Genomic DNA, 57,671 nt, shown 5'->3' on the forward strand with positions numbered 1-57,671 from the left:
TCTGATATTAACCCGAATGACATCGAATCCATTGAAATATTGAAAGACGGTGCGGCTACAGCTATCTATGGCTCCCGTGCGGCAAATGGAGTTGTATTGATCACAACTAAAAAAGGCTCCAAGGGACGTACTCAAGTAACTTACGATGGCTATGTAAGCGCAGCCAGCGCAGCTAAATTGCATGATCTTCTGGGAGCGAAAGATTTCGTGACTATCGCTAACGAGAAATACGAGAACTGGGGAATGAAAGGACAGGCTGTTTACGATCCGAACGGACCGGACACAAACTGGAATGATTATATTTTCCGTACAGGTTTCCAGCACAATCATAGCTTATCCGCCAGTGGTGGTACGGATAAAAGCCAATATTATGTATCATTAGGTTTCACGGAACAAGAAGGTATCATTCGCGCCAATGACTTAAACCGTTTGAGCTTAAAGGCAGATTTGACACAACAAGCGACAAAATGGTTACGCATCGGATTAAATGGCCAGATGACCCGTACCCGGGTTAATGGTGTCATGAATGACGAGAATTCATTGGGTGGCGTAGGTTTCGCCGGCACTCGTATGCTTCCAAACGTATCTGTATTCAATCCGGATGATCCTACTGGTTACAATATCGACGCTGAAAACCGTAAGACATTAGGTCGCGGAAGCAACCTTTCCTATATTGATAATGGTATCCAGAATATCGTCTGGGCATTAGACAATAACGTAAACCGTACGACCAATACCCGTGTATTAGGTGGTGGATGGGCTGAAATCACATTCATGGACGGATTGACTTTAAAGACACAAGCAGGCTTAGACATCTCGAATGTTAAAGATTTCATGGTATGGAACCCGGAATCAGGAGACGGATACGGCTATGGCGGCTTATTGGAAGAAATCAATACCACATACACGAACTGGAACTGGCAAAACGTAATCAACTTTAACCGTACATTCAATGATGTACATAATTTGACGGCGACAGCGGTACAAGAGTACACCCATCAAGAATATGAATATACGGACGCAACCGTGCAACAAATATCCGATGCTTTCTTCACCGACCATATCATTTCCAACACATTTGGTGAGAGATTCGTATCTGGAGGTAAAACGTTTATGGGATTAGCCTCCTATATGTTCCGTGCGAATTACAACTATGATAGTAAATATTATATCGGAGCCTCTGTCCGCACGGACGGCTTATCCAGCCTTCCGACAGACACTCGCTGGGGTACATTCTGGGGAGGATCAGCCGCTTGGCGTATCTCTCGCGAAAAATTCTGGAGCGAATCAACTATTAATGATTGGTTTAACGACTTACGTGTCCGTGCCAGCTACGCTACAATCGGAAACTCTGACCTAGGGAATTATTTCCCTTATCTGGGAACTTACGGGGCGAAGAAAGCAGGATCGAATACAGCTATCGCTTGGAACCGTATGGGTAACAGCCAGCTCAAATGGGAAACAACCGAGACTTTCGATATCGGATTGGATGGCTCTTTCTTTAATAACCGCCTGACATTCGAGCTAGCTTATTGGCAAAAGAACTCCAAAGACTTGGTGTTGGAAGTTCCTACAGCACCTACCGCCGGTATTCCTTACAACTCATATTTTGATAATATCGGTAAGATCAAGAACTCCGGTATGGAGTTGACGGTTAACGCTACAATCATCGCTACCAAAGATTGGAACTGGCAAACTAATTTCAACTTCTCCACGGCTAAGAACACGGTGAAGAGCTTATATGGCGGAACAGACATCGTAGACAATTACACAATTATTCGTGAAGGAGAATCATATAGATCTTTATATGGATATGATTATTACGGCGTAAACGCCGCAAACGGTAATCCGATCTGGAGTAAGGCGGACGGTTCATTAGTGCAATTCGACACATTCGGCTCTTACGACTATGCGGAATATGATCCTTCCAATCCTTCGGATGTCTCCAAGGCTTCTTCCTTGGACGCTAGCGACCGTAAGGTATTAGGTTCATCTATGCCTACTTGGTACGGAGGTTGGAATAACACCGTTTCTTACAAGAATTTCGATTTAAATGTATTCTTCCGCTTCTCCGGAGGTAATAAGATCATGAACGCTTCTCGTCAAAGCGCATTGTTCAATATGGATTTCTCCAACAACGGAACAGAAATCTTAGGCCGCTGGGTTTCTCCAGAGCAACCGGGTGACGGCATGACTCCAAAAATCGGTTATGGAGACGCCTCTTCCTTATTCAATGATGGATATACGGATTCACACTTCGTTGAGAGCGGCAATTACCTAAAACTATCTACGTTAGCTTTAGGCTATACACTACCGAAGGCGGTCGTATCCAAACTGAACATGACAAAGATTCGTTTCTATGTTCAAGGACAGAACTTACTCACTATCACAGGTTATTCCGGATTGGATCCTGAGACAAACTCTCGTTTAGGTGTAGATTGGAACGGTATGCCACAGCAACGTTCATTCACTTTTGGAGCGAACATTACATTCTAATTTCACAAACTAAGAAAAGTTACAATTATGTTATACAAGAAATTATATAAAAACATTTCAGTAGTAGCGCTAGGGACAGCCCTATTCTCGCTGCCCGTGTTCACCGCCTGCGAAAGCGACGTCGTAGACCTTGAACCTGTTGACAAATTCTCCGAGCTTACGGCATACGGGACAGAAGAACGTTGCGAGTTAGCCGTAGTCGGAGCTTACGATGCCGCACAATGTGGTATGTACGTAGATCCGAATGACTTTGGGTGGGCACGCGGTTATCCTTTTGGAGCGGCCAGTATATTGCAAGGCGAAATGCGCGGTGAAGATATGAACCTAACCGCCCAATTCTATGATTATACCTATTCCGCAACCTATAACTTGACTACCGCTAATAACGTGGCGATGTGGGAAACCTCTTTCGAGGCTATTAACCGCTATAATACGGTATACGCAGGTATAGAAGGCGCGGTAGCGGCGGGTGTCATAACCGAAGAGAAAGGGAATCAGTACAAAGGAGAATGCCTGTTCTTACGTGCGTTAACCTATCACAACTTGATGATCCATTATGCCCTGCCCTATAACGTAGAAGGTAACAATAACTACGGTATGCCTATTTATACGAAAGCCGTAAATGATCCCAGCCAACTCGCTGAGCAACAAAGCATAGGCCGTTCTACCGTTAAGGATACTTACGATCAGATATTAAGCGACTTGAATAATGCGGAAAGCATGCTTCCAGACATTATCGATGCCGATAAGATCGGACGTGCAAGCAAAGGTGCCGCCATAGCATTGAAAACGCGCGTATATTTGCATATGCGTGATTGGAACAATGTAGTTACTGAAGCTAAGAAACTGGAAGGCGGACGTTTCATTCTGGAAACCAATCCTGCCACTCCTTTCGTTTCTTACAAAGACAATCAGGAATCTATATTCTCCATTCCGAATGACTCTCAAGATAACGCATCTGTAAATGGAGCTATGTCCGCTATGATGTCTGCCCGTGAAGGTGGCCGTGCGATGTGCCCGACATCCCCTACCCTTTACAACTCCAAATTCTGGAAAGGGGATGACAAGCGTCGTAACCTCGTCCTTTATCGTGCGTCTGACGATTATTACTTCTGTGATAAATACCAGAATCCCCAAACACGTGAAGAGTATGCCCCGATCCTGCGCTATGCCGAGGTATTGCTAAACGAGGCCGAGGCTGCCGCACGTGCGGGAGACAAGACTCTCGCATTGGAGAAATTGAATCAAGTAAGAGACCGTTCTTTGGCCGACCCCGCTACACAAACGTATAAGGCTGGCGATTTCGCCAACACGAAAGCGCTGGTAGAAGCTATCCTTTGGGAACGTCGCATTGAGTTCCAAGGTGAAGGTCGCCGTTGGGAAGACATTCATCGTTTAGCGGCTGACGACTTGCTGCCGTCCGGTGGTATTCCCGCAAAGATCGAATACAACAATGTGAAGAACCAAGGCGCATTCGTTGTTGGTGGAGAAGTGAAAGCAGAATGGTTCGGCAACAGCAAACAGTTCATCCCGTACACAGATAAACGCTTTATTTGGCCGATCCCATTGAATGATATATTAAGAAACCCCACGCTAGCCGCACAACAGAACGCAGGCTGGTAGAATATAGACACACTCTTATTTTTTACTATGCAGGGGACATGAGAGGGCGAGGCCGGGAGGTTCCGCCCTCTTTTCTTTTAAAACGTATTGACATAATAATTCACGGGAAATCATTATCTTTGCACTCTCTAAAAGAGGCTTATTCGTTATTTCGTGATAAATACTAATAAATCAACGATATGATTCTATTCTTTCAATCTTCAACAAAGACGGTGCTGGCTGTAGAGGCCGCGCACGCTTTCTCTCCTGAAGACACTCAAAAACTGGTTTGGTTGTTTAGCGAGGCAACTCCTGTTCAATCAGAAACATTGGAAGGCTGGTACGTAGGGCCACGCCGGGAAATGATTACCCCGTGGAGTACGAACGCCGTTGAAATTACCCAGAACATGGGCCTGACCGGTATTTCCCGTATTGAGGAATATTTTCCTGTTTCTTCTGGCGACGCGGATCACGATCCGATGTTGCAACGTATCTACAATGGCTTGAATCAGGAGATCTTCACGATCAGTAAAAAACCAGATCCTATTGTCTATATTGAGGATTTGGAAGTGTACAACCAACAAGAGGGCTTGGCACTAAGCCAAGAGGAGATCGCTTACTTGAACGAGGTAAGCCAGAAGTTGGGACGTAAGTTGACCGATAGCGAGGTGTTCGGTTTCTCTCAAGTAAACTCGGAACACTGCCGCCATAAAATATTCGGAGGTGTATTCATCATCGACGGCGAGGAAAAAGAAAGTTCCTTGTTCAACTTGATCAAGAAGACTTCCGCCGAGAACCCTAATAAATTGGTTTCCGCTTATAAAGATAACGTAGCGTTCAATGAAGGCCCGACGGTAGAGCAATTCGCTCCCCTATCCGGTGACAAACCTGATTTCTTCGCCGTAAAAGATATCAAGACGGTTATCTCCTTGAAAGCAGAGACGCATAACTTCCCGACAACCGTTGAACCGTTCAACGGTGCCGCTACCGGAACAGGTGGTGAGATCCGTGACCGTCTGGGCGGTGGTAAGGCATCCTTGCCGATAGCGGGAACAGCTGTCTACATGACTTCTTACCCGCGTACAGAAGGCGCTCGCGAATGGGAGAAGATACTAGACCCCCGTCCTTGGTTATACCAGACTCCGGAGCAGATCTTGATCAAGGCTTCCAATGGTGCCTCTACATTCGGTAACCATTTCGGCCAGCCGCTTATCTGTGGTTCTTTATTGACTTTCGAGCACACGGAGAACGATAAGAAATACGCTTACGACAAAGTAATCATGCTTGCCGGCGGTGTAGGTTTCGCGAATATGCGTGATGCCTTGAAGGGCGATCCGGAACCGGGCGAGAAAGTGGTTGTGATCGGTGGCGATAACTACCGTATCGGTATGGGTGGTGGAGCCGTATCTTCCGTAAACACGGGACAATATACAAGCGGTATCGAGTTGAACGCCGTACAGCGTGCCAACCCGGAAATGCAGAAACGTGCGGCTAACGTGATCCGTGCGATCGCCGAGTCTGACGAGAACCCGATCGTCTCTATCCATGACCATGGTGCGGGTGGACACCTCAACTGCTTGTCTGAGTTGGTTGAGGCTACCGGCGGACACATCGATATGAGCAAATTGCCGATTGGCGACCCGACTCTTTCAGCGAAGGAGATCGTAGGAAACGAGAGCCAAGAGCGCATGGGCTTATTGATGAAAGAAGAAGATGTAGCCCGCGTAAAACGTATCGCGGATCGTGAACGTGCCCCGATGTATGTGGTAGGCGAGACTACTAACGACATGAAGTTTGTCTTCGAACAAGCGGACGGCGTAAAACCTATCGATATCAAGCTGGAATATATGTTCGGTAAACCGCCTAGAACGGTTATGACAGACCATACGGTCACTGAATCTTATCAACCGGTTGTTTACAAAGAATCCGAACTTCACCATTATTTGGAGAACGTACTTCAATTAGAGGCCGTAGCCTGCAAGGATTGGTTAACAAACAAAGTAGACCGTTCCGTAACCGGTAAGATCGCCCGCCAGCAATGTCAAGGAGAATTACAATTGCCGTTGAGCGACTTAGGTGCCGTAGCGTTGGATTACCGCGGGAAAGCTGGTATCGCTACTTCTATCGGTCACGCTCCCCAGGTAGCCATGGTTGATCCGGCCGCCGGTTCCGTTATGGCAATCGCCGAGTCATTGACCAATATCGTATTCGCTCCGCTGACAGATAAGTTGGAGAGCGTGTCCTTAAGTGCCAACTGGATGTGGCCGTGCCGCAACGAAGGTGAGGACGCCCGTCTGTACACGGCCGTACAAGCCGCTTCCGACTTCGCTTGCAGCTTAGGTATTAATATCCCGACCGGTAAGGACTCCTTATCCATGACGCAGAAATATGGCGACGATAAGGTGATCGCCCCGGGTACGGTGATTATCTCCGCTGGCGCCGAGGTTAGCGATATCAAGAAAATCGTCTCTCCGGTAGTAGCTCAAGACAAGAATACATACATTTATTATATAGACTTCTCTTTCGATACCTTGAAGTTGGGTGGTTCCGCCTTCGCCCAAGCCTTGAACAAGCTGGGTAACGAGGTTCCTACCGTGAAAGATCCGGAATACTTCCGTGACGCTTTCAACGCCGTACAAGACGCGATCGATAAGAGACTCATCCTTGCCGGACACGATATCTCAGCGGGAGGTATGATCACCGCCCTGTTAGAGATGTGCTTCGCCAACGTAGAGGGTGGTTTGGATGTCAACTTGGATAAGATCTCCGAGAGCGATATCGTGAAGATCCTGTTTGCCGAGAATCCGGGTATCTTGGTTCAGGTAAAGGACAAGAAGGCATTCGAAAAGTTGATGGAAGAAGCTGGCGTAGGTTTCGCCATCATCGCCAAACCGACCGACGAGCGCCATGTATTGGTATCGAAAGACGGCATCCAATATCACTTCGGCATCGACTATATGCGTGACGTATGGTACGAATCTTCTTATAAACTGGATGTAAAGCAGAGCGGAAGCGTTTGTGCCGGAAACCGTTTCGAGAACTATAAGATGCAGCCCGTACAGTACAAGTTCCACAAGGACTTTACCGGAAAGCTTTCTTCTTACGGACTCTCAGCGGAACGCCGCACTCCGAACGGCATCAAGGCCGCAGTAATCCGTGAGAAGGGTACGCAATGCGAGCGTGAGACAGCTTACGCCTTGTATCTGGCTGGTTTCGACGTGAAGGATGTCCATATGACGGACTTGGCTAGCGGACGCGAGACTTTGGAGGATGTAAACTTCATCGTATTCTGCGGTGGTTTCTCCAACTCCGACGTATTAGGTTCCGCCAAGGGCTGGGCCGGCGGTTTCTTGTATAACGAGAAAGCCAAGAAAGCGATCGACAACTATTACGCACGTAAGGATACGTTGAGTATGGGCATCTGTAACGGTTGCCAGTTGATGGCCGAGTTAGGCTTGGTTTATCCGGAGCACGAGAAAAAGCATAAGATGGTTCACAATGATTCCCATAAGTTCGAGTCTAACTTCGTTAGCTTGGAGATCCCGAAAAACAACTCCGTAATGTTCGGCTCCTTGAGCGGCACGAAGTTGGGTGTATGGGTAGCTCATGGTGAAGGTAAGTTCGAGTTCCCCTACGAGGAGAAGGAGTACAACATCATCGCTAAATACAACTACGATGGCTATCCCGCCAACCCGAACGGTTCTCCTTGGTCCGTTGCCGGTGTTTGCTCAAAGGACGGCCGCCATTTAGCTATGATGCCTCACCCCGAACGTGCGATCTTCCCTTGGCAGTGCGGTTATTACCCCGCCGACCGTAAGGAGAACGACGAGGTCACTCCATGGATCGAGGCGTTCGTGAACGCTCGCAAGTGGATCGAGAATAATAAGTAAAAATAACGGGGGTTGTTTTTAGCGTTCTTTGAACCTTAAAAACAACCCCTTTTCCTATACATTATATAATATATATCGACTTATGAAGAAGAACTACATCTGTACGCTCCTATTGGCAATCATCGCCATTTTCTCTACCATGAAAGCCCAAGCGCAGGAATTTCATTTCATGCCTAAGGTAGGTTTCAGTTTAGCCACACTTATGGGGCTAGATGGCAGTGCCCGTTCCGGTGCGAACGTTGGCGTTAGCGGTGAGTATATTTTTCCAGACGATATGTTCGCGGTGGAAGCCGGTGTTTACTACTCCATGCAAGGTGCCACGAAAAAACATAATTATGGAGGGGAATACATCTCCGCTAATCTCAACAACGATTACATTAACATCCCGATCTATGCGAAAGCATACGTCTATAAAGGTTTGAACATATTTGCCGGCCCTCAGTTCGGCTTCAACGTACATAACAAATTCAAGCTAGACGGACACAAGAAAGAGTATGTCGCCGTCAACGTAGATAAGCTATTCTACCCCTTCGACTTCTCTTTATGCGTAGGTGGTGGCTATCAATTCGAGAACGGTCTCTTTTTCACCTTGAATTACAACTTCGGCTTAACCGATGTATTAAAATACAAAGACATCCAAATCGAGGGCGAAACCAACTACTTCCCCCTTATGGCGGACGAGTCTACCGTCCGCAACGGCGTGTTCCAAGCGAATATTGGCTGGAGGTTTTAACAATTCAGATAAATACGATACAAAAAGCCGATATTCATGAAAGTTATCGGCTTTTTTATGATAGAAAACCACGAAATTCGCCTTTTGGCGCAACAATCGAAAATGTGATATCACAAACGTAAGGAAAATAATAGACTTTACAGCGAATCTACGCTTTAAGATAAGGTCGGCCTTTGGATCTAAATACTTCATCGTTAATTTTTTTATATGTTCACTCGCAAACATATGGGATATTTACGGCTATTATCCAAAATATTTCCATAAATTGCCATCATTTATCAACCTACATCTAAAACACCTCTTATGCGAGACTACAAGCCCCACAAAAGGATATCCCGTACGAATAACTTTCCATCCGTACAGAGGACAGCCGGCATAAACTGGATTGATAACAGGCCACAGACCTTGGCGCAAGCCCATCTAAGCGACGTGATACAGAGGCAAATCAAAGTAGAGGGCACGACCTATTCAATCGAGAGGCATTCCGGCCGGGAGTTCAGGAGGAACTTGATGCTCGCCCTTCAAAAATTCAAGTATAAAGACACGGGTACCAAAGCCATGTGGGAATTGGTTGATAAGGATTTGGGTAAGAGTGAAGTAATTGAATATGACGATTGGGAAGCGTTCACAAGTGCGCTATGGGATAAAGGTGTACTGACGCGTACGATCAGAGGTTCAATAATGGGACCTAAGAATATGGGTGCCCGCCCTGCTTTCACTACGTCCGTACAAAGCGATCTACCTGTAGGATTGGGAGAACATAGGCGGCATATCATCTCATCCAGCACTTTAGGGAAAGCGATCGAAGAGGGATACGAGGATCTCAAGGCAGTGGGTGGTGATACATTAGGAGCATTAAACACCTGGATTACTACCCAAGGGCATACGGCACAAACCACCGAGTATGCCGCCCTACGGACAATATGGACAATCACGCATAATAACCTGGGTAATCTTTGGGTAGGAGATGGCGCATGGAATAGTTCAATCGGATTTATCCGGGGATCTTTTCAGCAATTACTATCGGACCCCGCTCTGCAAGGATTCGGAACCGTTCCCGTCAAGGATCTAGTCAATGAGATCTTGAAGATAAAACCACCTATGCCAGCGCTAGCACAATCATGGAATGAGATTATCCAGACTTTGGTAGAGGCTATAAGGATGTCTGATCCGGTATTATCGTTTCTTTCTTTAGCGGGGGCATTTATCAATTGGTCCGAGGAAATTAAGGGTATCGAAGGCGATGGCTATAACGACCAACCTTTTCGAGTATATACGGCTTTGGATAAGTTAATGCCCAGTTCGGGATACATATCAATGAATTCTGTTTTAGCGGAACTAGACAAGCTACCTAGCCGCAGTTTCATGTATGGCAAAGAGTATTTCCCCATATATAGGAAATGGATTATACAATTTGCGATGTCCAGTGAGGATATAGGAAAGTATAAGGCTAAATCCTTAATTCAAGAATGGCTTTTAAATTGTGATCTTGATTATCCGCAAGATCCAAAAACGGATGGGTATTACGATAAATTGACCGCTATTTATTATAAATTGCTCAACGCGGATAAAAGTATATTCGCGTCAGACGGAGCATTAGCCCATTACATGGCACTTGATTGGAAACCCTAGGAAGTTACGGACTATCTTTGCTTTTTATACCTCTATGATTCTAGGCTTACATGTAAGATTATTCATACTAGAAATTGAACAAACGATAGAAATGACTAGCATAAACGTTCGTTTTTTTCATTCGTTTGCAAAGTTAAATATTATAATCCAAAAAGCAACCCTTTTTGCCGAATAATTGTTGATTTTCATCAATTTATCTAAAACCATCCTCTTCCTCTGAACTCCCTATGAAAACGACTAACGTAAACGAAGGTTTTAACTAGTCGTTTTCATAGGGAGTGAATTGCAAATCAATAAACCACGGAGGTATCTAATCTCCAATAAAACAACGTTATATGCTGAATAAACTAAAAGGATGGATCGCCCCGAACACCGTGACGAAAGACCCGAACGACAAGATCCTCATCTTGGATCCCGCCGGAAAGATCGGGCTTAACAAGGTGTACGAGGAGATGAGGGCCGAAGACACCGGCTTGCGCAAAGAGACCTTGGTACATGTAGTTACCCTTTACGAGCGGGTCATCGCCCGCCTATTGATGAACGGATACCACGTGAACACCGGCCTTTTCTACGCCGTACCCCGCTTCACGGGCTTGATCGAGAAAGGGCGCTGGAACCCTGAGAAAAACAACATTTACGTATCCTTTACCCAAGACAAGGTATTGCGGGAGGAAATCCAGAAGACGGAGATCGACATACAGGGCGAGAAAGCGGACCTTATGTACGTGATCGATACCGAGGATCGCAGCAACGGACTTACCGACGGCAGCATGACACCGGGCCGCAACTTCGCCATCCGTGGCGCTTACCTCAAGGTAGAGGGCGATGATCCAGCCGTTGGCATTACTTTCGTGAACACCGCAACCAAGGCGCAGGTGAAACTCACCTCCGACATGTTCGCCGTGAACAATCCTTCCGAGTTGATCTTCCTCGTGCCCACCGGCCTGCCGGACGGCAACTACGATCTGACGATCTGCACGCAATATATGAAAGGCAAATCCTTGCTGAAAACGCCCCGGTCTATCACCATATCCGTACACATAGGCGAGGCAGGCGGCGGAGGCGACAGCGAGAGCCCCGACGAGATCTGATACATTCTCCGGGGTGTCGATAGGCTTATCGACTCCTCGAAGACAACACTGTCTCCACACCGGAGACACCTCCGCACCCGGCACGGAGACACCGTTGCACCCGACGCGGAGAAATTCAATCAATAATGGCAATTTAAAATGGAGATAAGAATATGAGAAAAATTAGACATAGGAATCACTTAAAGCAACTAACGATCTGGTTGCTTTTTTTGTTTCTGGGAGGAGTAATACCCGAAATCAAAGGGCAAGCCAGATCCGGAAACGGCACCTCTAGTAGTCCATTTAGTGGAAGTGTAGGAGTTGTTGATATGCAAATAGGACAAACATCTTATTTCAAAGGCGTAACCACAGGACGAGTCGTAGGAAAAAATGGTTCTATATTGATATTAGAAGGCTCAAATAAATTTGAGACTAGTAGTGGCATTTCTCCTTTATGTTTCAGTGAGACAACGACCCTAAAAGGTAAGCCTGGTAGTTGGGGGGCATTCTCCGGAAGCGCATATCAGAACGGGAATTATAAATATCCAGCCATAACGGCAAACGAGGGTAGTAGTAACTGGTCTGATAAAACAACACTTCGTTTAGAAGGCCCCTTGTTTTTAAATGCCTACTCAGGCCTTGATAAAATACCCGGAATCGGTTCCGGTTGGGATCCAGGTAACAATAGATATGGAATAGTATCGGGCAAAATAGCAATTAAGGATGGAGCTTTTTTGAACATGACACTCAGTTACGATAATGTCAACCAATTGCCAATTATTGAGATCGAGAATTTCGGAATGGTGAACCCGAAAAAAAACTCGACCGGAGGATCAACGTCCTTGAATGATTATCCAAGATTCAAAGCAAGCTATCCAAAATGTTTCATAACCTATAGTACAACTTTCAAAGACAATAATTCCGGTTGGGCAGAAATGACTATACATTACAACGGACAAACCTATACGGGTAATGTATGGGTAAAAGAGGCTAAAGACGCTAGCTTGGGATTGCTACCTATCTATTTTTCGGGAACCAAACCCGATTACTTGACCCTAAGGGGCATCCCAGCCTCATTAAGCGAAGCGGAAAGCAGGCTGGGAGCTGTGACGGTAGGAGGCACCTACTATGAAAACGCAAATGTATTACCTCCTAATCCCGGTAGCGACATGGTTCTTAAGGTTAACAACTACCCATTCAAGGGCACGCTTGCTCCTACCGCCAATATCACGTTCGATGGAAACGGAAAGAACCTGCGTACCGCATCGGCAGGACTTTCCTTGACCGCGAATAACTATACGCTGACTCTCCAGTCAATGACAGTCCCGGCAGGCAGTAAGCTGGTTATCGGAAATAAAGTAATCTTGAAAGAAGGACAACAGAAATGCACGATAGCCGATGGCGTAGCCCAAGATGGTTCCGGTAACGCTTTATATTATTGTACCGCCTCCTTGGCTGGTACTATAAAAACCATAACCTATGGCGGACAATCCATTGCCCGTTATACGAAAAAAGACAACTCGCTTCGGATGTGGTTACCCGGTGGAACTGGGAAAAAATTACGTATCGATATGGAAGATGGCTCCATATACATTGGATTCCCAGCACAAATCAACCAACATTATACAAGCTTGGCTCTTAACAGGGCTTTCGACATAAATGTATCCACGATCGATGTGACCACCGGAGAGATAAGCCACACGGTCGCTTATAATTCCAACAGCATAAGCATACCATCCGGCGAAAGTTTCACGATTCTAGGCAGTACGACCAAAACAAACAAAGTCATTTTCAAGGGTGGTCAAACCGCCAACGTACAAATAGACAACTTATCCATCCAAGCAAATGTTCTACCCTTGGAAGTAACAAGCAATACGACCGTACGAATGACCGTGGCAGGAACAAACACCCTGGTCTCATCCGGCTCGAACCCCGGTATCAAGGTAGACAGTGGTAGCCAGCTATCATTAAGCTCGAACGATACGCAGTCTGGCCTGGCAGTAGCCGCATCTCAATCAGGCCAGCTAGATATTGAAAATAAGGGGACACTAACTTTGGGTGATCGCCTTAAGCTAACCGCCACAAATGGTAAATTTCCCCCTAACGCCAAGGTCTCATATACATCCGTGGCCCCAATTACTAAATTAGGCACGGATATTTATTACCTTACCCATCTACCAAACTCGGCAGGAATAGCGACAAGCATCAAGACCGCCAATGGGGATCAAGACATTCCCACCAACCGTTATCACACGGAAGGGAGCTCCACCACTCATTTTTGGCTTAGAGGCGAGGCCGCGGATAATCCGGAATGGGTTTTCACGGGTAGCAAGCCTAAAGCAGGGAACATGTATTTTCTTCCCTCACAATCAATATCTGCGCATAATACCGAGGTAAGCTTGCAGGCAGTGGCGGCCTATATCGATAAAAATGGAGTAAAGACTTACTTCAAGACAATAAAGGAGAGTTTTGCAGCAGCCACTGACAAACAGGAGATCCACCTTGCGAGCGATCAATCATTAACAGAGTCGGCTTCGCTTTCCTCCCTGGCAGCCGGACAAACCGCCACTCTCAACCTCTCGGAATACACCCTGACAGGAAATAATAGCAAGACGATCAATTCCGGGGTCGGTATTCTCTCCATAAGCTCAGGAACAGCCGGTACTCTCTCCGGATCATTTACGATTGAAGGCTGCGTTTATTCGGAACTCAGCGGCTCAAAGCTTGAGCAATTGCTCCGTCCTGATGGCAAGACAGTTTACAGGACTTGGGCAACAGCCTTACCTTCTAAAATCAGCTCGCCATTAAGCTACAAGATTACGGAAGATGACCAGCAGTATAAGGCCGCAACTAATACTCAAAAGACAAAAGCCTGCTTATGGCTCCCGCAACAAACGCAGGAAGTCACGATCTCGAACATATTGTCTACAATAAACGAGCCTATCGCTTCCATGAAGCTAACCGTACAGGGAAATCACGACTCGAACACCCAAGATTGTTCCCCCTTACCGGATATCTACTATGGTGATATAACCGTAAAACCCGGTTCGACCAAAATGACCGTGACCTATGGCTCACTGGGCTACGAATCAGAAACAGCCCTAGGAAGTGAAGCGAGCAAACGCTTGTTTATCACAGGCATGTCCACCCCCGACAGTGATAATGGGGGTGATCATAGACTGACAATCTCAGCAGGTACAGGAACAGGTATAAGCACAAGCACAGGCACTGCTTACCTAGCTCTACGAACCGTAAATATCCAGCCATCTTCTAACCACAGCGCTATTCAAGTAAACGCCAATGCTGATATAGAGCTATGGGGAGATAATTTGCTGAGAGGAGGTTCCGGTATCAATGGAGCGACCCAAGCCATCCGGGTAAGCTCAAACAATCAACTAACCTTGCGTAATGAGCCGAATGAAGGACGGGGACGTCTCTATACTTACGGAGGATCGATCGGAATTGCCAAGACCGCTGCTATATTTACGGATACGAATGCGGGATTGACCATCGCCGGCGGTACAATCATAGCACGCCATGGCGATGGTACCCTAACCGATGCCATTGAAGGTCCCTTAAAGATATACGCCGGAAGCGTGGATGCCTTGAGTAGGGAACGCCCTAAGAATTACAACAAAGCAGGTACGGGCAATGATGTTTATAAAGTGGCTGTAACTACAGGCTTGAATCCGGGAGAGCCTTATGTCTGCACTTATAATGGCTGCGAACCGGCCACATTCACGGTATTGCCCGATGACGCAGGCAAAGTTTACTGCTGGTTACCCGAGCAACCCGTCGAGGCAGATAAGACAAATGTAACCTTGACACATCCCGTAAGCTACGAGAAAACGGTAATAGAAGTAGTGCAAGTAGAAACTAATGATGACAACGTGGCACCAATAGTTGTTACCCTGTACAACAGGAAAACAGGTGAAAGCATGTCGTACGGTAACCTCAGGGACGCTTTCGACGCCATGGAAGCCGGTACAAGCGAGAGCGATCGTAACCAGTATGACTTACGGCTGCTTACACGCATCAACAACCTGCGTACCCGACAAGTGATACCGGCCTATACGGACGTTTACCTCGATTTGGGAAGTTTCGAGATCAACACACAAAATGGCTCCGAGGTGGCATTCGACGCTTCAGCCAACGGTGCGTATCTACAGATAGGAGGTAAAGGGAATATCAAGAATACCTTCAAGATCAAGGGTGATATTTTTATCACTGGTATCGTGCCACTAACCGACGCTGTGGTAGAGTTGAACGGAAAGGCCGTGTTCCGTACTCTAGTCAAAGGACTCGCCATCGCCCCAGAAAACACGTATTCATATAGCTATGGCGAACAGCAAAACATTTCCTTCTATCTGCACGAAGGACAGGCTTGCCTATGGCTACCGGATTATGGCCGGAGCGAAGAACTTCGTTTTACCGTAAACGGAGCAGGGGGATCTTCTATCGAGTATACGGCAGGTAACATCACGACTGTCACACAGCGTACCGAACCAATCCCTGCAAATCCAGTAGGTGTAGTAGCTGAAGTCGTTTATGGAAGCAACCGACAATCTTATAATACATTACAAGAGGCTTTCAACGCCGCAGCAAAGGCTTTTTCCGCAGGGACGATGGATATATCCGTGAGGCTCCTCGCCGGAGTGTCCATATCAGGCAAACTATCCGCGTCCGGATCATTCACGATCGATCTCGACGGAAAAAATCTGACGGCAGCTTCCGGAGGATGGCTGGAAATACAGAATGGAGCTCACATCATAATGAATGATATAACGGCGGGTATGAAGGGCAGCATTCAAGCCGATATTCGTTTGCTGGGGAATGGACGATTGTTTATTCCCAGTTCAATTCCTTTGAGCGGCAATGTGCATAAAGGAGATAATGACGCCATATACTACTGGCGTACATTTCTTAATATGAGCTATATGCCCTCTATCACGGAAGTCGGATACGAATCCATCTCCTATCCGGTAATTAACCGTGAGGTATGCCTGTGGCTTCCAGCAAGCGATGACAAGACAAAAGTATATGCTTTTACGATGAACGGTAAAACTGAAAGCTTATCGGGCTACCTCATCGCATCCGGCAAGCACGATAACGACATGACCGTAGGCGGTAGTAATAATGAAGCCCGAATCGGTACGAACCTAGAATGCGCAACTTTGGCGGAAGCACTTAATAAAGTACAGAATGGACAAACGGTCGAATTGCTGAAAACAGTTTCCCTATCCTCAGAACTACAACTGACAAGTAAAAATATCACGCTTGAGCTAGGTAAATACGAGCTGACCGGAGAAGGCGCTCTCAAGATAGGCAGCGGTGGTTCTCTTGTAATAAAGAGCCGTACGGGGAGCGGTAAAATAGAAGTACCTGTTATACTAGCCGGAGGTAATCTTTATGTCGGCCAAGATGTATCGGGTGATGGCATCGGAGAGATAAAAGACTCGAGCGATAAGAATTACTATCGTCTTTTGGTATCCAACCTACCTTCTAATATTCCAAGCGGTACACATCAATTCAAATATCAAGAAACGGACGAATCTGGCAATCCGATATCTGGAAAAAGCCAAACCGGCTCATTTATGGTGCGTGAAGGTATTGGTTGCCTATGGCTGGAGCAAGGAACCGCTCGCAAGCTAACTTTCAATGTAGCGAGTGCCGATCTTCAACCGCCAACAAATAACGTAACCATCAATCCGGATCACTTCAACTTGGAAACCTACGGCGTGAGCGACGTAGCGCAGATACGAAACGGGAAAAAATATACCGACTTGGCGAATGCCTTAAAAGAGGCTTCCGGACGAACAGTGATGTTACTCAAAAACGCGGCTTTAAAAGAGAATGTGTCTATTTCCGGATCGGTAGCTTTGGAGATGGAAGGCTACACCATCACATCACAGCCAATTGGAAGCGATGGCGGTTCCGCAACGATTACCATACCTCAAGGAGCGAACTTACGAATCATAGGAAAAGGAAGCATCAGTTCTCCGTTCAATATTGCGAAAGTAGCTACAGCCACGACTTATAGCAATTGCAACTTGCAAGTGGATAAAGTCATCAGTATGGACAAAACCGTAACTCTTAACGGACAAGTACGTAGACGTGTGAATATAGATGGATTACCTGTTTCACAAACGGCTACTTACACTTACGGTAATCAGACTGGTAAGGTACGGACTTCTTCCAATAATAGTCTTTGTCTTTGGATGACAGAAAACAATACGCCAATCAACTTTTACGTTGATATGGAAGACGGCAAAAGTTATCTGGCTACCCAAGTGGTAATCACCGCCACCAACTCCAACCCGATCAGCTTGACCAAGGTGGACGCCGTGGCTGAGATGAACGGACAGGCGTTCGACTCGCTGAAGGATGCCTTCGCTGAAGCGACGGACGGTAATACTATCAAGCTCCGCAAGGACGCGGACAACCTAAGCGGTACCCTCGCCCTCAACGGCGATATTACCGCCACGCTGGATATGGAGGGCAATACCATCAACGCCGCCAATCTGACGCTCGACGCGAAGAACGGACAAATGCTGGTACAAGATGGTAAATTAACGGGGACGCTCATCCTTTCGGGTAACGTATTCATCGATGGTGACGTGAGCATGACGAACGCTACCGTGGCGCAGGCCAAGAAGACGGTATGGCGTACGTTCATCACGTTACCGGACGCTACCGCCTCATTCTCCTATAAGCTGGGCAACGAGACCCCGGTAACCTGTACCAATATCCATACCAATGCCGATGGCAAGCCAGTGGCATGCCTGTGGCTGCCTTCCTCAAACGTTGCACGTACGCTGACAGTCAGTACAGCCGGAAACGAATACGCGTTGAGTAACGTCGTGATCGCCTCCACGCACGGCAATGAGCTGGATATCACCAGTGGCAACAATCCGGTGGCGAAGGATGGCAATAACAAGCAATTCGCCTCCTTGGCCTCGGCCTTGGCAGGTGCCACGGGAACGATCACGCTGATGAGGGATCTCACGCTGGGTACCATCCAATCGATCACGACGAGTCGTACGATCGACCTAGCCAACTTCCGGATCACTTCCACCAACGGTGGGTTCGACATCAACGCCGGCACGACACTCACCTTGCTGAGAGGACAGGTATTGGGTACTCTCAGCCTAAATGGTGATGGAGGGGTTTCCGCCTTAGGAGACGTGAAAATAGCCGGGATCGTGCTGGATAAGAACCATGAGGAGATTTATCGTGTATTAGTGAAAGTAAAGGACGCTACCCAATGTCTTTGGGTAACCACCTCCAAGGTGGAGGAAGACCGGACGATACAGACGAATCATGAAGTAACCATCCCCGCCGGATTGTCCAACCATAATACCACGCTGACCGCTTATGAGGTGAAGACGCTAGACGGCGCCGGTAGCTGGCAGGCCACCTACGTCAACACCCGCCTCAAGCTGGGCGCTAACGCCGTATTGACCTTGCCGGAAGGAACCAACGCTACCTTGAATCGCTTGATCTTGCGTGACGGGGCGAAAGTGACCGGAAAGGGGCAGGTGATCACTACGGAAGGCATCCGCTACGTTCGTGCGATAACGGCTGGAAAATGGGAATCTATCGCCTTGCCGTTCACGGCATCACGGATCACGATGGCAACCGACGCGGGAGCGACGACGATCCTTAGCCCCGCCTACGGAAACGGCAACGCCGGAAACTTCTGGCTACGTATGGTAAGCACCAACGGGGCGCTTATCAACGTGAACAGCCCGGAGATGACCGCCAACCAGTTCTACCTGATCGCCGTGCCGAACGATCTGGGAGGCAAGGAGCTTACCTTCGTCTCCGGCGCTAACCAATTGCTCCGCCGGGATAAGGTACTGGCCGTGAAGCCCGCCAGCGGATTCGCCGCCTACGCTAACGGGACGCTGGATGAGATACAGGTAAGCCAACCCTGCTACGTCTTGAAAGCTGACGGGAAATCCTTTACACGGGTCAATACCGCCACTATAAGTCCTTTCCGCGGATACTTGCTGGCGGATGCCGCCACTACCGCCGTGACCCCGGAGTTGCGTATGGCCGGGATACCTACCGCCACCGAGACCATCGTACCGGGCGAGCCACTACGGGTATCCACCCGCCGGGGCGCACTCACGGTATCCACCGGGCGTTCTGTCACGGTACGCATCTATACGATGAACGGATTCCCCGTAGAGAGCTTCAAGCTTGATTACGGCGAACGTACCGTATTCCTACCTACGGGTATCTATATCGTGAACCGGCAGAAGGTATGGGTAGACTAACATTAATATATATACAATCTAAATACGAGTAAAGATGAGAAGAAAACTGATATATCTATTCCTGTTTTGCGTGGCCCTACTGCGGGGTCACGCACAAGGTACCCTGGTACCACCCGATGAGGGGCCTGATTTCAATTGGGAGATCGCTACGATGGGCGGCAAGAGTTATAACTCGCTGGAAGCCGCTTTCGAGGATTTGAATCAAGACGGGCAGATCATCACCTTGGTGAACGGTACTACAGTAAAGAAAGCCGTAACGGTGGATTATACGACCACATTGGCCCTAGGTGGCCTACCACTGGTATTTACCACTGACGCCCAATTCACCATCGGTAAGGGTAAGACTTTCTATATGACCGGGCAACCGGAGATTCGGCACAGCGGCTCGTTCAAACTGGGCGGCGAAGGTAACTTCTTCGCAGGGGCCGACGTGAATCTTACGGGAATCAGCGTGCTGGACGCCGCCCGGCCCGCCGTCAACCTGTACCGGGTATTGGTACAACTGCCCTCCAATGACGGTGAGGTCAGTAACCTTACGTACGGTAAACAGACCGTGACTCGTTTCACGCAGAAAGACGGTGTCCTTTGTTGCTGGCTCACGCAAAGCGTAGCCACGCAAACGATCCAGTTCAGCTATATCCCCAAGGGGGGGACTAACGAGAGCTACGCTACGGCTCCCCTCGCCGTCACGCTCCATGCCAACACAGTCATTACCTGCGCCAAACAAGATAGTGGCAGTGGTACCGTAACTAACGTTGCGGAAGTGAACGGGAACGTATACGAGACACTGGGGAAAGCCATAGATGCCGTAAAGACGGGAGGCACGATCTCGCTTATCAATAACGCCGTGCTGAACGAGGTGGTGAAACCGACCGGGAAGATCGTCCTCCAATTAAACGGGTTCACCCTCTCGTCCTCCGGCGTAGCCGGAATGGAACCGGGCGAGGGAGGCAGCTTCACTATCGAGAAGGGGACAACCGCCGGAGGACGGGTAACGGGTACCTTCTCTATAAACGATCGTTGCCAAGTGGCGGGTTCCGTACCCCTCACGGCTGCGATCCTAAGAAATGGAAAGCAGGTCTATCGTACCCGCCTAATCCTGCCCGCTGATGCTAAAGATAAAACCGTGGCCTATACCTACGCCAACGAGACCGGACAGGCACTCACCCCTTCCATGGAGGAAAGCGAGCTTATCGCTTATCGCTGGATGGTCTCACACAGCCCGGCGACATTCGTCCTCAGCTACGACGGGAAGGCTGTTACGCTTTACGATATAGCCATTCAGACGAACCATGACAACACCATCGACCTCCGTAAAGGAGCGATCGAGGCAAGCCTGTACAATAACGCCGAAGGTACAGGTACGGGAACGGATTACGCCTCCTTCCATGATGCCTTGAGTGACGCTACCCAGCAAAATGGGAGCCATCTCTTCTTGCGCCGTAACGTGAAATTCGGTAGCAATGACACCCACAAGCTCAATCAGAACGTAATAACGACTCTCCATTTGGACGGCCATTCCATAACCGCTTCCAACAGCTTGCTGGACGCTTCCGAGGAAGGAGCCGCCTTCATCATCCACTCCGACCGGGGAACCGGGCGCATCACCGGAAATCTCCGTATCGCCGGAGACGTGTATATCGGCAAGGAAACGATAGCCGGCAATATCGGAGTCGTGCAACAGGGAAATACGCCCACACAACTCTACCGCCTGCTCGCCACGATAGAGAGTGACCAGAAACCCACCGACGGGATCTATCCCTACACATGGGGAGAACAGACAGGTACTTGTTATCTCCGGGATAATATCGCTTGCCTGTGGTTACCTACCGGACAAGGGGACGTTACCTTGCGAATAGGCGATAAGACCTACCGGACAACTAGCGTAACGATCAGCGGTACGCACTCGAACACAGTCATCCTGCGGAAACCGGGTGTGGTAGCGAAGATCGGCAATACCTCGTACAGCTCGTTACAGGAGGCGTTCAACGCCGCCAAGGATAAGGATAAGATTACCTTGATCGCAGGAACTTCCCTAACCCAAGATATCGGTTTCGGTAATGATCTCACGTTATCACTCGACCTAAACGGACAACAGTTGGCCTGCTCCGGCAAGGCCGCGTTCACGGGGGCTGGAAACTTGCACATCTACAACGGAGATATCAATGGAACCTTACAAGTCTCCTCCACCGTAATCATCGATAATACCGTGGCTCTTACCGCCGCTATCCTAGAGAACGGACGCCAGGCATACCGGATGCGCGTGGAGCTACCTACCTCCGGCAGTAACTTCCGCTACAGCTATGACCAGACGAAGGCACGGCCCTTATACGAGCTGAACGAAGGCGGGCAACCGGTAGCTTATCTCTGGCAACCTGCGCATGCGGCCGCTCCTCTCACCCTGCTCCTTACCGGTGGCGATGGAAAGGAACAAAGCAAAACGAAATACGATGTCAGCATATTACCCCATCACGACAACCGGATTTCCTTGAAAGAGGGAGATACGGAAGCGATCCTATTCCCGGATGGCAAGGATATCGACAAGCCTACTGAAGGGATTCCTTACGAAACCTTCCACGAGGCCTTGAACGCAGCTGGCAACATGGATAAAAGCCGGTTGAGGTTGCGCCGTGACGTACAATTCAGCGGACAGACAACGCACACCCATACGATCGGTAAGGATATACATACCGAACTCTTGCTGGACGGGCATACCGTAACCGCCACAAATTGTGTACTGGATGCCTCCGCCCCTAACGCCTACCTCTTTATAGGCGACAAGGAAGGACGAGGACGTATAGAGGGGAATTTCCGCATCCGGGGGAACGTATATATCGGACGGGATATCCCGGCTGGGAATATCGGAAATGTTTCTTCCGCCGATGGTAGCAATCCTTTGCTGTACCGCGTATTGGCGGTCGTGAAAAGCGACGCGCCTATTTCCGACAGACTCTGTTCTTGGCAATGGAACGGGGAAGAAACGCAAACATGTTATTTGTCGGACAACACGGCCTGCCTCTGGTTACCTCTCAGTACCCTACATGGAACCCTGCGCCTTATCATCGATGGCGATTCCTATACGGCTACCGACGTACAAATATCGGCCTCACATGGTAATACGGTAACGGTAAAGAAACCGGATCTCATAGCCCGGGTCGGCAACCAAGCCTATACCTCCCTCGAAGAGGCTTTCGCACATGCCGGTAACGGACAGGCGGTCATTACCTTAGAGCAAAGCACCACTTTCAATTCACCGCTTTCCGCTGCTAGCGGCCAACAAATCACGTTAAACCTGCAAGGGAATACGCTAACCGCACAAGGGGCGGCCACGCTGCGGACAGAAGGAACCGGGAGCCTTACGCTTACCAGTGATACCGGGCAAGGAACCCTCGCCGGGAACCTGAACGTAACAAAGGATGTAAATATATCGTCCAAGATCTCGATCTCCGGCCTCGTACGCATGGATGGCGTAACCGTTTATCGTACCCGCCTTTTCTTGCCGGAAGGTACCGAGGCCGCCCGTTATCAATATGACACGCAAAGCGGAGAACTGCGATTTATCGGAGAGAAGAATTCACTAGGGCAAGCGGTAGGTTACGCTTGGCTGGAGCCCGTGACCGGTACACACGATCTCAAGGCGACCATAACCCGTCCCGAGCCGGAACAGACCAAGACGCTTACCGAGGTGATCGTGCAGGCTACCCATAACAACCAGTTCGATATGGAAGCAGGCAATAACGTGGCCTCCCTCAACGGTGTTTATTATCCCACGCTGGCAAGCGCCATAGAAGCGGCGAACAAGGCAGGAGGCGGAATCATCAACCTGACACATGACATTACCTTGCGGGGAACCCTCATGATATCCCGAGAAATAACGATCGACCTAGGAGAGCACAACCTTGCCGCCACCGCTGACGCGGCCTTTGATATCAACAGCAAAGCCTCTCTCCGGATCACGGACCCGACCGGGAAGGGAATCGTATACGGAACCTTCCTGACTGACGGGGATCTGGTCATAGCCAAAGAGGTTCGTCTGGCCGCTACCGTAATCCATGACGGCGGCAAGGTATACCGGATGATGATAGATGGGCTGTCCGTACGGGATACGGATCATCTGTCCTATCATTTCCTGACCTCCGGGGATAAAGGAAAGTTGTCGTACCTAGACGGAACCGCCTATTTCTGGTTACCCGAGATAATCCAAGAGGAAGATTTACGGATAGTGGCGGATAACGTCCCTTATACGGCTCTCGTACGACCTTTTGGCACAGGGCACGATACGATATTGAAGGCCTATCCTTTCCGTTTGGTAAACGATAACGAGACTTGGAATGATGCCACTTACAAGGATGCGGACATAGAGATCGCCTCCGGCGTAACACTGACAATCGACACCCAAGGAAAATTAGGGACTATACGCCGCCTAACCTTGGGAGACGGTTCACAACTCGTAACCGGAGACCGCATATTGGCAACAGAAGGTATCCGCTATAAAAAAAGCTTCGATAAGCCGAATCGCTGGGAGACCTTCTCGCTCCCCTTTGAACCGAGAGATATCACAGCGGAGATAAACGGACAGTCCGTTTCCCTCTCCCCATACCTAGCTTCCGGTACAGGTGGGCATTTTTGGCTGAAATCATTACAGGACGACCACACGTTTACCTATGTAGACGAGGAGCGCATCTTGGCGAATAAAGGGTATATCATCGCCGTACCGCAAGACCTATCCACCGAGGGAGGAAATACCGGAAGACGGCTTATCTTTATCTCGGCAGGCAACCAGTTCCTCAACCGGGCCTCTCTACCGGCCACGTTACCGGATAATAAGCAGATGGAACTAATGGCTACCGGAACGCTCCGAGATCGAATCATGACCACCTCGTTCTACCTATTGGACAAAGAAGGTCAGGAGTTCATCCGGCAAGATGGAGTATCCACGGAAAAGCCCCGGAGCATACGGCCATTTACCGCTTATCTGCTGGTAGAGTCCGGACTCGCTGCCGCTAATGCCAGTTTCCGTTTAGCCGGTCTACCCACTGGCAATGAGATAGGGGTAGCGGAAGAGGAGAGTCTATCCGATTACAGATTATATGGCGAGAGGGAGACACTCGTAATAGAGAGCCGTAAAGCCTCCGAGATCAGTATATATAGCTTGAACGGGCAATTAATCATTAAACGGCAGGTAGCTATCGGGACGACCCGCATACCATTACCTACCGGCAACTATATTATCAATCAGACTAAAATTCATATCAGATAACATGAGACCAAGAACAATCATACAAGGAATCCTGTGCTTATTCCTGCTTATGCTGAGCTATGCGACAGTGGCACAAGATATCGTAGGACCGGACGGCCCCGATGATCCCTCTACCCTAGAGAAGTATATCACCGTAACCCAACACGAGAATGGCACGATCTTGCCGAAAGGGAAAGATGGGAAGGTCACCCTTTATTCGGGAAATGACCAGAAGTTCACCATTTCCTCCAATCCCGGCTACACGATCGAGCAAGTCCTAGTGGATGGGAAAGCGCTCCTTCTTGAAAAAGGGCTTACCTCTTATACCTATACCTTCAGGAAGGTGAGCGACAACAGCCACAGCATAGAGGCCACCTTCCGTGCCTCCCGCTTTACCTTAACCGGTATAGCCGGGGCAGGTGGATGTATCATTCCGGCTACAGCAACGATCGATGAGGGTGGCTATCAGTTATTCACTTTTACGGCCGATACCGGATTCGAGATCGACGGAATACAGATCGATAACGGTACCCTTGACCCGGCTTTACGGGGTAAGACCGAGGGTACCTACCTATTGGAAAACATCAAGGCAAATCATGCCGTGAAAGCGATCTTTCGGGGAAAGCAACATACCGTAACATGGGAGGCTTCCGAGCAAGGAAACCTGATCGTGAAAGGGCCGGATGGCAATACCTTGTCTTCTGGCGATAAGATCGCCTATGGAAGTCAACTCTCTATCGAGGCCAAGGCCCTTGAGGGATATGAGAGCGACAAACTTACCGCTAACGGGATACGGATCAGCGGACATACCTATACGATAACCGGAGATGTCACCTTTGCCGCCTCATTTAAACAGGCAAGCTATACGGTTACGATCCAGACCGGTTCCGATGGAGGGCTTCTTACGGTAAAAAATGGAAATACAAGCTTGGGAAACGGAACACATACATTGCCATATGGCACCATCCTAAAACTATCGGCCACTCCACGGATAGGGCATGAACTGAAGGAGTATAGCGTGGCACCGACCGGATCATTAAAAGGTGATGTGGTGACCATAACGGAAGACGTTTCCATTCAAGCGATCTGGAAAGCGATCTCCTATCCGCTGACCGTCGCCTCACCCGATCCGGCGGATGGTACGCTTCTAATCGACGGCATCACCGCCAAGAATGGTACCTACCCCTATGGCACAACGCTCACGCTCGGGAACGCCCCGAAGCAGGGGAAGATACTGGACGCTTACTCAGTCTCTCCCGCCGCAGCCTTATCCGGCAACCAACTTACGATCACTGCCGCCACGACACTTACCGCACGTTTCAAACCTATCCCGAAAGAAGAGGAGGCGGTTGACCCCGAAGACGGGAAAAAACTTTTCCGGGTTACTTTCCCCTCTACATTGACAGTCATGAACGGTTCGGAAGCAATCAGCAACAATAACCTCGTCAAAGAGGGGACTCTCCTGACACTCATGGCAGAGAATACCGAAGCCGAACAACTCAGTTCCTTAACAGCCAATGGGAACCCGATCCGTTTCCAAACAACCGGCTACTTGAATATGGGTGGGTATGTGCTAAACGCCCCGACACAGTTCGCCGCTACTTTCACTCCAAATCGATATACCATTCATATCGATACTCCAGAAGGAGGTACCTTAAGCGCGACTATAGATGGAGTTCCCGTTCTCTCGGGCTCAGTTTATCCCCACGGTTCTGATATCCGCATAACCGCCACACCCGGACAAGGCTACAAGCTCACACATATCTGGGCGGGGCCGCAAGATATCACCGACAGCCGGAGAATCTCCCTCACCGCCCCCCTTAGCCTATACGCCGAGTTTAAACGGGAAACCGAGATCGGTACCAATACCGACCCGTCCGATCCCGATCCGGAATCTCCCCTAGGGATTGACCTGTCACCCCAATCCGTAACCTATGACCGGAAAGAGCGGTCCTTCACGCTGAAGGCATTGCCGGACGGCTTGATGGACAAGATCACGATACGATACCGGCAAGGGGATAAGTACGTGAAGCCTGTAAACGCAGGTGTCTATGACGTATACATCGACCGCCCGGCAGACGACCGTTACCCGGCTTTCAGCGAGACAATACCCGCCGGGCTGGAAATACGGAAAGCCCCGGTCAGCCTTACGGATATCAAGTATTCAGAGGAGCAGGTTTTGGGCAACCAGCCCAAGACCACGGCGGTATTGCAAGGCGGCGAGGCCGAATACCTAGGCAAAGCGGTGGAGGGAACCTTTACATGGGTCTCCGCCCTAGCGCAAGGCAACCGGCTGACCGTTACCCGGTCCTCCATGGAGGAGGTACACTTCACACCAAAAGACGAGACGAACTTCCTCACAGCATCCGCCAAGGTACGGATACAAGTGGGAACGGAACAGCCGTCAACCTACAAGATAAGGGTCACGACCGAGGGGGAAGGCTCGGTGGAATACCAGACAGGCTCCTTGTGGTATCCGAAGGAAGGACCGTTCTATGAGGATATGGAGCTGTCCCTAAAAGCAATAGCTGGTACCGGGCATCGTTTCGCAGGCTTTCTGATAGAGGGCATAACCTATGCCCAAAGCCCCTATACGATCCGAGTCTCGAAAGACATGGAGGTCACCGCACGGTTCATACCGAAAGAGGACCCGGCAAATCCCAGTGATCCCACAGCCCCCGATGCGCTGAAGGTCACCATTGACGTACCCTCTCCTTGTGTCTACGACGGAACGCCCAAACTGGTAGGAGTGTCATCCACGCCAGCTCTGAAGGGTTTCCAAATTAAATATCTCGACAAGGACAAGAATGCCGTGATCCCGGTGGAAGCCGGTACCTACCAAGTGATCGTAACCCGCCCGGAAGACGAGATCTATAAGGCCTACAGCCGTACCGTGTCATTGACCGTCAGCAAGGCATCGCCCGTGATCACCCGGCTCCCAACCGCCTCCGTGATACCGGTAGGAGCTCCACTGGAGGATTCCCGGTTATCTGGAGGGGAAGCGACCGTGAACGGGACAAGAACGATCCCGGGTACTTTCGTATGGGCGGAGCCGGAGAAAACGATCTCGCACAATACGGAGGAGCCCGTCGTGTTCACTCCTGCCAACACGATCAACTATTATAGCATTAGTGACCAGTCGGTTCCGGTGCATATAATCCAAGGCAGCGAGCCAATCCCGGTCTTGATCACCTACGGCCAACCCGCAGGCGGCAAGCTCATAATCTCGAAAGAATTGGACGAGTCCCCCATTCCCAGCGGTAGCTTACTGGATCCGGGAACGGAGATCCGTATCGAGACACGACCGGATAACGGCATGAGGCTGTATCAACTCCATATCGGTGACGCCGACTATACCGCCAAGGCCATCGCCGGGCAATACACGATCGTACGGAAGATGTACACCTCGGCGACTATCAAAGCCGTCTTCACCGGGACAGGTACAAAACCAGACCCAGACCCCAATCCAAATCCAGACCCGAATCCCAATCCGGGAACAGACCCGACACCGGGTACAGGCACCTATACAGTCTGGGTATCCAAGACTGGGCTAGGCACCGTATCGCCTGAGACCAGCAAGGTTCGTTGGGGTGATAACCAGTCTTTCACCATCACGCCGGGAAGCGGACAGCAAATCGTGGACGTGCGCTTGAACGGCAACAGCGTGGGAGCCGTACGTAACTATACGCTGAACAATATACAGGCAGACGCCTCGATCGAGGTGGTCTTCTCCCAACCGGGAATACCCGTATACACATTGAGATCCATAGCCGAGGGCAAGGGGGGAGCCGTAAGCCCGACAATTGTCAGAGTCACGGAAGGAAGCAACCATCGTTTCGTGATTCGCAAGGAGAATAAGGGTCAGATCGTGGATGTCTGTATCGGCGACTCAACAAGTCTGGAGAGTATCGGCAAGCCGTCTAGCTACGTATTCCAGAACGTGCGGGCGGACTCCTTAATCGTAGCCACTTTCTCCATCCCGACCTCGAACCAGTCGATATCCATGGAAGAGTCCTGCCATATCTCATCCGGATATGGGTACCTACAGGTAACGCCATATCGGGGAAATATCCTCTTACAAGTATATAAGGCAGACGGAAGACTTGTTTTCAAAAATCGAGTCTCCGAGCAAACCTTGATCCAAGGATTACAGACAGGTGTCTACCTCTTGGAGATATATCAAAACGGACACGTCAGAAAAGAGAAGATCGCCATAAACGGCTTCTGATAAAGCGATCTTACCCTCACCCATTTGAAGGTGCATCAAAAGGTATCCCTACCCCCTACCCCAAAGAAAAGGGATACCTTTTGATACACCTTCAATTATTAAGTAACTATTACTTTATACAACCGTAATATCCCTGCAACACCCCGCTAATATCTTTGTCTCCGAAATTAATAGACATAAAGTTTAATAGAAGAATCATGGAAAGGTTATTTAAAATCAGAATCTTTACGGTTATGTTCTTTTTAGCCGTAGCTTCTATAGCAGCGAACGCTAAAGAAAGTAAGAAGGAAGGTGACAATTATCATGCGAAGCAAATCCTCATCGTAGGTTTGCACGATAACGTGAAATCAAACTATTTCTACAATGGGATGATCGCCGAAGAGACCGGTATGAAAGCGGATAGTATCGACCAAACGTATAATACGATCATCGCCGAGAATATCGCCGCATCCGTAAATAACGGAGATTGCAAGTTTATTCCGGCAAACGCTACACAAGTGACCGGACAGGTACTGAATGAGATCAAGGTGAACGGGGAGAGCGAGGATTGCTATTCCGATCTTTCAGCCGTGCCGACCGAAGAGTTACAAAAAGTATTGGATAATGCCGACGCTGATTATCTGCTGGTATTAAACCAGCATTATCTTAAATGGCAAGACCAACCGTTGCGCACACTTTTCCATATCGTCAGCTATACCCTATTCGATAAAGATAAAAACGAGGTATATCGGGGGAATAACTTCTTTACCTGTATGAATCTTGAGAATCCGGATAAACTCAGAAAGAGCAGCCGCAAGAGTTCATCCAAGATAGCATCTAGCATTATCAAGACTTTGGATGAGGACTAACCTTCTTCTTTATAGACACATTTATAATTTTCTCGTTGAGCCTAATGGATATCCTTCATTAGGCTTTTTTCTTTATTTAAACCTACACACGGATGTAATCTCTTTGCAAAACCAGACACTTACTTTTGCGCCGTAAAAGATATTTAGGTTTAATTTTAAAAAGATTGTTATGAGGATGTTTAACAAACGAATTACTTGCAGGTTACTTGCCTGTTTGTTATTTTTTAATTGCTTACCGGCTCTCCTATTCGCGCAAGGAACGCAAGCCATTATCACCGGTACGGTCGTGGATAATAAAGGGGAATCAGTGATCGGAGCCACGATCCAAGTCAAGAATGAATCTACCGGATTCTTCACGGGCTCTATCACGAACGATAAAGGAGAATACACCATCAAGCAGCTTCCGCTAGGTTCTCCTTATACCGTTACAGCTTCTTATATCGGTTATGGGGAACAGAAAAAGACAGGATACGCATTGAACCAAGGGGATATGCTTCGAGTGGATTTCAAGCTGGCGGAGGAATCGGTGGAGATCCAAGCTGTCGAGGTAGTCGCTAATTCCTTGAAGAACATGGTTCCGAAGATCGGCGCGGCAACATCTATCTCCGCTCAAAATATCACGAAGCTTCCGGTAAACGGCCGTAACTTCACCTCCCTGATGGATCTCTCGCCATTGAGTAGCGGAGGAAATATCGCCGGGCAATTATCATCCTCAACGAATTACACCATCGACGGTATGACGGCTAAAGGAACCGTAGCGAGCGGAACGACTTCCGGCGCTTATACGATATCCATGGAAGCCGTCCGCGAGTTTGAGGTGGTAACCAATCAATATGACGTGACCAACGGACGTTCCGGGGGCGGCACCGTGAGCGCTGTCACGAAATCAGGAACCAATACTTTCACCGGAAGTGTATTCGGATTCGGTCGTGCCGATTGGTTATCCAGTTCCTATGATATACGGGGAAATAAATCGACTTCCGACTTCTCTACCTATCAATATGGTTTCTCTTTGGGAGGTCCGATCGTGAAAGACCGTGCGCACTTCTATGTCGTATGGGATCACCAACAGGATTCCCGTCCGATTTATATAGCGGATATCAAGACGGCGGCGGACGAGTCTCGCTATAATGTCACTCAATCTACGCTAGACCGTTATCTGGATATCGCCCGTACTAAATACGGAGTCTCGAATGAGCCTCAATTCGGGGAGTTCGGTAAGAAGAAGCAGACGAACGCGGTCTTCGCCCGTATCGACTGGCAGTTGAACGCAACCAACTTGTTAACCATTCGCAATAATTTCATCAACGAGGATAATAAACAGAGCGAGAGCGATAACTCCAGTATCAATCTTTACGAGGTTTGGATCGATCGCAAATCGCATAACAACAGCTTACTTGCTACCTTACGCTCGGTATTAAGCCCAAAGCTGACCAACGAGTTGAAGCTTCAACATTTCTTGGTTTACGAGGCCACGACCCCGAACAAGCAATTGCCAAGCTCTAATATCCCAAGAGCAATCGTAGAGAACGTGGAATCTATATCTGGTGACAAGAGCATGTACACTTCCATCCAACTTGGAGGTCAACGCTACGCTCCCGAACATTTCAAGGATAATGTACTTCAATTGGTAGACAATATGTATTATAATACGGACCGCATCAACTATACATTCGGAGCGGACTTCATGTACACCAATATGAAATCACTCTACGGCAGTGAGATGAACGGACGGTTTTATTTCACGGGACTGGATAATTTCGAGAATATGACTCCTTACCGCTATGCCCGGGAAATCGCCTTGGTAGATGATCCTACCGTAAAGATGAATACCTTGAACTCCGCTATCTACGGACAATTACAAACGAAGCTTTTCACCGGATTCGAGGTCATGGCCGGTATCCGTGCGGATTATACCCGCTATTTCAACCATGCGAACTTTAACCAGACCGTTTATGACGAACTAGGCTTACGTACAGACAACGTAATCTCCACCTTCCAGTTGCAACCCCGCGTTCAATTCACGTGGGACGTGAATGATAAACATCAAGATATTATCCGCCTTGGCGCCGGTATCTTCGGTTCGGATTTAAACAACTATTCGATGATCAACAATATGCTGTTCGACGGTACGAAGGTAGCGTCCGTGGATATACAAGGCAATTTGGTTCCGACACCGAATTTCCCGGCATACCGAAAAGATCCTTCTACCGCTCCGGGCGTTGATTTATTCAACAACCCGAATATCCAAAAGATCAGCACGATCAATATGAATAGTAAGGATGCCCGTGTACCGGTAGTATATAAGTTGAACGCCAGCTACACGCATTTCTTCTCCGATCGCTTGCGGGTAGGTATCAGTGCTTACGCCAACTGGGCACGCCATAATTATATGTACGTAGACCGTAATATGGTGGACGAGCCTTACTTCCGTATCGCCGCAGAGGGGAATCGTGGCGTGTTCGTCCCCGCCGAGAGTATCAATACCGAGAACGGAGCTACCGACTGGATGCAAGGACGTAAAAGTGATAAGGTAGGCCGTGTGCTGGAATTAATCAGCGATGGAAAAATCAACCAATACGCGTTCGTCGTAGATGGAACTTGGCGTTATTTCAAGGATGGCGAACTTTCTTTCAGCTATACGTGGAACGATTCCAAGGATAACACCTCTTACAACGGAAACGTAGCGAATACAGCGACCCTAGCCTTGATGGTAAAAGATGATCCTCGTGATTTGAGTACCATGACTTACTCGGACAACCAATTCCGCCATAAGGTCGTATTCTACGGTACGGCTCCTTCTTTCTGGGGGATCAGCGTAGGCTTGCGTTTCTCCGGGATCGGTGGGACCCGTTACTCTTTAGCGGTTAGTGGTAATATGAACGGTGATTTCGTATCATCTAATGACTTGGCTTATATTTATGACCCGAACGATAGTAATACGCCTCAATATCTTCGTGAGGGTATCCAAGCGATCTTAGACAATCCGGAAGCGGAGAAGAGCGTAAAAGATTATATCCGTAAAAACTATGGGAAGGTTGCCGAGCGTAACGGTGGCGTAAATGGCTTCTACGGTACTTTCGATTTGCGCTTGAACAAGAACTTCAAGATCTATAAGACTCATTCCATCGAGGCCTCGATAGACTTTTTCAATTTCCTGAATATGCTGAACAAGGACTGGGGTGCCGGACATAATCTAGGCAAGCAGAATATCTACTCCATCAAGAGTTTTGACGCGGAGAAGAAGCAATACGTATATAACGTAAACAAAAACACGGGTGTATCCAATATGAACGGAAACCCTTGGCAGATTCAAATCGGCGTACGTTATAAATTCTAACTAACATATTCTATATTCAAATCATAAAAAAAATTACGATGAAGAGACAATTCTTATCATTCACGCTTTTACTTGCGTTATCCACTTGGATAGCGCAAGCCGCTACCGTAAGAGGCACTGTATCCGATACGGCAGGCAAACCGCTACAAGGTGTAGTCGTTACGGATGGTTATAATTTCACGCAAACAAATGAGCGGGGAGAATATAGCCTAGATTCGAATCTGGACAAAAGCCGCTTTGTCTACCTCTCCGTACCGGGTGACTATGAGATCGAGCAAACAAAAGGTATACCGGATCTTTTCTATCAGCAACTTGATAAAAGTAAGGAGATCAATGAACATGATTTTACGCTCACCCCTAGGAAACAGCCAATCGACGGGTTTGTCTACTTGGCAATCTCCGATCCTCAGACCATCGACGAACGGCAGATGAAACGTTTCCGTGAAGAGACCGTCCCCGACTTGAAGCAGACTATAGAGCGCTACCAAGGAAAAGAGGTCTACGGTATGGCGCTGGGAGACATTACTTGGGATCGCATGGATTTATTCACTCCTTATAAGGAAGCGGTCTCGGTCTTAGGCATCCCGATGTTCTCCGTGATCGGCAATCACGACCACGACTTACGTTACCCGGCCTTATCCAATCAAAAGGTAACCGAGGAGAGCTATGCGGAGCGTATCTACGAGGATCATTTCGGCCCTTACAATTATTCGTTCAATGTCGGGGATGCACATATCATCACCTTAAAAGATATTGATTATTATAAAGACAAGAAATATGACGAACGCTTCGGAAAGGAACAACTGGAATGGCTGAAAAACGACCTGAGTTACGTTAAACCCGGGACACTTGTATTTATCAACGTACATGCCCCGGTATTCAACCAGACGGATAAAGGGGGAGGAAACGCCGAGGACGCTGAGAGCCTGAAAGAGATCGTCAGCCCTTATAATGTCCATATCTTCGCCGGGCATACGCATTTCTTCGAGAACAACCAAGTCACACCGAATCTGTACGAGCATAATATCGGAGCCGCTTGCGGAGCTTGGTGGGCCGGCCATGTAAATCGGTGCGGCGCCCCGAACGGTTATCTGGTCGTTGAGGTGAAAGGGAATGCCGCTACTTGGTATTATAAGGCAACCGGCCATGATTCGGATTATCAATTCAGGGTTTATAGGCCGAATGAGTTCAAATCACAAGCGGATTACCTAGTGGTGAACGTATGGGATTGGGACCCGACCTACCAAGTTACATGGAGCGAAAACGGCATAGAGAAAGGTCGCATGGAGCAATTCGATGATGAAGACCAAGACTATATCGACATGCACGGAAAACCTTCTGGATATCATACATCGCACTTATTCCGTTGCCACCCTTCTGCCGGAGTCAAAGACGTACGGATCAAGGTTATCAACCGATTTGGCGAGACCTTTACTAAAAATGTAACACTCCCGTAATCAAATCGTAACAAGTGGCATTTACTTTTGTATCGATAAAATGTAGAAAACTCTCATTACATATTAATGTTAGAATCATTACAAAGGAACAAACCAAACCTTATTCCTAACTTTGAACGGCAACTTGGCTTTCGGCGGAAGGCGGTTGCCGTTATTTTTTTGAGGGTATATCCTATTCTTAACGGGAAAAGTTTCGAGTTCATTCGAAACTTTTGTACTTTTACGCAAAAGTTTCGAGTATGGACGATAGATTTAAGACATTAGAGAAGTATAACCTATGGGGTGGAAACGATTTTCCAACAGGCTATAAACGGCAAGATTATTTAGATAGGATATTATCCTACACCGGAAACAGATTAATCAAAGTCTTGGTAGGACAGCGACGTGTAGGGAAAAGCTATCTCCTTCGTCAGTTAGCTAGCCATCTCGCCAATAGTGGAGTAAATCCCCGAAATATATTCTTCATTAACTGTGAGCTATCCGCCTTTTATTTTTTGAAAACCAATGAAGATCTTGATTCCCTGTTTAATCTCTACTTAAAACAAATAAATCCTCGAGGTCGTATCTATCTGTTCATTGACGAAATCCAAAATGTAGAGGGATGGGAACGCTTCGCCAACTCATACTCACAGGACTATACCGCCGAATATGAGTTATTCATCAGTGGTTCCAACTCTAAAATGCTATCTGGAGAACTCGCCACGTTATTAGCCGGACGTTATGTGGAATTTGCCATCTATCCTTTTTCATACACAGAGTTTCTTGGAATCACCCAAAAAGAAAATAACAAGATACACTACCTAGAATATATGCAAAGTAGTGGTATGCCTGAATTATACCATCTATCTCAACCAGAAGTACAAAGAAATTATATATCCGCATTAAAAGACACCGTATTACTACGTGATATCATACAAAGACAAAACATAAAAGACGCTAAGTTGCTTGAGGACATTTTTGTCTATCTGGTAAATAACGCATCTAATTTAATATCAATTCGGAATATCACCAATTATTTCAAGAGCTCGGGAAGGAAGACCAGCTATGATACGATCGCCTCCTACATTAGTTACATAGAGGACACTTTTTTGGTACATAAAGTCGAGAAATACCAAATCAAGGGAAAGGAGACCATCGCCGGGAATTGTAAGTATTACATCAATGACCTAGGTTTCAACAATTATTTATATCAAGGCTTTGGCTACGGCATTGGGTATAAACTAGAAAACCTCATTTATCTAGATTTATTAAGGGCCGGCTATCAAATATACGTAGGCAGCATAAAGAACAAAGAGGTGGATTTCGTCGCTATCAAAGGAGAGAGGGTTATCTATCTCCAATCCACTTATTTACTAATCGACAAAGAAACCATCGAACGGGAATATGCCTCGTTAGAGGCCATTGAGGATAATTACGAGAAGATCGTTGTCTCGCTCGATGATTTGCCGCTTCCTTCCAAAGAAGGAATAAAGCACGTACAAGCATGGAATTTATCCCATGCCATTCTCTAAAATCAAGGTTTGTTTTCGGATCTAGCCCTTCCTATAAGCTCACAAAAAAAGCACCTTGGCATTTTGTCAATTTGTAAACTCAACTGCCCGAGAATCACTTTTTTCGGGCAAACGTACAGCTTATCCCCAAATACGAGAAAAAATATTAGCAATCATTTGTCTTATACGGCATTAGTTAAAAACAGCCTTTTATCCTAGCGAATTTAATTCATCCTAATTCATATCCTATAGCTTATCCGGGCTATCTCATTGAGTTACGACAGGGATATAACAGGGTTACGATGCCCATTCATGAGTACTAACAACCCTATTCATGACTGTTTACGATGCCCAACGGCACTACTGTCGTTGCCAAACACGACTAGTCGCACTGCCTTTTACCACCTATCGTGTGTAAAAAGTGGTCCTTTTGCATGAAAAAGGCTATTTATACCCCTCCGATCTCCCCTACTTCATACCTCTCTCAAAAAGGGTATGTCACGATATCCCCCTTATATCAATCAAAAAGATCGAATACCGTCCATTTCACCAACAAAGCCCTTATCTACCCTTATCAACAAATAAGGGGAAACAGCGCAATACTGTCTCCCCTTGCCTTTGATCCGTTTCCATCCTCACGGAAGTACTTACGGATGAACTTTAATTTATTACTTTAGTATTAATATTAATCCATTCCCGCTTGTTCGCCCTCTCGGGGTACTTGGATAATCCGCACGGGAATGATTTTCGATTTATCTTTTCATTATTCCTTTACATGTCTTATTTAACGACAACCTTTACGGTCTCGTCGCCAACCGTTACAAGAACGATTCCAGCAGGAACAGCGATCGTAGCGTTATCGGAAGTGACAACTGTCTCTGCCAACGGCATACCCAATAAGTTGCGAACATAAGCGGTCTCGCCTTGAGCGCCTTGGATCGTTACGGAACCGGCGTTGCCTGTTACTACGATAGAAGAAGTAGCGTTGTCAATAGACTCGTTACCGGTCGGAATGATACCATCTTCAACGGTTACGACCAAAGCTTCATTTAAATTGCTAGTCAAACCGATTTTTCCATTCAAACTATACAGATACTGCGCATTAGACAAGCTTCTAATCACATAGTCACCTTCTGTAGCGGCATCTTTCAATACAATGTTGAACTTATAGTTGTTCAAGCCAGCCAAAACGCCTTTACTTGCGACAGCCGCAACAGTCACAGTCTCACCTTTCACTTGAGTAGTCAGTGTATCTGCATTCACCAAAGTAGCAGGACGGAAAATAGCTTTCACTATTTCTTCGCCTTGGTTTTTCATGATATAGTTGAAATCCTTAACCTCACTTGCGGCACCTGTGCTATAATAATAAGCAGAGTCATACGCATTGTACAAGAAGGCTCTCTCCGTCTTTTCCGCTATACCTTTGGAGATGAAGAACGAAGGTAAGTAAGTATTGACATCAGCGGTATCCAACCAGAATGTCAAGTTCTCCGCAGATGCGTCAGCCGGAGCTACCACTGCCTGCATATCCTTACCTACAGCCATGAATCCACCATTTACAGCTTGGAAAGCCGCATGACGTAACTCCCCTTTCAAGGATACCATATCCTCACGCAATAAGGAGACTGCACGATAACTGTCTTTATCAGCATAGATTGTAGAAGAATTAAACTCTACCTTTCCTGTTCCTGTATTCAAGCTAGCGACATTACCATCAGCCTTAATCATATCGGTATATTTCTTATCAGACTTCAACATGGAATAAGAACCATCCAAGTTCTGCTTGAATATAAACTTACCCATAGGAGTAGAATTAGTAACGGTAGCGATAGCAGAGGCATCAGCCTTCAAATATTTATCTGAATTAACCGGATTGAAAGCATAAGACAATACGGCTACCGTATCACCAGAAGCAACAGTCTTCACTAATTTCTTAGTGGCATCCCAATAAGCATAACCCTTAACGTTCAGGATCGTATCAGATTTAGCAGCTTTCAACTCGGCTGCACTTTTGTCAAATTTAGTGATATTCCACAAAGTAAAGCCGGCCTCTTGCTTATGAGCTTCAACCTTATCATTATCAACAACTGTCAAAAGTAAATCATCGGCGATTCGGGAATCTTGTTTCTTGAAATTCAATTTAACCGGACCATAAGCGATAGCCTCATCGGATAGATTCAAGAAACCGGCCATCGGATCAACACTCTCTACAGGGATTAATTGGATATTCTTAGCATTAATCTCGCCATAAGTTGAGGAATAAACATGCTCATTTGCTCTATTCACATATCCATATATGAATCTCGCATCTGTAACATCTGCAGGAGTATCCCATTTACCTGTACAAATCTTAGCACCATGAACAAGGATAGCGTTATTTTGATCATACAAACCTAGCTTGATCTCAACATTTGTCTCACGGTTACGGAAGATAAATGATCCATTCTCATCTACGCCAACGATTGTCCATTGAGCGATCGGAGCGTTCATCATCGTATAGTCTGATCCATCAGCTAACAAACTCCAAGTGGTAGAAGCACCGGTGGTAGTCGTACTAACTCGCAAATATTTACCATACTCTGAGCTATTGTTACCACTTACCTTATCTGCTCCACTTGTGAACATGATCTGATAAACAGCTGGAGCATCAGCCTTCAATAACGATTCCGGTTTAATAATATTAGAGGCGCCAAACTGAGCTACCGTGGCACCATTTACCGAGGTTGTCGTTAAATAATTAGTGCCTGCATTCGTTACGACACCTACAGCAACATTCTGTCCAGCATCATATTTTCCATCCTTAATAACCGTAGCGGACATTGTCAAAGTATATTTACCCGGATCATTTGTAGGATATTTCTCTGTCACCGTGAACATCGCATTCTCTACCGGTAATTCATCTTTCTCAATGTCAGCATCCTTCTTCAACACATTACCACCAACTATCGTAAACTCATAACCTTGTCCAGCCTTAGGATCTAGGGCGTTAAAGCCATAATTCTTCTCCAAGTTAATCGCTATGAATGTAGAAGCCTCAAAGTCATCGGGTGTATTGATACCTTCCGCAGGTGTTGATATCGCAAAATAAGTACCAGCCTTGGGAGCCACAGTCGCCGCTAAATTGTATGCCTTTACTGTCTGGCTGAAAATATTTTCTGTCGGTTCCTTAGCGAACTTCAAAGAGAAGCCATCTCCTAGATATTGACTATTCAACTCATCAGCAGTCATTGTATTTTCAGCGGCCTCAAACAGAACGATTTTATTATCACCTGTCGCACCAACAGCGATTCCATTTTCAGATAGAGTTAATTCATTATCCGGAGCCTTAGCCGCAGACTTAAGCAATTGTCCCTTTCCGTCATAACTATCATTTGAACCAAAATAAAAATAAATAGACTTATCAGCCTTGCCTGCTACCGCTTCCGTTTTTTTTGTCACCAAATTACCGCTCTTATCAAAGCTCAAATAAGCCCCGGCTTCCGGATTCTTAAATGTATAATACGTCTTACCATCCGTACCTACAGCTTTCTCTACCACCCACAGATATTGAGCAATATTCTCGTCATCAAACTTAACATTTTCCGCAGCAGCTGTTGTGGCACTTAATGTTCCATCCGTATTCTTTATTCCTAATACAAATTCTCCATCAGTTAAAGTACCATCAGCAGCAGTCATCGCTACATAATACTTCTTGCCTGATTTGAATTCATGGCCATCATCCTTCGTGCCATTTGCAGCTACAACTTTATCCGGAGATGTAGTTGTATTAATAGCAGAGACAGAGGTAAACGCCGAGGTTAGCAGGACACTAACCGCCAAAGTAAAAAACTTCTTGTTCATAATCTCTAATTTAAATATTAATAATAGTGTTAATTAAATATCTCTCAACTCTTTAATTATCCTTCGCCATACCAAAACGACTAGTCTAGACCATCGTTTAGATCTTGCGTTTTTGAAGAGGGAAAACGGGAGGTTCGTTTACGGAATCGGTTGTTTCGTAAAGGATAGGCTATCCTATTGATAAGAAAGCGAATAAGGGATAAAAAAAATAGCTCGGAAGGGTTGCAGGTATCAAAGAAACGCGTACCTTTGCAAATGACGAATTAAAACGATCGTTTAGACTAGCCGTTTTATCAGATAAATCAGTCCTTGATATTATTGGTATGTATTACTAAAGCCTATTCATATACATCATATTCTTTAATGTACGTGTACATATATAATATAATTTCCAAGAATCCTCCTCTAGGTTAACGCATACTTGATTTCGCAGGCCGTAGAAGGCTTTCCAAGTGATCAGTTATTCACTTCCCGAGCCGTTAGTTAGCGGCTATATATAGCCGCTAGTTATTCATTCGACAAGCCGTTAGTTATTCACTTCAGGAGCCAATGGCACTCTATCAAACAGCTAGGCCTCCCTACTCCGATAAACAATCGTGCCCCAAAAGACTTTGAACTCACAGAGCATGCACCGATAAGTCGGCACTAAGCAACCATTAACAGAAATAATGGCTAAAATAGGCTGGAATGACCGCACTAAATTCAAACGGAAATATATCAATTTTAATCTATTGTCATGATTTAAGGCTATCCCCCATGAATATCGGATGAGTCGGAATTTCTACTGCCTTATTGTTTTAGGAAAGTGATAAAGAGCAAAAAAAGGAGTTAAGCCATAGACTTAACTCCTTTTCTCTCAGCTTTAGTCGGGATGACTGGATTCGAACCAGCGACCACACGCCCCCCAGACGCGTACTCTAACCGGGCTGAGCTACATCCCGCTTTTATTTTACGGGTGCAAAGGTAGTTTTTTTCCGTTAAATGCCAAAACTTTCACGATAAAAATCAAGAGACTCTAAGATTTTTTCCTTGGTGACCGATTGGTTGATACGGACATCTCCTACATTTTTCAGTAAAGTGAAGTTGATGATACCGCCCTCATTCTTTTTATCATGTGTCATTAACTCATATAAGGTATCGTAGTCCGTGCAGTCAAAGAAGAGCGCCGGATAATACTCTTTTATATAATAAACGACTTGACTCAATTTCTCCATCGGGAAGCCACACAGCTTATGCGAGAGGTAAAGCTCGCTCACGATACCCGCCGCTACCGCATGACCATGCAAGATCGGACGCATTTTCAGGAAAGACAAGCTCTCGAAAGCGTGGCCGATCGTATGACCGAAATTCAATGCCTTACGAATACCTTGTTCCTTGGGATCTTCCTCTACGATCCGCTCTTTCACGGCGACCGACTGGCCTACCAAACTATTCAAATACGAATAATTCATGGTGTCGATATCAAAAAGCATGACAGACGCATAATTCTCCATCGAACTAATCAACCCGTGCTTGATCATCTCCGCATAACCGGAAAGGATATTATCGCGATCCAACGTGCGCAAGAAATCGCAATCGATGAATACACACAAGGGGGGATAAAAAGAACCGACCTCGTTCTTCAACCCATTGAAGTTTATACCCGTCTTACCGCCAACCGCAGCATCGACGGACGCCATCAAGGTCGTAGGGATATTGATCGTACGGATGCCCCGCTTGAAAGTAGCGCCGGCAAAACCACCCATATCCGTAATCATACCGCCGCCCAAATTCACCAGCAAGGAGTTACGGGAAGCCCCCTCATTCGACAAAGCTGTCCATATCTGGGCTAAAGAGACAAAACCCTTATTCATATCACCCGCTTCCATCACGAGAATCGGCGCCTTTTGAAAGGCCGGTATATCCTCTACCAAGGGAAAACATTTCTCTTTGGTATTCGTATCCATAAGGATGAACAACTTATCGTATTTTAGAGAGGAGAGAAAATCTTGCAGTTCCGATTTCAGGTCCTTGCAAATAACCACTTTTTGCTCTGACATATCTTTTTTATTTAAAACCTTAGACCACAAAGGTAAAACATGTATTCCGATTATCAAAACGACATAAAAAAATTCCTTCGGATGGAATTCTTATTCGATCCGAAGGAATCTATCATTGCGTCCGAAAGAAAAGTCAATTTCTTCCGAACCGATTTTACTGTACTCCAACAGCCTCTTTCACAGCGCCAACCGCAATAGAAAGACCCTCCATGTTCTTACCGCCGGCCGTAGCGAAATGGGGTTGTCCACCACCACCGCCTTGGATATGCTTAGCGGCCTCTTTTACGATCTTACCGGCATGCAAGCCCTCTTTCACCAAATCATCGCTTAACATAAGCATGAGCGTGCATTTGTTATCGTCAATGATACCGGCAACAAAGACAAAGCTATCGGTTGTCTCCGCCTTGATCTGGAAAGCCACGTTCTTCATAGCGTCCGCATTTGCCTTACCAACGAACTGCATAACCTTGATACCATTACTCTCCGAAGCTTTCGCCACGATCTCCTCCTTCAAACGCATAGACTTCTCACGGATATAATCCTCGATCTGTTTCTTCATCTCCGCATTCTCCTCGATAGACTTTTTCATCGCTTGCGCCAAATTCGGCATATGGTTCATCAACGCACGCAACTCACGGATCAGATCTTGCTGGGCATATACGAATTGCTCGGCGCCCTCGGCCGTAACCGCCTCTATACGACGGACACCTGCGGCGATAGAGCTCTCTCCTATCACGTGCAAAGAACCGATCATACCGGTTGCCGGGATATGCGTACCACCACATAGCTCCACGGAGCTTCCGTATTTCACGACACGTACCTCATCGCCATATTTCTCACCGAACAAAGCCATAGCCCCTAGCGCCTTTGCTTCGGCGATCGGCATATTGCGATGCTCTTCCAACGGGAAGTTCGCACGGATCTTCTCTCCAACCAATATTTCCACCTTACGGATTTCCTCGTCCGTCACTTTCTGGAAATGAGAGAAGTCGAAACGCAAAGAATCAGGCGAAACATACGAACCTTTCTGCTCTACGTGCGTACCTAATACCTCACGCAACGCCTCATGCAAAAGGTGCGTGGCAGAGTGGTTACACTCACACTGGATACGCTTTTTCACGTTGATCTTCGCGGTAAATGTAGCCGTTACGTCCTTCGGTAGTTTAGTAACCAAATGAACCGGCAAATTATTCTCACGTTTCGTATCGATCACGTCGATCTTCTCGTCGTCGGCGATCAACCAACCCGTATCACCGACCTGTCCACCCATTTCCGCATAGAACGGGGTTTGATCCAGAACGATCTGGTATAATACTTTATTCTTTTGTTTGATCTGGCGATAACGCAAGATCTCTGCCTCGCATTCGAACAAATCATAACCCACGAACTTACATTCACCCTCTTTCAGCGTGATCCAGTCGCCTGTCTCGATAGCGGCGGCGTTACGGGCACGCTCTTTCTGCTTCTGCATAGCCTTATTGAACTCCTCGATATCGGCTTCCATGCCGTTCTCACGAAGAATCAATTCCGTCAAGTCCAACGGGAATCCGTAGGTATCATATAATGTAAAGGCATCTACGCCATTCAAGACTGTCTTGCCCGCAGCCTTCGTCTCCTCCATTTTCTTATCCAGCAAACGGATACCGGTTTCCAAGGTACGAAGGAAAGATTCTTCCTCCTCCTTGATAACCTTCTCAATCAAGGTTTTCTGAGCGATCAATTCCGGATAAGCGTCGCCCATCGTCTCGATCAATACGGGCAAAAGCTTATACATAAACGCTTCCTTGCGATCCAAGAACGTATAACCGTAACGAACGGCACGCCGCAAGATACGACGGATTACATAACCGGCCTTAGCGTTGGAAGGCAACTGTCCGTCCGTGATAGCGAAAGCGATCGTACGGATGTGGTCGGCGATCACACGCATGGCGATGTCTTGCTGTTTATCCGTACCGTAAGTCGTACCCGCCATTCCCGCAATTACCTTGATAATCGGTTGGAATACGTCCGTATCATAATTTGAGGTCTTACCCTGCAATGCCATACACAGACGCTCGAATCCCATACCGGTATCGATCACCTTAGCCGGCAGCGGTTCCAAAGAACCATCGGCCTTACGGTTGAATTGCATAAATACAAGGTTCCAGATCTCGATTACCTGCGGATGATCCTTATTTACCATATCGGCACCGCTGACCGCCGCACGCTCCTCGTCCGAACGAAGGTCGATATGGATCTCGGAACAGGGACCGCAAGGACCCGTATCCCCCATTTCCCAGAAGTTATCATGTTTGTTACCGTTCAGAATATGATCTTTCGGTAAATATTGCTCCCAATAACCAGCAGCTTCGTTATCACGATCTAAGCCTTCAGCGGGGCTTCCCTCGAATACGGTGGCATATAAACGCTCCGGATTCAGCTTCAATACCTCTACCAAGTATTCCCAAGCCCAGTTGATCGCCTCTTTCTTAAAATAATCTCCGAACGACCAGTTTCCGAGCATCTCAAACATCGTATGATGATAGGTATCATGTCCTACCTCCTCTAAATCGTTATGCTTACCGCTAACACGAAGACATTTCTGAGAGTCCGCGACACGAGGATACTTACGGGGCACGTTGCCCAAGATAATATCTTTAAACTGATTCATTCCCGCGTTCGTAAACATCAACGTGGGGTCACCCTTTACCACCATTGGAGCGGAAGGCACGATCTGGTGTTCCTTAGAAGCGAAGAATTGCTTGAAGGATTCACGGATTTCTTTTGCTGTCAACATAATCTATTTATATAGTTCTCGTTAATATTCTGAAAAACAATTTGCAAAAGTACTGCAAATTATTATTTTTGCGTGCATTCAGATAACAAAAAATGTAGATGAAACTCTTTAAAAGTCGCAAAACATACTATTTATACAATCCGAACACTCTCAATTATGAGCGTGTATACCCATCTAGCAAAGACCGGCTGTTCACCGTTCTCCGCCATTTAAGCACCGGAATAGCGTTCGGCGTAGCCACTTTTTTCGTCATGATGCATTTGGTGGACTCTCCGATGGAATCTCAGTTACGTAAGGAGAACCGCCTATTGCAAACTCAATACGAGGTGCTTTCCCTTCGCTTAAATAACGCGTTGGACGTATTGGATGATATCCAACAGCGTGACGAGAATCTGTACCGGGCTATCTTCCAAGCTGAGTCTATACCCGAATCCGTTCGGAAAGCCGGGTTTGGAGGGACAAACCGTTACGAGCATTTGATGAGCCTGTCCAATCCGGAGCTTGTTGTCTCCACGACCCAAAAGATGGATATGCTACGTAAGCAATTATATATCCAATCCAATTCCTTGGAAGAACTGATCTCCCTAGGAAAGAACCAAGAAGAGAGAAGTAAATGTATCCCGGCGATCCAGCCGATTTCCAATAAGGATCTGCGTCGTACCGCTTCCGGCTATGGCGTACGTATCGACCCGATTTACCGTACACCTCGTTTCCATTCCGGAATGGATTTCTCGGCTAAAGTGGGAACGGAGATCTACGCGACAGGTAATGGCGTAGTCACTTTTGCCGCTTGGAAACAGGGATACGGAAATTGTTTGATTATCGATCATGGCTACGGCTATCAGACATTATACGGTCATATGAGTAAGTTCAAGAAACGTGTCGGACAAAAGGTTACTCGTGGAGAGGTGATTGGCGAGGTTGGAAATACCGGGAAATCTACCGGCCCTCACTTGCATTATGAGGTAATCGTACGAGGGAAGTATGATAATCCGTCCAAATACTATTACATGGATCTCTCACCTGAGGAATACGACCGTATGATCCAGATTGCCGAGAATCATGGTCAGGTTATGGATTAAACTTCATTAGCAGTATGAGTCTAAAAAAGAATAAAGATCTCAAACTCTATTTTTCCATCAGCGAGGTGGCGCAGATGTTCGACGTGAACGAGTCCACCCTTCGCTTTTGGGAGAAGGAGTTCGATATCATCAATCCAAGGAAGACGAGCAAAGGTACCCGTTTTTACAAGCAGGAGGATATCGACGCGGTACGCCTCATCTACCATCTGGTTAAAGAGAGAGGGATGACCTTGGCCGGCGCACGGCAAAAACTGAAGGACAATAAAGAGACGACGATCCGGCAAGAAGAGATCGTAAACCGCCTGAAACAGATCAAAGAAGAGCTGTTAGCTATGAAAGACGCATTTGATGCTTTTGCCCCGAAAGTGTGATTATTCTGTTGATAAAACCAGAACAAAACCGTACCTTCGTCCCCAATTAAATAAAACATAAGCAAATAAAATACAAGACATGGAAATTACAGGAAAAATTATTCAAGTCCTACCGGAAGTAGGCGGTGTCAGCAAAGCCGGAAACGAATGGAAAAAACAAGAGTACGTATTAGAGACACACGATCAATATCCCAAGAAAGTATGCTTCCAGATATTCGGAGCGGATAAGATCGCTCAAGCGGCCATTCAGCCGGGCGAGGAATTGACAGTCTCTTTCGACATTGACAGCCGTGAGTACCAAGGCCGCTGGTTCACCAGTATCAACGCATGGAAAGTAGACCGTCCGATGGCGGCAGCTCCTCAAGCCGCTCCGATGGGAGTAACTCCGGATAATTTCGCTCCGGCTTCCGCTCCTACGGCTCCAGCCTCATCCGCTCCTGATTTCGGACCGGCCAATCCAATCGATGATTTGCCATTCTAAAGACTAATGGATATCGTATTACTAATTGGCGGTTTACTACTAATTTTAGTTGGGGCTAACGCCTTGACGGATGGTGCCGCCTCAGTAGCCAAACGCTTCAATATTTCCAGCTTAGTAATCGGGCTAACTATTGTGGCGTTTGGGACTTCCGCACCGGAATTAACGGTCAGTGTCGTATCTGCCTTGAAAGGAAGCTCAGATATCGCTATTGGTAATGTAGTAGGAAGCAATATATTTAACGCCTTGATGATTGTCGGCTGTACGGCCGCTATCGTACCGATCAGCGTCACGAAAGGTACGTTGAGCAAAGAGATCCCTCTTTGCGTGCTTGCCTCAATCGTATTATTTATTTGCGCGAATGACGTTTTGATCAACGGCGCGTCGCAAAATAGTATCAGTAGTAGCGATGGAATGTTACTATTATGCTTCTTCGCCATTTTCCTTGGCTATACATTCGCAATCGCACATAATGGAGAGGAAAATGGAGAGAGCACGATTAAAATAATGCCCATTTGGAAAGCGAGTTTATTCATCATTGGTGGATTGGCTGGTTTGATTTACGGAGGACAATTTTTCGTGGATGGAGCTTCTGGTATCGCCCGTGGACTGGGTGTCAGCGAATCTATTATCGGTTTGACTTTAGTGGCCGGAGGAACCTCTCTTCCTGAGTTAGCGACTTCCGTCGTGGCCGCATTAAAGAAGAACCCGGAGATGGCGATCGGAAATGTTATCGGTTCCAACCTCTTCAATATATTCTTCGTATTAGGTTGTAGCGCAACAATCACGCCGATGAACATACAAGGCATTACCAATCTGGATTTGGGCGTCATGATCGGTTCATGCGTATTGCTTTATATTTTTGGCCTTTTCTTCAAGAAACGGACCATCACTAGGCCGGAGGGAATCCTATTGATCGCTTGTTATATAGCTTATATAACTTATTTGATTGTCGGCTGATAAAGCTTTTATAAAACAAAAGTGTAGCGAAGCACTTCGCTACACTTAATCCGCTACACGTCCGACAGATTTAATATTCTGTATCTTCGACAAAGTCACGCACATTTTCTGGATATCTTCTACGTCATGAACTTTCATCTTTATCTTACCTTCGAACACGCCGTCTTTCGCCTCGATCAGCAAGCGCATGATGTTCACGTTGAAATCCTCGGAAATCGTTTTCGTGATCGTATTCAGTACGCCTATCGAGTCTATACCTTTCACCTCTAGCGTGGCCTCAAAAGAAGCGTTCATATGGCTGCTCCAAACCGTATTCAAGATACGTTCGCCAAAGCTACTTTTCAAGCGCATGGCGATCGGGCAGGAACGTTTATGAACCACTACGTTACCATCGTCATTGATAAAACCTAAAGAGTCATCTCCCGGAATCGGCTTACAACATTCGGCAATTACATAATTACGCTCAAAAGCCTCCTCTTTCAATAAATAAGGCTTTTTCTTATCATATTTAGGCTTCTCTTTCTTGGCTTCCTCCTCTTCGGGTTGTTTCACCTTCTTGGAAGCGACACCCAACGCCTGTTTCACATACTTAAACAAGACATTATCCGTCTTCTCCTTCAACAGCTTCTTTAAATTCTCGGGCAAAACCACATCCCCCTTCTCTACCGCATAAAAGAATTCCTCGCGTTTCGAGAATCCAAAGTACATACCTAATTTATCCAGATTGGATGTACTCGCCTCAAGCTCCGAACGCTTGAAGGCATCAAGAACTTTTATCTCTCCATACTTAGCGACCTCTTTACGGACACGCTTTAATACGGCATCGATCTTCGCACGAGCCTTAGCGGTAGTCACGAAGTTCAACCACTCCGGTTGCGGCTCCTGAGAACGGGAAGTCAAGACCTCCACCTGATCTCCACTGGACAGCGGATGACTCAATGGCACCAAACGATGGTTTACCTTAGCGCCAATACATTTATTACCGATATCGGAGTGAAGCGCATAAGCGAAATCCAAGGCGGTAGCCCCTTGGGGCAATGTCTTTATATCTCCTTTCGGAGTGAAAACAAATATCTCGGAAGTAAATAAGTTCAGTTTGATCGTATCCAAGAAATCCAGCGCATTCGGGTCCGGACTCTCCAATATCTCGGTAATGGTTTGTATCCATTTATCCAATTCCGTATCCTCCTCCACGTTGGATTCCTTGTATTTCCAATGGGCAGCGAAGCCTTTCTCTGCGATATCATCCATACGGCGGCTACGGATCTGGATCTCTACCCATTGTCCATCCGGTCCCATAACGGTCAGATGAAGCGCTTGATAACCGTTCGCTTTCGGACGGCTCACCCAATCACGGATACGGTCGGGACGAATCCGGTAAATATCCGTAATAGCCGAGTAGATATCCCAACATTGGTTTTTCTCGTCCACACCGGGAAGCGGGTCAAAAATAATGCGGACCGCATAAATATCATAAATATCCTCGAAAGCGACACCCTTGCTTTCCATCTTATTCCAAATGGAATAGACCGATTTCACACGGGCACGCATCTCATACTGAAGTCCCATCGATTTCAGCTTCTCGTCCACAGGGGCGGCGAAACGCTCGAATAATTTATTACGGCTCTCTTCTGTCGCTTTCAACTTAGCGCTGATGAAATCGTATTCTTGCGGATGCTCGTATTTAAAACTCAAATCCTCCAGTTCCGTCTTGATCGAGAAGAGACCCAGACGATGCGCCAGAGGAGCATACAAATAAAGAGTCTCACCCGCGATCTTAAATTGCTTGGCGGGAAGCATGGAACCCAAAGTCCTCATATTATGAAGACGGTCTGCGATCTTGATTAGAATCACCCGTATATCGTCACTCATAGTCAGCAGCAACTTACGGAAGTTCTCGGCTTGAGCCGAGGCCTGTTCCCCAAAAATGCCACCGGATATCTTCGTCAAGCCATCCACGATCTGGGCGATCTTGTCTCCGAACATATCCCGGATATCCTCCACCGTATACTCGGTATCTTCCACGACATCATGCAATAACGCAGAGCAAATAGAGGTAGAGCCCAAACCCATCTCCCGGCATACGATACGAGCCACGGCGATAGGATGCATTATATAAGGTTCGCCGGAACGCCGTTTCACTCCGGCGTGCGCTTGATTGGCGAAATTAAAGGCTTTCGTGATTCGTTCGACCTTACGGCGGTGGTTTGACTTCAAATAATCGTTCAACAGCGCATTGAACCCATCTTGTATCATCTGTTCGTCCGCAGAGAGAACGGACGCAGTCTCGCCCGTTTCTTTTATATCTTTTGTGTCCTTTGTATCGTCCATGGTTTTACACCTCCCATTTTTATACTGTATAGCCACAAATATATACAAATATTTGGAAGGAAACCCTAACAAAAGACAAAAATAGAATATCTACAGCTTAAATATGGATCCCATAGTCGTGTTTAACCTCGTCCATGACAAAAGTACTTCTCAACGAGCCCAAACTATTGATCGTTCCTAACACATTCAAAATAAACTCTTGATAATATTTCATATTGGGAGCGTGTATCTTCAATAAGTAATCATAATCGCCTGAAATATTATAGCACTCCGTTACCTCGGGGATTTCTTGGATAATCCGGGTAAACTCAAAAGCTATATCCTTATTCAGCCGAACCAATTTCACGCTACAAAAGACAACAAAGCCTTGATTCAGCTTCTCCGCATCTAGTACCGCTATATACTTCTTTATATATCCACTATTCTCAAGACGTTTTAAACGCTCGAACACCGGGGTTGACGAGAGACTGACCCTTGCCGCCAACTCTTTCGTAGTCAACCGGGCATTATCTTGTAACGTTCGGAGGATTTGCAGATCCACCTTGTCTAACTTATCAGAAACATTCATAAGAAAAAAATTCTATCGGATTGATTCCCCAGCGTCCTTCGCCGAAGATGTATTCTATTTATAGCCCTAAAAATAGTATTATTTTCTATATTCTCAACGAATCTTGTTCAAAAAGCACACACATCATACATTTGCCAACAGAATAAGAACTAAATAAACAAGATGACTATGGCAACAAAGAAGTTACATTTCGAGACATTACAACTTCATGTAGGACAAGAACAACCGGATCCCGCAACCGACGCACGTGCGGTACCCATTTATCAAACAACTTCCTATGTATTCCATAACGCACAACATGCAGCAGACCGTTTCGGCCTACGTGACGCGGGGAATATTTACGGACGTTTGACAAACTCCACGCAAGGCGTTTTCGAGGCACGTGTAACTGCCTTAGAAGGAGGTGTGGCAGGTTTGGCCGTGGCTTCAGGAGCAGCGGCTGTCACCTATGCGTTACAGAACATAGTGAGGGCAGGAGATCATATTATCGCGGCCGATAATTTGTATGGCGGTTCCTTCAACCTGATCACCCATACACTGGCCTCCCAAGGCATTACTAATACGATTATCAATGTAAATGACCTAAACGCATTAGAAGCAGCCATCCGGGAAAACACGAAAGCCATTTATGTAGAGACATTCGGGAATCCTAACTCTGACGTAACGAATCTGGATGCGGTAGCGGAAGTCGCCCACCGACACCATATTCCATTAATCGTAGACAATACGTTCGGAACCCCCTACTTGATTCGTCCGATCGAACATGGAGCTGACATCGTCATCCATTCCGCCACAAAGTTCATAGGGGGACATGGCAGTAGTCTAGGAGGCGTAATTGTAGATGGAGGTACTTTCGACTGGAAGGCGAATGCCGATAAGTTTCCTACATTAGCCAAACCAGACCCAAGTTATCATGGAGCCATATTTGCGGACGTAGCAGGTTCCGCCGCCTTTGTCACCCGTATCCGTGCGGTCATTCTTCGCGATACCGGGGCAACAATCTCTCCTTTCAATGCTTTTATCTTGTTGCAAGGATTAGAGACCTTATCCCTACGCATGGAACGCCATGTAGCAAACGCATTGAAAGTCGTGGATTATTTATCAAAACATCCGAAAGTAGAAAAAGTGAATCATCCATCACTTCCTACCCATCCGGACCATGAACTTTACAATAAATATTTCCCGAATGGTGCCGGCAGTATCTTCACCTTCGAGATCAAAGGCGGGCAGGAAGCCGCTTGGAAATTCATCGACTCACTGGAGATCTTTTCCCTACTAGCGAATGTCGCCGATGTAAAGAGCCTTGTCATTCATCCATACACGACCACTCATTCCCAGATGAGTCCGGAAGAACTTGCCCAACAGCACATAACACCATCCACCGTACGCTTGAGCATCGGAACCGAATATATAGATGATATTATAGATGATCTGGATCAAGCTTTCGCTAAAATCTGATAGCGCACTTCCAAAAGGAAAAGGACAGAAGCAAAGAAGGCGATCCCTGTTCGACACAAGGATCGCCTTTCTAATCAACATCACATCGAGCCAAGGTTACACTCATTTATTCTCAGCCAAATAGATATCCGTAAATGTCACAGTTCCGGTTAATCGGTTATTGTTGTTAGTTACATTTAACAATATGACATACTTGCGATACTGATCGGCAGTCAACGCCTCTTTCATCAGCTTCAAATTGCCGTACACGGCTTTTTGCAATCGTTCATTCTGACGCTTCAGGTCTTTGCTCAAACTCTTTCTTTGTTCTTGTACAAAATAATCGTTAATGTTAAGTACCTCCTCCATTTGGTAAGGAGCCAATCCTAGATAAGAACTCAATCGGCTAAACTCTACCGCAAACGGTTCTTTATTCCCATATTCATTCACACATTGCGCTTTCGCAAAATTCATTGTAGCACTCATTCCCAAAACCGCTACCGCCATAATTAACTTTCTCATAATACCTACAATTTACCTATTACAAAACTATTCACAAAACAAACACTCATTTTAGAGAAGATAGCCTAAACATTCTTTTGTTTCGGACTAATCCTTTTTTACAAACCTATTAACCTATCTAATTTGTATGATAAAACTCGGATTAACATCAAAATTTCAACTTACATCTTATTGATGTATCTCCTTGTTTGTATTGCAAAGATGAAGAATTATCGGATAGGAAGTTTCCGATTGTTGACGAAAAGGAAAAAATGGGGATTGAACACGAAAAGGGCAAAAAAATACCGGCTTTAAGAGAACCGGCATTTCTATTTAATTATCATTCCAGACTTACTATCCAAGACTTAAACTCGGATGCCTTATTTTTACTAATATATATACGCTCAGGCACTTCTATATCCAAAGTAACGAGCAAACGGCTATCAAACCAAATTGTTATGTCCTTCACGCTATCACGAGAAATGATGAATTGTTTATTCGCACGGATAAAATCAGCAGGACTTAAAGAAGAAATTATCTGTTCCAATGTTTTAGCATATGGATACGAATTACCAGTCTTTAAATAAACATATGTACTCTTATCAGCCGTATAGAAACAAGACACATCTTTCAAGCTAATAGGCAACAATTTATCCTTAACAGGAATCAGTAGTTTATCCTTGTATTTAGGAGTAGTAGACAACTGTGTTAATTGGGATAAATAATGGATGATATCTTGATGATTCCATCGGCTAAACTTATCTAAGGCCCGTTTCAATTCTTCCGGCTTAATCGGCTTCAAGATATAGTCTATGCTGTTTACTTTGAAAGCGTCGATCGCATATTGATCGTACGCCGTAGTAAAGATAATCGGTGCCTCCACCTCTATCTGGTCAAAAATAGCGAAAGCGGAACCGTCCGATAAATGAATATCCATAAAAATCAAATCCGGCCTCGGATTGGCTTGCAGCCAACGTACCGTTTGCCGGACACTCTCCGTATTTCCCATGATCTCAATCGTGGGATCTATTGTAACCAACATATCCGCTAAGTTCTCATAGGCGGCGGTCTCGTCCTCTACGATCAGTATTCTCATATAGCATCATTTTAGGGGTAGGTATACCTGAAACTCATCCTCATCAGATTCTACCCGTATTTGTTTATTCATTAATAGCAAGAAACGATTCTCCAGATTCTTAAGCCCGGTTCCATTCGTATCCGGTAAGGTCAATTTCGGATAGATTGGATTAGAAACAACCAGTTCCATTCGCTCGTTCAGCCGGATCAAGATATCCATCCGGTGCTCGCTGTCTATAATATTATGTACCGTCACGTTCTCTACCAACGGAAGCAAAGATAATACGGGAATTCGCAAGTTCCGCTTATCTTCGGGAACTTCGATCGTAAAAGTAAGCTTATTGGCGAAACGGACTACCATTACATGCTGAAAAGCCTCTATAAACGCAAGCTCCTCCGACAGTAGTACCAAATTCTTTTTATCACTCTGAAGGATATAACGGAATATATCGGACAATTTCGTAACATACAACAAGGTATTCTCATCGTTTTTCTTCCGTATCAAGGAGGAGATTCCATTCAATGAATTGAAAAAGAAATGCGGATTGATCTGGTTCACCAATGCATCGCAGCGGCTCTGCAAATTCTCGACACGCAGATTCTCGATCAATTGATCCTTTTCCCGTTGATTGTGATATAGCATTTGTATATAGCCGATCAAGGTACATAACAACGCCAACACGATAAACTGGAAGATAATGATACTCAAAAAACGATCATAACTAATAGTCAGGAAGGAGATCAATTTATAGACAACAAAGCCTCCGGAAACGTACAGGGCATTCCTGAGCAACCGCTCGAAGAAGGAGGTACAATCCTCGTGCCTCAAGTTACTTTTCAGCAAAAACCAAATAAGTCCCCAAAAGTAAAGAAAACGGAACCCAAAGAAGAGCAAAAACCCTTGATGATCGTTCGGAGCCAGATAGCTCATGTCACAAAAGATCCATGCCAAATTCGGATAGGCGATAAACACCGCGCAAACCAAACTGACCAACCAAGGTTTAGCCTTGACCACTGATATCTTTTCATCCAATGAACCCATACGATTGTATCTTTTTTCGTATACAAAGGAATAAAAAATCATTCACATCCTTTTCCAGTGCACGAAGAAAGCGAAAAAAAAGAGTTAAAGACGAATTTATCCCCGAATGATCATCCTACCGGTATCTTCAGTACTTGGCCCGGACGGATATCCGGACTTGACAGCCCATTCACCTTTTGTAAGGAAGAAGCGGTAACCCCAGGGTATTTCTTGGAAATCGAATAAAGTGAATCTCCCGATTTAACCTTATAAGAGACAAAATCTTTATTGGCGGAAGCGATCTGTTTTGTAGCGACGGAAGCCGACTTTTTCGTTGTTGTCGCAGTCGATTTCGCAGTCACGGTAGTTGATTTCACCGGAGTCTTGGTAGCCGAGGCAAAAGCGACACCCCCATTATCTACATATAATCTTAACCGTTTTCCTTTCGCTACCCGGTTGGAGCCTAGCCCGTTCCATTTACGGATATCTTTCGCTGTCACTCCATAGCGATTAGCGATCGTATAAAGATTCTCACCACTCAATACCACGTGGGTGATTTTTTCCCGGGTCGCACCACTTGGTAAAGAGCCATTAGAGTTATTCGCGGAAATGCAATTCGCCAACAGTTCCTCGATCCGATGCGTATAGACCGTATCTTCTTTATCGATAAAAGCATAGGTTTCCGCCGCAGGTAGTTTCAAGACCGAAGGGCGGGTATTACCCGGAACGATGTCTCTTTTATATTGTGGATTTAACGCACGCAACGTCTCAATATCTACTTGCAATAGATCCGATACTTGCTGCAAATGTAGGGCATTATTCACCATGACCGTATCCGTGGCTAGCGGCAAGCTGGTTTGCATCGGACAGATGTTATGCTCGCAATAATAATTCATGACGTAATTGGCGGCGATAAATAAGGGGACGTATGAACGAGTCTCTTTCGGTAAATAAGGGAAGATATCCCAGAAGTCCGTCTTGCCCCCCGAACGACGGATCGCTTTATTCACGTTGCCCGGCCCGCAGTTATAAGATGCCAACACTAAATTCCAATCCCCATAGATAGCGTACATATCCTTGAAATACTTACAAGCGGCCTCGGTCGCTTTCAAGGGGTCCCGGCGCTCGTCCACCAAGCTATTAATCTCCAAGCCATAGCTCTTACCCGTAGGAAGCATGAATTGCCATAAACCACAAGCGCCCACTCGAGAGAGGGCTACCGGATTCAAGGCACTTTCCACGACGGCGAGATATTTCAATTCAATAGGCAGGCCATGCTCATCCAACACCTGCTCGATTATCGGAAAATAAAAGTCCGCCATCCCCAGCATATAACGCACTAAATTTCGTTTACGCTCCGCATATAAGTCAATACAATCACGCACTATATTATTATAGGGCAAAGCGATCACGCTGGGAAGCCTAGACAGGCGGTCGATATAGACCGAATCCGGGAAATAGACATTCTCGTCGTCATCATGGCAAAAGTCCTCTCTTTTTGAGAAATATTGCACATGCCAAGTACGGAGCAAACTATCCACGTTCGCATCCAAGCTTTCCGGAATCAATCCGACCTCAGACTCCAGCGAGCTTAAGGTATCTTTTTCCTCAATTCGGGTCTCTTCCTGCGCATAGACCAATGAGACCAAACAATTTAAACAAATGAGTGCTAGCAGGTATCTTTTCATGTATATCAGAATTTTAGACTGCAATTCAATCCGTAAGTACGAGGCGTGACACTCGTCTTCGGACTAACAACCGGCTCCAAATGCAAGGATAAATCCGGTGATATATCAAAATCGAATAACTGGGCATCCACGTAGGCATCCACGATACTCAACGCATACACCCCGACCGTAATAATTATACTTAAGTCTCTATATCGACGAAAATAATCCTTCTGTCTTTTCAATTGATCCTTGAAATTTGAATTATTAATCGCATCCTCAGGAGCCATGGAAGTCAAGTCTTGCCAACTTTTACTCCAAGCATCCGGATTTTCCAGATTCTTAGCGGCATCATACATGATATCCTTATAAGCCGTCGAATAATCCTTATAATTCTTATTATTCCAAGTCACGGCATACATACATCCCATCAAGCCACCGTAAACGATCGGTAATTTCCAATATTTCCGGTTATAGATCTGTCCCAGACCCGGAACCAAGGCGAACAAGACCGCTTTTGTCGGATTCGGCTTAAAAGCCAGCTTCATCTTCACTTCCGGTACGCCCACCGAATCGGCCGCCATCAAGACGGCTTGCACGGTAGAATCCGGGGCAGCTACCTCCACGGAATCGGAAACTATAGCAGGAACGGCTTTCTCCGTCTTATCCTCCTGTGCGTTACCCATCCCGGCATAGCACATGAATCCGATCAAAAGGAGTATGATTCGATTTCTCATTTCAATTTATCCAGTAACCCGATCAATTGCTCCAACTCTTCTTCCGTGGCGAAAGGAATCGTAATTTTACCTTTTCCCTTCTCATTGCAAGTCAACTGGACTTTCGTATTGAAGTAACGGGACAAATGATCTTTCAGCAATTTAAACTCTTCCGGAAGTATCGGCTTACGATCCGATTTTTTCTTTTCCGGCAATTCCGGTTGTATTCCCTCGGCTATATTACGCACCATCTCCTCCACGTTACGAACGGAGAGTCCTTGAGCCAATATCTGCTCATATAAAGCTAATTGAACCTCCGGATCATCCACCGGGATCAATGCCCGGGCATGTCCCATATCGATCTTCTTGTCCTTCAATCCTACTTGGATCTCGGCGGGAAGTTTCAACAAACGAAGGTAATTGGCGATCGTAGCACGCTTCTTTCCAACCCTTTCGCTCAACCCCTCTTGGGTCAAGCCGTAATTATCGATTAATTTTTG

Annotated in this window: 29 protein-coding genes and 1 tRNA gene (2 of these 30 running past the window's edge); 18 read left to right on the top strand and 12 right to left on the bottom strand. The window is 46.6% G+C overall.

Annotation, left to right across the window (positions count from 1 at the left end; translation table 11 throughout):
- The 13 genes from DWX33_RS02305 to DWX33_RS02365 form a co-directional block, all read left to right on the top strand.
- A protein-coding gene (locus DWX33_RS02305) for a TonB-dependent receptor (protein WP_122379763.1) crosses the window boundary here: on the top strand, nucleotides 1–2,496 show its 3' portion. It extends 621 nt beyond the left edge of the window; the window shows 2,496 of its 3,117 coding nt (coding positions 622–3,117); its start codon lies off the left edge, out of view; it ends in the stop codon at nucleotides 2,494–2,496.
- Between the two features lie 27 nt (nucleotides 2,497–2,523).
- On the top strand, nucleotides 2,524–4,119 hold the full coding sequence (locus DWX33_RS02310) for a RagB/SusD family nutrient uptake outer membrane protein (protein WP_122379764.1): 1,596 nt from the start codon (nucleotides 2,524–2,526) through the stop codon (nucleotides 4,117–4,119).
- Nucleotides 4,120–4,298: 179 nt separating this feature from the next.
- Nucleotides 4,299–7,988, top strand: a complete 3,690-nt coding sequence (gene purL / locus DWX33_RS02315; RefSeq protein ID WP_122379765.1) for a phosphoribosylformylglycinamidine synthase — start codon at nucleotides 4,299–4,301, stop codon at nucleotides 7,986–7,988.
- Between the two features lie 82 nt (nucleotides 7,989–8,070).
- Nucleotides 8,071–8,721, top strand: a complete 651-nt coding sequence (locus DWX33_RS02320; protein WP_122379766.1) for a porin family protein — start codon at nucleotides 8,071–8,073, stop codon at nucleotides 8,719–8,721.
- A gap of 303 nt (nucleotides 8,722–9,024) precedes the next feature.
- Nucleotides 9,025–10,353: a hypothetical protein gene (locus DWX33_RS02325; RefSeq protein WP_122379767.1), complete on the top strand. Its 1,329-nt coding sequence runs from the start codon at nucleotides 9,025–9,027 to the stop codon at nucleotides 10,351–10,353.
- A gap of 335 nt (nucleotides 10,354–10,688) precedes the next feature.
- The gene (locus DWX33_RS02330; protein ID WP_122379768.1) at nucleotides 10,689–11,444 is read left to right on the top strand and encodes a DNA-binding domain-containing protein; all 756 of its coding nucleotides are present in this window, start codon (nucleotides 10,689–10,691) and stop codon (nucleotides 11,442–11,444) included.
- A 152-nt stretch (nucleotides 11,445–11,596) separates the two neighbouring features.
- Complete coding sequence (locus DWX33_RS02335; RefSeq protein ID WP_147425489.1) at nucleotides 11,597–19,705, top strand: hypothetical protein; 8,109 nt, start codon at nucleotides 11,597–11,599, stop codon at nucleotides 19,703–19,705.
- A gap of 34 nt (nucleotides 19,706–19,739) precedes the next feature.
- The gene (locus tag DWX33_RS02340) at nucleotides 19,740–24,965 is read left to right on the top strand and encodes a hypothetical protein (RefSeq protein WP_122379770.1); all 5,226 of its coding nucleotides are present in this window, start codon (nucleotides 19,740–19,742) and stop codon (nucleotides 24,963–24,965) included.
- Nucleotide 24,966: 1 nt separating this feature from the next.
- The gene (locus tag DWX33_RS02345) at nucleotides 24,967–29,172 is read left to right on the top strand and encodes an MBG domain-containing protein (protein WP_147425490.1); all 4,206 of its coding nucleotides are present in this window, start codon (nucleotides 24,967–24,969) and stop codon (nucleotides 29,170–29,172) included.
- Nucleotides 29,173–29,369: 197 nt separating this feature from the next.
- Nucleotides 29,370–30,020, top strand: coding sequence for a hypothetical protein (locus tag DWX33_RS02350; RefSeq protein ID WP_122379772.1), 651 nt, complete (start codon nucleotides 29,370–29,372; stop codon nucleotides 30,018–30,020).
- A 169-nt stretch (nucleotides 30,021–30,189) separates the two neighbouring features.
- The gene (locus tag DWX33_RS02355; protein WP_122379773.1) at nucleotides 30,190–33,360 is read left to right on the top strand and encodes a TonB-dependent receptor; all 3,171 of its coding nucleotides are present in this window, start codon (nucleotides 30,190–30,192) and stop codon (nucleotides 33,358–33,360) included.
- A 38-nt stretch (nucleotides 33,361–33,398) separates the two neighbouring features.
- Nucleotides 33,399–34,817: a calcineurin-like phosphoesterase family protein gene (locus tag DWX33_RS02360; protein WP_087343647.1), complete on the top strand. Its 1,419-nt coding sequence runs from the start codon at nucleotides 33,399–33,401 to the stop codon at nucleotides 34,815–34,817.
- Between the two features lie 239 nt (nucleotides 34,818–35,056).
- Nucleotides 35,057–36,328: an ATP-binding protein gene (locus tag DWX33_RS02365; RefSeq protein ID WP_087343644.1), complete on the top strand. Its 1,272-nt coding sequence runs from the start codon at nucleotides 35,057–35,059 to the stop codon at nucleotides 36,326–36,328.
- 759 nt (nucleotides 36,329–37,087) lie between these two features.
- Here the strand turns inward: DWX33_RS02365 and DWX33_RS02375 are convergent.
- The 4 genes from DWX33_RS02375 to alaS form a co-directional block, all read right to left on the bottom strand.
- Nucleotides 37,088–40,147 carry a DUF6383 domain-containing protein gene (locus DWX33_RS02375; protein ID WP_122379774.1) on the bottom strand — a complete coding sequence of 1,020 codons (3,060 nt, stop codon included), beginning with the start codon at nucleotides 40,145–40,147 and terminating at the stop codon, nucleotides 37,088–37,090.
- Nucleotides 40,148–41,013: 866 nt separating this feature from the next.
- Nucleotides 41,014–41,088, bottom strand: a tRNA-Pro gene (locus tag DWX33_RS02380).
- A 36-nt stretch (nucleotides 41,089–41,124) separates the two neighbouring features.
- Nucleotides 41,125–42,186 (bottom strand): 3-dehydroquinate synthase, encoded by a 1,062-nt coding sequence (gene aroB / locus DWX33_RS02385; RefSeq protein WP_005861282.1) that lies wholly within the window; start codon nucleotides 42,184–42,186, stop codon nucleotides 41,125–41,127.
- Between the two features lie 154 nt (nucleotides 42,187–42,340).
- Nucleotides 42,341–44,962 carry an alanine--tRNA ligase gene (gene alaS, locus DWX33_RS02390; RefSeq protein WP_057326001.1) on the bottom strand — a complete coding sequence of 874 codons (2,622 nt, stop codon included), beginning with the start codon at nucleotides 44,960–44,962 and terminating at the stop codon, nucleotides 42,341–42,343.
- 98 nt (nucleotides 44,963–45,060) lie between these two features.
- Here alaS and DWX33_RS02395 point away from each other — a divergent pair, with 98 nt between their 5' ends.
- The 4 genes from DWX33_RS02395 to DWX33_RS02410 all read left to right on the top strand — a co-directional run bounded on the left by DWX33_RS02395 (nucleotide 45,061) and on the right by DWX33_RS02410 (nucleotide 47,853).
- Nucleotides 45,061–46,044 carry a M23 family metallopeptidase gene (locus DWX33_RS02395; protein WP_005861279.1) on the top strand — a complete coding sequence of 328 codons (984 nt, stop codon included), beginning with the start codon at nucleotides 45,061–45,063 and terminating at the stop codon, nucleotides 46,042–46,044.
- A 14-nt stretch (nucleotides 46,045–46,058) separates the two neighbouring features.
- Nucleotides 46,059–46,415, top strand: coding sequence for a MerR family transcriptional regulator (locus tag DWX33_RS02400; RefSeq protein ID WP_005861277.1), 357 nt, complete (start codon nucleotides 46,059–46,061; stop codon nucleotides 46,413–46,415).
- 79 nt (nucleotides 46,416–46,494) lie between these two features.
- On the top strand, nucleotides 46,495–46,896 hold the full coding sequence (locus DWX33_RS02405) for a DUF3127 domain-containing protein (RefSeq protein WP_005861275.1): 402 nt from the start codon (nucleotides 46,495–46,497) through the stop codon (nucleotides 46,894–46,896).
- Nucleotides 46,897–46,902: 6 nt separating this feature from the next.
- Nucleotides 46,903–47,853, top strand: coding sequence for a calcium/sodium antiporter (locus DWX33_RS02410; protein WP_005866891.1), 951 nt, complete (start codon nucleotides 46,903–46,905; stop codon nucleotides 47,851–47,853).
- Between the two features lie 45 nt (nucleotides 47,854–47,898).
- Here the strand turns inward: DWX33_RS02410 and DWX33_RS02415 are convergent, their stop codons facing one another.
- Both DWX33_RS02415 and DWX33_RS02420 read right to left on the bottom strand, forming a co-directional pair.
- Nucleotides 47,899–50,184 (bottom strand): bifunctional (p)ppGpp synthetase/guanosine-3',5'-bis(diphosphate) 3'-pyrophosphohydrolase, encoded by a 2,286-nt coding sequence (locus DWX33_RS02415; protein WP_121772873.1) that lies wholly within the window; start codon nucleotides 50,182–50,184, stop codon nucleotides 47,899–47,901.
- A 97-nt stretch (nucleotides 50,185–50,281) separates the two neighbouring features.
- Nucleotides 50,282–50,752, bottom strand: a complete 471-nt coding sequence (locus DWX33_RS02420) for an Lrp/AsnC family transcriptional regulator (RefSeq protein ID WP_121772872.1) — start codon at nucleotides 50,750–50,752, stop codon at nucleotides 50,282–50,284.
- Between the two features lie 168 nt (nucleotides 50,753–50,920).
- On the opposite strand from DWX33_RS02420, the gene DWX33_RS02425 reads away from it, so the two are divergent.
- Nucleotides 50,921–52,210 carry an O-acetylhomoserine aminocarboxypropyltransferase/cysteine synthase family protein gene (locus DWX33_RS02425; RefSeq protein ID WP_122379775.1) on the top strand — a complete coding sequence of 430 codons (1,290 nt, stop codon included), beginning with the start codon at nucleotides 50,921–50,923 and terminating at the stop codon, nucleotides 52,208–52,210.
- A 102-nt stretch (nucleotides 52,211–52,312) separates the two neighbouring features.
- On the opposite strand, the gene DWX33_RS02430 is transcribed toward DWX33_RS02425, so the two are convergent.
- The 6 genes from DWX33_RS02430 to DWX33_RS02455 form a co-directional block, all read right to left on the bottom strand.
- Nucleotides 52,313–52,711, bottom strand: coding sequence for a hypothetical protein (locus DWX33_RS02430; RefSeq protein ID WP_121772870.1), 399 nt, complete (start codon nucleotides 52,709–52,711; stop codon nucleotides 52,313–52,315).
- A 319-nt stretch (nucleotides 52,712–53,030) separates the two neighbouring features.
- The gene (locus DWX33_RS02435) at nucleotides 53,031–53,786 is read right to left on the bottom strand and encodes a LytTR family DNA-binding domain-containing protein (RefSeq protein WP_008773869.1); all 756 of its coding nucleotides are present in this window, start codon (nucleotides 53,784–53,786) and stop codon (nucleotides 53,031–53,033) included.
- A gap of 6 nt (nucleotides 53,787–53,792) precedes the next feature.
- Nucleotides 53,793–54,851 carry a sensor histidine kinase gene (locus DWX33_RS02440; protein WP_195205620.1) on the bottom strand — a complete coding sequence of 353 codons (1,059 nt, stop codon included), beginning with the start codon at nucleotides 54,849–54,851 and terminating at the stop codon, nucleotides 53,793–53,795.
- Nucleotides 54,852–54,919: 68 nt separating this feature from the next.
- Nucleotides 54,920–56,476: a lytic transglycosylase domain-containing protein gene (locus DWX33_RS02445; protein ID WP_122379777.1), complete on the bottom strand. Its 1,557-nt coding sequence runs from the start codon at nucleotides 56,474–56,476 to the stop codon at nucleotides 54,920–54,922.
- A 5-nt stretch (nucleotides 56,477–56,481) separates the two neighbouring features.
- Entirely contained in the window at nucleotides 56,482–57,192 is a 711-nt protein-coding gene (locus tag DWX33_RS02450) for a DUF5683 domain-containing protein (protein ID WP_005866821.1), read from the bottom strand.
- On the bottom strand, nucleotides 57,189–57,671 hold the 3' portion of the coding sequence (locus tag DWX33_RS02455; protein WP_008773872.1) for a ParB/RepB/Spo0J family partition protein. The gene runs 405 nt beyond the window's last position; the window shows 483 of its 888 coding nt (coding positions 406–888); its start codon lies beyond the right edge, outside the window; the stop codon is at nucleotides 57,189–57,191. The genes DWX33_RS02450 and DWX33_RS02455 overlap by 4 nt, the downstream gene beginning before the upstream one ends.

Origin of the sequence: Parabacteroides sp. AF19-14 (assembly GCF_003635485.1) — a bacterium.
Taxonomy (GTDB): Bacteria; Bacteroidota; Bacteroidia; order Bacteroidales; family Tannerellaceae; genus Parabacteroides; species Parabacteroides distasonis.

Bases quoted from the DNA above. Each gene is read 5' to 3' on its own strand.
- DWX33_RS02310 (WP_122379764.1), top strand. From the start codon at position 2,524: ATGTTATACAAGAAATTATATAAAAACATTTCAGTAGTAGCGCTAGGG.
- purL (WP_122379765.1), top strand. From the start codon at position 4,299: ATGATTCTATTCTTTCAATCTTCAACAAAGACGGTGCTGGCTGTAGAG.
- DWX33_RS02320 (WP_122379766.1), top strand. From the start codon at position 8,071: ATGAAGAAGAACTACATCTGTACGCTCCTATTGGCAATCATCGCCATT.
- DWX33_RS02325 (WP_122379767.1), top strand. From the start codon at position 9,025: ATGCGAGACTACAAGCCCCACAAAAGGATATCCCGTACGAATAACTTT.
- DWX33_RS02330 (WP_122379768.1), top strand. From the start codon at position 10,689: ATGCTGAATAAACTAAAAGGATGGATCGCCCCGAACACCGTGACGAAA.
- DWX33_RS02335 (WP_147425489.1), top strand. From the start codon at position 11,597: ATGAGAAAAATTAGACATAGGAATCACTTAAAGCAACTAACGATCTGG.
- DWX33_RS02340 (WP_122379770.1), top strand. From the start codon at position 19,740: ATGAGAAGAAAACTGATATATCTATTCCTGTTTTGCGTGGCCCTACTG.
- DWX33_RS02345 (WP_147425490.1), top strand. From the start codon at position 24,967: ATGAGACCAAGAACAATCATACAAGGAATCCTGTGCTTATTCCTGCTT.
- DWX33_RS02350 (WP_122379772.1), top strand. From the start codon at position 29,370: ATGGAAAGGTTATTTAAAATCAGAATCTTTACGGTTATGTTCTTTTTA.
- DWX33_RS02355 (WP_122379773.1), top strand. From the start codon at position 30,190: ATGAGGATGTTTAACAAACGAATTACTTGCAGGTTACTTGCCTGTTTG.
- DWX33_RS02360 (WP_087343647.1), top strand. From the start codon at position 33,399: ATGAAGAGACAATTCTTATCATTCACGCTTTTACTTGCGTTATCCACT.
- DWX33_RS02365 (WP_087343644.1), top strand. From the start codon at position 35,057: ATGGACGATAGATTTAAGACATTAGAGAAGTATAACCTATGGGGTGGA.
- DWX33_RS02375 (WP_122379774.1), bottom strand. From the start codon at position 40,147: ATGAACAAGAAGTTTTTTACTTTGGCGGTTAGTGTCCTGCTAACCTCG.
- aroB (WP_005861282.1), bottom strand. From the start codon at position 42,186: ATGTCAGAGCAAAAAGTGGTTATTTGCAAGGACCTGAAATCGGAACTG.
- alaS (WP_057326001.1), bottom strand. From the start codon at position 44,962: ATGTTGACAGCAAAAGAAATCCGTGAATCCTTCAAGCAATTCTTCGCT.
- DWX33_RS02395 (WP_005861279.1), top strand. From the start codon at position 45,061: ATGAAACTCTTTAAAAGTCGCAAAACATACTATTTATACAATCCGAAC.
- DWX33_RS02400 (WP_005861277.1), top strand. From the start codon at position 46,059: ATGAGTCTAAAAAAGAATAAAGATCTCAAACTCTATTTTTCCATCAGC.
- DWX33_RS02405 (WP_005861275.1), top strand. From the start codon at position 46,495: ATGGAAATTACAGGAAAAATTATTCAAGTCCTACCGGAAGTAGGCGGT.
- DWX33_RS02410 (WP_005866891.1), top strand. From the start codon at position 46,903: ATGGATATCGTATTACTAATTGGCGGTTTACTACTAATTTTAGTTGGG.
- DWX33_RS02415 (WP_121772873.1), bottom strand. From the start codon at position 50,184: ATGGACGATACAAAGGACACAAAAGATATAAAAGAAACGGGCGAGACT.
- DWX33_RS02420 (WP_121772872.1), bottom strand. From the start codon at position 50,752: ATGAATGTTTCTGATAAGTTAGACAAGGTGGATCTGCAAATCCTCCGA.
- DWX33_RS02425 (WP_122379775.1), top strand. From the start codon at position 50,921: ATGGCAACAAAGAAGTTACATTTCGAGACATTACAACTTCATGTAGGA.
- DWX33_RS02430 (WP_121772870.1), bottom strand. From the start codon at position 52,711: ATGAGAAAGTTAATTATGGCGGTAGCGGTTTTGGGAATGAGTGCTACA.
- DWX33_RS02435 (WP_008773869.1), bottom strand. From the start codon at position 53,786: ATGAGAATACTGATCGTAGAGGACGAGACCGCCGCCTATGAGAACTTA.
- DWX33_RS02440 (WP_195205620.1), bottom strand. From the start codon at position 54,851: ATGATTTTTTATTCCTTTGTATACGAAAAAAGATACAATCGTATGGGT.
- DWX33_RS02445 (WP_122379777.1), bottom strand. From the start codon at position 56,476: ATGAAAAGATACCTGCTAGCACTCATTTGTTTAAATTGTTTGGTCTCA.
- DWX33_RS02450 (WP_005866821.1), bottom strand. From the start codon at position 57,192: ATGAGAAATCGAATCATACTCCTTTTGATCGGATTCATGTGCTATGCC.